The following is a 57,671-nucleotide window of genomic DNA, read 5'->3' as shown; positions in this document are numbered from 1 at the left end:
GGTAATATTATTGAATAACCCTTCAAATAATGGCTTACCACCAAAAGACAGAGAAATATCCCGCAAAGAAATAAGAGGGGGTTGTGCCATAAAGTTATCCCCTATACGGGGTAATAAGGGTATCTGACTTTTCTTGAATCTTAGACGTGCTTAAAAACATAAATGCACATATAATTCCACTGGCAAGCATCATAAGGGTACAAGGGACAAGAGTCCCATTACTTAAAAAACTAACCGCAAAAGCACAGAGTGCAGAAATGCCCATTTCAAGAGAATTTAATAAAGCCGAGGCCCCACCTCGCTGAGATGGGATGACAGCAACAGCTTTTGTAACTGCATTCGCAAATACCGGGGCCAATCCTACAGCATAAATTGAAAAAGGAATATAGAGGGCAATTAAAGAGGATGGGTAACAAATCGTTGCCGTAAGAGTTAGACCGGCTCCTAAAATCATCAACCACAATCCCCAAGCAAGCATGCGCTCGATGCCATAAAAAATAACACAACGCCGGTTGAGAAATGTCCCTAAAATATAAGCCCCCGGACCAATAGCCGAGTAATATCCATAATCCACACTCTTGATCTCCAATTCATTAATCAGATAAAAAGGCGCTTCCACAATCCATGCCCATAAGCCGCCGTAGGTAATAGCTGAAATCAATGCAAAAGTAACAATCTCTTTACGCTTAAGAAGTTGGCCGTAAGTTTCAAAAAGAACCCACCCGGAAAATCGAGCTTTTTGAGAAGCTCTATGCTCAGGGTTTAAACTTTCTCTGAGGCAAACAATAATGGCAATCCAAATGGTGGTTGCAACGACGGCAATGATGAAGAAACAACTTTTCCATCCCCAAACATCAGCAATTTTCCCGCCGAAAATAGGAGCAACCATCGGAGATAAAGTAATAACCATACCCATGGTTGATAAAATACGAGAAAAGTTTTTCTCATCGTAAATATCTTTGAGAATGGCAGTTGAAACAACCATCGTCATTCCAGCCCCAATTCCTTGAGCAAAACGCGCTACAATTAAACTTGTCATTGTCGGCGCAAACCAACAACTAATACTGCCCACTGCAAATATACTCATGCTTGCCAAAATAACAGGGCGTCGACCAATGCTGTCTGACAAGGGACCAGCAATCAATCCCAACAAAGCAAAACCCAATAAATAGCCACTTAACGTATTTTGGACTGCCGCATCGGGAACCTTAAAAAATTTCCCCATTTCCGGTAAACTGGGAAGATATAAATCTGTAGACATCTCAAAAGCCAATACAGCAAACATGAGCAATACCGGCGTTAACCGATGCAAAGAGAGATTATTCATTTTCGTATTCATAAATTAACCATATCATGTTTTGTATCAAGGGATTCGACTTGCCTTTAAAACTTAAGAGATTCTAGATCAAAAAGCTAGAAAGATGTTGTTACGATTCATTTTCCTCATCAACTTCTTCGTTATCCAGAATTTCTTCTGTTGGAATTCTATAATCTTCGTTGAACCACCGAAGAAGGTCTGTATTCTTACAGGATTTTGAGCAAAAGGGATCAAAAGATGAGTTACTGGGGTTTTTACAAAGAGGACAGGACATAAAAAATAACTCCATTTCGGCCTTTATCCTACGCCTTTAAGATCTCAAATTTCAAGAGCAATCGGATCTTGTCACCTCACCACAAATCACGATACCGTTAAGGAAAGTCATTTATATAAAGAGTAGAATTTATGACAACAAACGGACACGATTCTTTAAACGTACGAAAAACCCTCACAGTTTCAGGAAAATCCTATGACTATTATAGTTTACCTGCTGCTCAAGATGCGGGATTAAACGGTTTACAAAATCTTCCCTTTTCAATGAAAATTTTGATTGAAAATTTATTGCGCCATGAGGATGGAAAGCGTGTGAAAGTAGAAGATATTCATGCAGCTGTCCAAAGTATTAATAATGGGCATAATTCTACGGAAATTGCTTTTATTCCGGCGCGTGTTCTCATGCAAGATTTTACAGGTGTTCCTGCTATCGTTGATTTAGCGGCCATGCGTGATGCTATGACCGCCTTAAAAGGGGATCCAACATTAATAAATCCTCTTATCCCTGTTGATTTGATTATTGATCATTCCGTTATGGCAGATTCTTCTGGATCTGCTGATTCATTTTCGAAAAATGTAACCCTTGAGTATCAAAGAAATCATGAGCGTTATGCCTTTTTACGCTGGGGACAAGAAGCCTTTAAGAATTTTCGTGTTGTACCACCGGGAACGGGAATTTGTCATCAGGTTAATTTAGAATATCTCGCGCAAGTTGTTTGGGTATCACCAGATTCTTCCGGCCGAGAGGTTGCTTATCCGGACACACTTGTGGGGACAGATAGTCACACAACTATGATCAATAGTCTTGCCGTTCTGGGCTGGGGTGTCGGTGGAATTGAAGCTGAAGCTGCCATGTTGGGCCAAGCCGTTTCGATGCTCATCCCCAAAGTGGTTGGGTTTAAATTAATGGGCAGGTTACCTGAGGGAACCACTGCTACGGACCTCGTTCTTACCGTAACAAACATTTTACGTACCAAAGGTGTCGTGGGCAAATTTGTTGAGTTTTATGGGGAAGGGTTGGATGCTCTTAGTCTCGCCGATCGCGCAACTGTAGCCAATATGGCGCCTGAATATGGTGCCACTTGTGGTTTTTTCCCCTTCGATCAAAAAACCATTGATTACTTGGAATTCACGGGTCGCGATCCCCATCGTATTGCTCTTGTTAAAGCTTATGCGAAAGCCCAAGGTCTTTGGCGTGATGACAAAACTCCTGACCCCCAATTTTCTGAATCTCTTCTTTTAGACCTAAACACGGTTTGCCCCACTATAGCTGGACCAAAGCGCCCCCAAGATAAGGTCCTGTTATCCGAAGCAAAATCCACATGTATGAGCTCTTTAAAAGAAGAACATAAAAATAGTGATGAATCTTTCCCCATTTCTGGTCAGGACTATTCTTTAAATCATGGTGACATCGTTATTGCAGCCATTACCAGTTGTACCAATACATCCAACCCCTTTGTAATGATTGGTGCGGGATTGCTAGCTCGAAAAGCGAGATCTAAAGGATTAAAACCCAAACCCTGGGTCAAAACATCTTTGGCTCCTGGATCTCAAGTTGTTTCAGATTACTTAGAAAATGCAAGGCTCACTGAAGATTTTGATGCCTTAGGTTTTAATTTGGTTGGGTATGGATGTACAACCTGTATTGGAAATTCTGGCCCTTTACATCCCGAAATTGCTAGGGTCATCGAAACTCATGACTTAACCGTCTGTTCTATTCTTTCAGGAAATCGAAATTTCGAAGGACGGATCAATTCTCATGTTAAAGCAAATTATTTAGCCTCACCCCCCTTGGTTGTTGCTTATGCGTTAGCCGGATCCCTGTTAACAGATTTAACGACAGAACCTTTAGGAATAGGGTCTGAAGGTAAACCTGTTTATTTAAAAGATATTTGGCCAACAGAAGCAGAAATCCAAGAAATCATTCAACACTCTTTAACTCCAGAGATGTTCAGAAAACGCTATGCTAATGTATTTAAAGGCGATGCTGCCTGGCAAAAAATTCAAGGAAAAGCCAGCTTAACTTATGATTGGCAAGAAAAAAGCACTTATGTTAAAAATCCACCCTATTTTGAAGATGTTGGGTCCCAAATGACCAAGCCTGCTAATGTAAAGGGTGCTCGTATTTTAGCTGTTTTAGGTGACAGCATTACCACGGATCACATTTCTCCAGCCGGTAATATAAAAACAGATGGTCCCGCTGGACATTACCTTCATCAGTTTGGCGTAACTGTAAATGACTTTAATAGTTATGGTGCTCGCCGCGGAAATCACGAAGTCATGATGCGGGGAACATTTGCCAATATTCGTTTATTAAACGAAATGCTTCCCGGCACAACGGGGGGAATTACAAAATATTTTTCAACAGAAAAGGGAATTGAGCCAGAAATTCTCCCCATTTATAGTGCAGCTATGAAATATCAAAAGGATGGCACGCCTTTGGTTGTGATTGCTGGAAAAGAATATGGTTCTGGTTCGTCCCGCGACTGGGCAGCTAAGGGCCCATTATTGCTCGGCGTTAAAGCTGTTATTGCAGAAAGTTTCGAACGTATCCATCGTTCCAATTTAGTAGGAATGGGTGTCCTCCCCTTAACCTTTCTGAATGGCGAAAGCCGAAAGTCGCTTGCTCTTACGGGTGAAGAAATCATCGACATTACAGATATAAGTACAGACATAAAACCTGGAATGACCGTGACTTGTACCATTACACGACCGTCCGGACAATCTTCAACCCATACTTTGCTATGTCGTATTGACACACAAGATGAGGTAAACTATTTCCAAAATGGTGGTATTTTACCGTTTGTTTTGAGGAGTCTGACGAAAGTAGTTTAGTAATAAATATCCTGTAGAACATATCTATTTTACTCTATAGCTTGAGGCACTTTAACTTATTTGGAGCCTCGAAATTTATGAAAAAATTATTGTTACTTCCTTTTATAGCTTTATTATCTGCATGTTCTTGTCTCGACGTTGTGGAAACAAAATAAATCGGAGATGAGAGTATGTCTTGTCAAGCTCTTGGTGCAGAGATTAAAGAAATGGAAAAGGCACGTAAAGATTTGTCAGCTGAAAAAGATGTTACGGGTACAAACGTTGCTGCTGCTGTTTTCTTCTGGCCCGCACTGATAGAGACTCATAGCAATGTAAATTACGCAGTGCGTGCTCTTGATCATCGTAAAAGTCATTTGGTAGATATCTACCACAGAAAAAACTGCCAAATAACAATTAACTGATATCTAAATTAGTTCTTATATTTAAAAAGGTTCTTTTTCATGGTCTCTTCTCCCAGAGACCATGAAAGCTATTATATTTTTATATGTAATTCTCACGCCAAGCTTGATACATTAGCACTGGCCACAAGGAATAGTGCCAATTCCGATTTCCAGATAAATGCTCTTCCCAACGTTGACGAATGGGTTCAGGATTTAAACCTGAGTCTTTGAGTGAAGATTCACAAAGAAGCGCCTCCGCCCATGGCCGTAAAGCCTCTCTCAACCATTGATCAATAGGGATCCCAAAACCCATTTTAGGACGTTCCGTTAGCCATTCTGGAACATATTTTTTCAAGACTTGCCGTAAAATCCATTTTCCTTCAGGGTGTTTAAATTTAAGTTCTTGAGGAATTCTCCAAGAAAATTCTACAACACGATGATCTAAAAGCGGAACACGACTTTCTAAACTTACCGCCATACTTGCATAATCAACTTTCGACAAAATATCGTCAGGTAAATAGGTAAGACTATCGATGTACTGCATTTCTTCAAAAAAACTTTTTAAGGAATATGTTTGATTTGTTAGCCAAGGAAGAGGCAGACCCTCTTGAGAATGGATATTTTTATCTATCAGCAGAGATTCAGGATCATCCCACAGACTCATAAGATTGAGATAGAAAGCCCTCCGGTCTGGACAAGAAAGAAGGCGCGCAAGTTTATGAGCCTTATCCCCCACAAGAGGTCTTTTTCCCGGGATTATATTTCCTAAAAAATTCCATGTATCAGGCGACAAACCCTGAATTCCCCCGGCTATCATTTTCCGTATATTAAAAGGAATTGGAGAAAGCCGATTCCAGAGACGATTTGTTTGAAAATACCTGCCATATCCTCCAAAGAATTCATCTCCCCCATCGCCAGATAAACAAACTTTTAAATGACGTTGGGCCAAACGGGAAACAAGATATGTGGGAATTTGCGAAGAATCAGCAAAAGGTTCATCACACCACTCCGGAATGGTGGGAATAATGTCTAAAGCTTCTGAAGATTTCAAATACAGTTCATGGTGCTGAGTTCCTAAATGGCGCGCTATAGCCGCCGCATGAGGTGCCTCGTTATAGCCGACTTCGTCAAATCCAATACTAAAGGTTTGAACCGGTTGAGGGTTTTGATATTGCATCAAGGCCACTACGGTTGAGCTGTCAATTCCTCCGGAAAGAAAAGCCCCAATCGGCACATCCGAAACCATACATCGCTTCACCGCATCTTTCAAAAGATGATCAAGCTCATCGATCCACTCTAAAGGAGTTCGGTTGTATTTTTGTTCTTTTGCCTGTTGAATGACCTCGCTCATATTCCAGTAAGATGTGACCGTTACCTTATTCTTTCCTTCAATGGTTACGATACACCCGGGAGATAATTTTTGAATGCCTTTGTATATTGATGAAGGACCAGGAATATAAGAAAATCTAAAATAATTAGCTAGGGTATCCCGATTAATTTCAGGGCGCCATAGGGGATGAGGAGAGAAACTCTTGATTTGTGACCCAAAGAATAATGTCTCTTGATTGAATCCCCAGTATAAGGGTTTAACTCCCAAACGATCCCGAATTAAGTGTAGTTTATGATATTTTGCATCCCATATAGCAAAGGCGAACATCCCTATTAATTGCTGCGTAGCTTTTTCAATTCCGTAAGCTTCACAAGCTGCTAAAATAACTTCTGTATCTGAAGTTCCTCGAAAAAAATATCCTTTTGCTAAAAGATTTTCTCGCAAATCAGATGCATTATAAACTTCACCATTATATGTTATGATAAAGCGCCCCGAAGCTGAAATCATCGGTTGATGTCCGGCTTCAGATAAATCAACTATTGAAAGCCGACGGTGTCCGAGGGCAAGCTGTGCATTTTTATCAATCCACACGCCTTGAGAGTCAGGACCCCGACTTATTAACTGATTTGCCATTTCTAGAACGATGCGATCCAGAGAAAAATCCGATAGATGATCTGAAAAAGACCAAAATCCCGTTATACCACACATAGAATTTCCTTAATTAATGCAAGCTCTTATAAAATGAAACATACCTTTTCCGCATCGCCGAAAGGCTATAAAAATTCAAAATCTGCTCCCGACTCTCTTGCCCTATTGCCTTTCTTTCTTGGGGAGATAATGTCAGCAATCTCTCCAAGGCAAGAATAAGTTTATTAACATTTCGAGGCGGAATAATTTGTGCCGGGGCATTCACCAGCATCGCTGTATCTCCCACATTTGTTGCGATGACGGGAACTTCACACGCCATACCTTCACCAACAACGTTCGGGAACCCTTCACCAAAAGCGGAAGATAATACCAAAATATCCAAGGAATTTAAGAATTCTGGCACATTTTTCCATATTCCTAATCTTAACAATCGGGGAGGAAGAACAGGCCAAGTTGCCGTTTTTGTTCCTTTACCAGCCAAAATACAGTAAAGATTTTCATGTTTTTGAGAAAGTATTTTCATAGCCTTCAAAAAAGTAGAGTGATCTTTCATTGGATCAACACGACTAAGCATACCAATCACAAGGGCGTTTTCAGGAATGTTAAGAGATTGACGAAATTTTTGACTGCCAGATCGATTGGGATAATAAATATCTGTATCAATACCATTGGGAATATGAGCCCAACGTCTTGGACGATATCCCATAATTTTATGGAATTTCTTTCCTGCTTGAGAATTTGTTACAATAGCATCTGGATACCGAGAAAGAAATTTCAATATCATTACAATAAGTCCTGTTTGCTTTGAATATTGAGATAGGTCCATATTTGAGCAGCGAATATTCCAAATAATTCGAGGAACTCTCGCAAGCCTACCAATTAAAAGACCTAAAAAATCTGCATGATAAAGCCAAGTTTGTAATACATCTGGTTTTTCCCGACGCAAAATCCTATAAAGCTGCCAAAAACCGGTTATCGATTTATGGAGATTCAAACAATAAAGATAGACGCCCGGCTGACCAACAATTTGTTTCCCAATAATTCCTTCATCTTTTAAAGAAATAACAACGTGCTCTAAAGAAGATTTTTCAGGATCAGTCACCAGGGCTTTTAATTGCTGCTCTGCGCCCCCCAAACCTAATCCTGTAATCAAATGAGCAATTTTCATGAGGATACCGTCGCATCTGTTAAAGTTTTTAGAGTTTGATCTACCATTTGCGACACACTAAATTTTTCAAGGATACGATTGCGAATTTCATCTTTTGAGGGAAGTTGTTTCATTTGAAATTTTATCGCTTCAATAAGTGCCTGCGGATTTTGGGGGGGAATGATCACTCCTTGATCACCAACAATAAAAGCCGCATCCCCAACATCTGTAGCAACAGTTGGAATTCCACAAGCCATAGCTTCACCTAGACTGTTTGAAAATCCTTCTCCAAAAGCCGAACATAACACCATAATATCTAGGGCATTAAGTAATCCACAAACATCTTTCCAGATGCCTAATCTCAGAAATTGGGGAGAGACAGAAGACCAAAGTGCTGTATCTGTCCCCGCACCTGCAGCTATAAAATAGAGATTTTTATATTCAGAACATAAAGCTCTGAAAGCCATCACATATGTCTCATAATCTTTCATGGGATCAACACGCGCCAGCATGCCAACCACCATAGCATCTTCGGGTATGCCTAATTGATAACGGATGGCTTTTCTTGAATTCAAATCAACTTTAAATGTTTCTGTATCAATCCCATTGGGTATGACAACTGCATGATTTAAAAAATAGCCTAAGGATTCATGATAATTTCTGCTAAACCATGAATTAAAAATGATGGTCTGCACATAACGCGAAAGCTTTCGTTCAAACCAGGCTGAAAGGCCCGCAAGCCAATCATAGCTACTAAATTTCATATTTGAAGCCCGAATTCCCCAAACGACGGGTTTAGAAACAAAAACTCTCCCCAATATTGCGACAATATTTGACGTGGTCAGAAAACTATAAACAACATCAGGATTTACAACTCGAATCGCCTTCAAGTAGCGACTAAACCATCCCAAAAGATCCCATCGACCTTTTTTATGAAGGGAATAAATTGAAACACCGGATTGCAGCAGGCCTTCTTCCAGAGCGCCTCCAGAATAAAACACACAAATAGTAACCTTATAGCCTTTTTTATGAAGCGCTTTAGCCAAAACACTGACTTGCCGTTCAGCACCTCCAACGTTTAAAGAACGGGTTAGAATAAATATCGATGACAGGTTTGTTTGTTGTTTTTTCACCATAACGCCTCAGATATTTTTCAACTTTTCCAAAAATGTTCAGCACTTTCTTACACGATTACAAGAGGTTTTGCGACAGAATTCGATTTTGCTAAATACTTTGTCAACTGTACATTATCCCCCCATCCAACTTATACTACCTTTTTTGCACAAAGACTGCTATATTCCCGTGGCAAGAGCTTTTTTCTTGAAAATATTCGCCGATGTTCAGAAAAATATCAGACATAAAAATGCCTGATAAAAGAGTTGTATTTATCCACAAGCTCACCCATATATAGATTAAGAATACTTATATACTTTAAATTTAGGACTTTTATTCAAATGACTCAAATTCGCAATATTGCCATTATCGCTCACGTTGACCATGGGAAAACAACACTTGTGGATACCATGCTGAAGCAAAGTGGTACATTTCGAACCAATCAAAATGTGGCTGAGCGTGCCATGGATTCCAACGACTTAGAACGCGAGCGTGGTATAACGATTTTAGCAAAATGTACCTCATTATTTTGGCAAGATGTTCGCATTAACATTGTTGATACGCCGGGCCACGCGGACTTTGGTGGTGAAGTTGAGCGCATTTTGTCAATGGTAGATGGCGTGGTTGTCCTAGTGGATGCCGCTGAGGGCCCTATGCCTCAAACAAAATTTGTATTAAGTAAAGCCCTAAAACTTGGATTACGTCCTATTGTGGTGATCAATAAGATTGATCGTCAAGACGCGCGTCCTGAAGAAGTACTAGAAGAAATTTTTGACCTTTTTATGGCTTTGGATGCCAATGATGACCAATTGGATTTCCCGATAGCCTATGCTTCCGGTCGTGGTGGATGGGCTGTTCGAGATTTGACTCAAGATCGTGTTGATATTGCCCCTCTATTTGATCTCATCATTAGCCATGTACACGCTCCCAAAACGATAGAAGATGCTCCTTTTTCTATGTTGATTACTACTCGGGAATATGATTCCTACTTAGGTCGTGTTCTCACGGGGCGTATTCATTCAGGAACAGCGAAAATTAATATGCCTGTCCGCGTTCTCAATCGAGAAGGACAAATCGTAGAAACAGGACGTATCAATAAATTACTTGCCTTTAGGGGACTTGAACGTATTTCCATTGAGCAAGCAGAAGCTGGAGATATTATTGCCTTAGCGGGACTAGAAAAAGCAACGGTTGCAGAAACTATTGCGGCCCCAGAAGTTACGGAAGCTTTGCCCGGCCAACCAATTGATCCCCCGACCTTAGCTATGACATTTTCTATAAATGACTCTCCTCTTGCTGGAAGAGAAGGAAGCAAACTTACCTCCCGTATGTTAAGGGATCGGTTAACAAAAGAAGCAGAAGGAAACGTGGCTATTCGTGTCACGGAAACTGCAGATAAAGATGCTTTTGAAGTCGCAGGTCGTGGTGAATTACAGCTTGGTGTTATTATCGAGACTATGCGTCGCGAAGGTTTCGAACTTTCCATTAGTCGTCCTCGCGTTCTCTACCAAACTGACGACGCTGGAAATCGTCTAGAACCCATCGAAGAAATTCAAATTGATGTGGATGATGAGTTTGTTGGCACCGTTGTAGAGAGTATGAATTCCCGCAAATCCGAAATGCAAGATATGCGTCCTTCTGGTGGTGGCAAAACACGCATTATTTTCTTTACGCCCTCTCGAGGATTAATAGGATATCACGGACAATTCCTGACTGAAACGCGGGGAACTGGCATTATGAGCCGAGTTTTTCATGAATACGGACCCTTTCGAGGTTCAATTGAAGGTCGCCGAAATGGGGTACTTATCTGTAATGGAAGTGGAGAAACAACCGCCTATTCATTAAATACTTTGGAAGATCGAGGTATCTTATTTCTGGATCCCGGCACGCAAGTTTATCAGGGAATGATCATTGGTGAAAATAGCCGTGAGAATGACCTGGAGGTGAATCCCCTGAAAGGCAAACAACTTACCAACGTTCGAGCATCCGGAAAAGATGAGGCTATTCGTTTAACGCCTCCAAAAATTATGACTTTAGAACAAGCGATTGCCTATATTCAAGACGATGAGCGCGTGGAAGTTACACCCAAAAGCATACGCTTGCGCAAAGCTGTCTTGGATCCTAACGATCGAAAAAGATCAGAACGCGCTGCTAAAGGTTAAATTTTAAAGGAATGGGCCATGATCGTTTTGGGCATCGAAACCAGTTGTGATGAAACAGCTGCGGCTGTTGTTCGAGATGATCGAACCATTCTTTCTAATTCGCTAATATCTCAAATCTCAGGCCACCAACCTTATGGGGGGGTAGTTCCTGAAAACGCTGCCCGCGCTCATTTGGACCATCTCCATCCCCTCATTGAAAAAGCACTGAAAGATGCCGATGTTACCTTAGATAACCTCGATGGTATTGCCGTAACTGCGGGGCCCGGATTAATCGGGGGCGTCCTTGTCGGTGTTATGACAGCCAAAGCCATCGCAGCCGCAAAAAACCTTCCTTTTATCGCTGTCAACCATTTAGAAGGCCACGCATTAACGGGGCGACTCACCCATGATTTACCCTTTCCCTTTTTACTTCTTCTAATCTCGGGAGGGCATTGTCAATTTCTAGAAGTCACCGGCGTTGGGCAGTATCGATTATTAGGCTCAACAATTGACGATGCCGTTGGGGAGGCCTTTGATAAAGTCGCTCGTATTTTTGGATTAGACTATCCAGGAGGTCCTGCTGTAGAAAAGTTAGCCCAAAAGGGGAATGGCAAACGATTTTCCTTACCGCGCCCCCTAAAGGGTCGTGAGGGTTGCGACTTTTCCTTTTCTGGTCTTAAAACTGCCGTACGAATGATTGCTGAGAAACACACACCCTTATCCCCCCAAGATAAAGCCGATTTAGCCGCCAGTTTCCAAGAAGCTATCGCTGATTGTTTAGAAGAACGCGCCTTAAACGCTTTTAAAATGCTTCAAGCTCCTTGTAAACATTTTGTTGTTGCTGGGGGTGTCGCGGCTAATGCAGCCTTACGTTTAAGACTGTCTACCTTAAGTACAGCACATGGGTTCAGCTTTGTTGCACCCCCCTTAGAATTATGTACAGATAACGCGGCCATGATTGCCTGGGTTGGGATTGAAAAACTTCGATTGGGTCAACAAGACTCATTAAATTTTATCCCCGTTCCCCGCTGGCCTTTATGTGCTTCTAAAAATAGTTAATGACTCAGCCTACTCCCTTTTTTATCCTCATATTCTTTACCACTCCCCTTCCCTTAAGACTTGTAAGAAAGCAGGGCATCATAAAATCCATTATTCAATAAATAGAGGTAGCACAGGACGCTATTAAAGCTGGCACAAAGTGTCTGAAAATAGTATAAGTTCTTCATGAAGAAAATCTACATTATTGGCGCGGGATCTTGGGGAACAGCCCTTGCATTAACCGCCTTACGCGCTGACAAACAGAATGTTACGCTCATAACGCGTCAAGCAAAAGAAGCTTCTATTCTCTCAAAAACCCGTATAAACCAAACTTACCTGCCAAATATTCCTCTTCCCTCAGCTCTTACAGTTACCCATGACCTTGAAACTCTTCGGGACGCAGATATTGTTCTTCAAGTCACACCTGCCCAAACAATCCGGGAGATCTGCCTTGATGTTCAAAAACATCTTCCCCCGACCGCACCGTGGGTAATTTGTTCCAAGGGAATATTGCTGGGGGGGGATAAGGATGAACCACAGTTATTATCTAAAGTCAGCCAAGACTTGCTTCCCAATCCCATAGCTGTTCTCTCAGGACCATCTTTTGCAGATGAGGTCGGCCTTAATCTTCCCACAGCCGTTACTGTGGCTTGCGAAAACGAGAAAATCGCCAAATTGATAGCCGGAGCATTCCGTCATCCTCATTTTCGGTGTTATATAAGCGATGATCCCATCGGTGTTCAAGTGGCCGGAGCCGTTAAAAATATTTTAGCGATCGCTTGTGGAATCGTCCGTGGAAAAGGATTTGGAAATAATGCAGCCGCAGCTCTCATTACACGAGGCCTTGCGGAAATGCGCCGGCTTGGACTTGCTCTTGGGGGAAAGAGTGATACATTTTTAGGACTATCCGCCGTGGGAGACGTAACATTGACGTGTTCAAGCGAACAATCTCGCAATATGCGTCTAGGATTAGCCCTTGGGCAAAAGGGGGCAAATGTGGAAAAAATTTTGAAAGAGTGCTCCTTTATTGCTGAAGGCGTACCCACCACGGCTGCAGTTTATAAATTATCCCGCGCTTTATCCATACCTATGCCCTTATGCCAAGCTCTATACAATCTCCTTTATGATCATATTCCTCTTGATAAAGTGGTAGATCATATTCTTTCTCACCAATCGGAATTGGAGTTCTAATGCAGTATTGGTTGATCAAAACAGAACCCTCTACCTGGTCTTGGAATGATCAAGTAACAAAAAAAACGACCTTGTGGGATGGTGTGCGAAATTATCAAGCATCCAACAATCTAAAGGCCATGAAAATGGGTGATCACTGTTTTTTTTATCATTCGGTGAGTGATCGTCAAATTGTAGGTATAGTTGAAGTCATCCGAACATATCATCCAGATCCTTCCGACGAAACCGGGCGATTTGGAATGGTTGAAGTTAAAGCCGTCAGGGCTTTAAAAAATCCAGTAAGTCTAGATGTCATTAAGAATGAGCCCCGGTTGGCTCACCTATCTCTTGTTCGCCAATCTCGCTTGTCAGTCATGCCCATTGATAAGCCAGCTTGGACACTTATCCTACAAATGGGGGATACGGTATGAAACCCGTCATCCTCTCTTTAGTCACTCAACGGTTTCTGAATTTCATTATCTTCTTATTCATACCTCTATCCATTTTAGCGCCCCACAGTATTGTTTGGGAAATCGTTATCGCAGGCCTGATTGGCCTCTATTATAATTATAAGCAGCGGCTATATGTATTACCTCGCTACTTGGTAATGGTTCTTTTCGCGATTCCTGTTTGGGGACTTGTAACATCCCTATGGTCCATAAATCCCACAGCTTCTTTTCTGGCGAGTTTAAAAATTCTCTCCCTAGTCACCTTTGGCCTCGCGTGGTGTCGACTTTCATTGAGCTTATCTGAGGAATCTCAAAAGAGCCTCATTAAAGCCTTTTTAGGGGGACTATTTTTTGGTCTTTTGTTGTTAAGTGCGGAAATAATATTAGGTAATCCTTGGCGAATATTTTGGGGCAAAACCCCCTCCAAAGCCTTTGCGCAAGGATCTCTAATGATCTCTTTAGCTGCTTGGCCTGCACTGTATTGGATGTGGGAAAGACCGTACTCGAAGCCCGTACGATTTGGTTTAATTCTCAGTTTATTCTTTTTGCTATTTTGGAGTTTGTTTCAAATTGATTGTGATACCTCTTTTGTGGGATTATTTTTGGGAATTTGCACTTTTTGTTGCACCTTCTTTTTCCCTCGGATTACTTCACTGGGAATGCGCTTGGGCGTTCCTCTCTTTATAATTTTTTTTCCTATTATCAGTCTAAATGTTTTCAAGCAAGAAAATATCCCCACCATTAATACTTACACCCGTTCTTCGAGTTATATTGATCGCATTTATATTTGGAATGAAGTCGCTACAAGTATTTTAGAACATCCTTGGAAAGGCATCGGCATGGATGGCACGCCGCACCACGAAAAGAGTCATATGATACGAGAATGGACATTCATTGATCAGCGCGGTGTTACTCAGAAAAAGCAATCACCCCGTTTTGCGCTTCATCCTCATAATGCTATCCTCCAACTTTGGCTAGAACTTGGGTTTTTAGGTGTGATATTAGCAATACTTCTGACACACTTCACTCTCAATCAAATTTATCGAACCAACCTGGTAGTCACGGAAAAAGCCATTTGTGCCGGATTGTTTACAGGAGTTTTTACAATCGTTTGGGTAAACTTAGGGTTTTGGCAAAGTTGGTGGATTTCAGGCCTATGGATTATTATAGGTTTAACAACAACCCTATTTAAAAGAAAAAGGGAGGCCTATGAGAGAGTTTTTACATAAACTATTATTACAACGTCAGAAATTGATCCCCAGCAATTTCAAAACTGAGTGGGTAATTTTTATTTCAGATCTTTTGGTTGCTCTTTTGAGCCTCTACGTCACCTTACGTATATTACTTGGCAAAGATATACAGACTTTACAAATGTCTTTTATTTTAAAGCATTGTCTGGTGTTTGCCCTTATCAGTTTTTCATTATTTTCCTGGCTTCGCAGCAAACAAGGTACCTATCGTTATATTTCCCTAGAAAAAATTCCTGGGATTTTGGGATGTGCGGTTTTAGCCAATTTACTGTATCACCCTCTCATGCTGCTTATGGGCAAATTACCTCCCCTAACCCCCATTTTAAATACTTTTTTGTTTATGACAGGCCTTCTGGTACCTCGACTGTTAGCTCCGTTTTGGAAGCAAGAAGTCATAAAAACAGCGACCGTAGAACTTGCCCCAAAAATTCCTGTTATTGTGATTGGTTATAACGAACAGATCGGCGCATATTTAAGAAAAAATGAGACACTTCAAGGCAACAGAGCTGAATTTCCCTATAATCTGGAAGGTATTCTTCTCAATCATCCTTTAGGAAGTGATGATCTGCCTCCTCCCTTTCCTGTTTTGGGAATGATTAGTGACTTTGTCTCTATCGTTCAAAAACTTTCTACGGAAGGTCGCGAACCCAAACGTCTATTGATTTCTCAAGATGCATTAAATTATATGCCCTTGCGTCAAATTCTCTTAAAGTTTCAAGGACGAGGAATTCTAAGTTTACGCTTTGAAGTTTCCCCAGCTACCCATGAAGTCACTTTACGCCCACTCCATATTGAAGATCTAATTGGAAAAGCCGCTCTGGGTAATTTTCAAACGTCTTCAATTGGATCTGACTGGCAACAAGTTCAGGCATTAATCGACTCAGCACGTATTTTGATCACAGGCATACATGATCCTGTTATCAATCAACTGGCCCATCACATTGTGGGATTTTATCCAAAACACTTAGTCATGGTCGACCCATCCGAACAGGCTCTTGCGGGTCTAAAAATAAAATTTAATCAGTTGTATCCGGATGTTGTTTGTGAATACGTCTTAGCCTCTATTACAGATCGTGCGACTCTAGAAAGACTTGTTAAAACACATAATCCCCAAATCATTATTCATGGAGATCGTGTCACAGATCCCGACCTTGTCACGAATAATCTCCTAATGACCGTTCAAAAAAATATTTTAAGCCCCCTTCACTTTGCTCAAGATGTCCTAAAAACGGAAGCCTGTCTCTTTGTCATGGTAAATGCCAATGCGCCTTCTCGTTTAACCCGACTCATTACCACCCTCATATCTCAACAGCTTCAAGCCCTTGATAAAACTTCCACAAAGAAAAATCCAACACGGTTTTTAGTGATTAATAGTTGTGAGATATGGAACAATCTAGATTCAAAGACAGCTTTTTGGACAGAGCAATTAAACCAAGGTCTTAAAATAACTCTCCCCTCACCAGATGCATTTTCCTATCTTCTGTCTGCTGACGAAGCCGCAAAAACCATTTTACAAGGAATTGTCAAAGCCCTGATTAACGAAAAAACAAAAGGACAAGTTCTTAATCTTACGGGTGGTGAACCAACCCGATTCCTAGAACTGATTCGGTCTCTTTCTCTTCTCAGTGGGCTAATACCTGAAATCGATGCCAAAATTAGTTTTTCTGGGGAAACAATTTCTGTAAATTCCTTTGAAGGGACGGACCTTCTTCAGCCTATTTTACCGGGCATGACTATGGGCCTAACCAATCCTCCCATTAGTTCTGAAGATGATTACCTTTTAACGAAGCTCACTGATTTGTTAGAAAAAGGCCAAACGGCAAAAATTGTTTCTTTGTTAGAAAAAGTCATTATTGATCAAAAGAATGCTGATGCGGCTCACTTTTTTCAACTAGCAGGATAAATAAATGTGTGGAATTGCTGGTTTTATTACGCCGGGTTTAACGAACGCTATGACGCTTATGCGCCATGTATCCGATATGACTACTGCTATTGTTTATCGAGGTCCTGATGATGAAGGAACATGGGTCGATGGCCCTGCTGGGTTAGCCTTAGGTCACCGCCGTCTTGCAATCCAAGACCTATCCCCCGCCGGGCATCAACCTATGATTTCTCACTGTGAAAGATGGGTCATGGTTTATAATGGAGAAACCTATAGTAATGCAGAACTCCGCCCTCTCTTAGAGGCACGGGGTGTTGTTTTTCGAGGACATTCAGATACAGAAGTGATGTTAGAAGCTATTGCGGCATGGGGTATTGAAGAAGCCGTAAAGAAATTTATTGGTATGTTTGCTTTTGCTTTATGGGATAGAAAAGAATTAAATTTATATTTGGTACGGGATCGTTTAGGAATTAAACCTCTTTATTGGGGAAAATCGGGAACAACATTCTTATTTGGTTCTGAACTCAAAGCTTTACAAGCCTATCCTGACTTTCATCCTAAATTGAATTATCAAGCTCTTGCCGCTTACCTTAAGCATGCGTATGTTCCCTCCCCATTATCCATATATGAAGGAGTACACAAACTACCTCCAGGAACAATTTTATGCCGCACGCCGGATGGCCTCGTGACACAAAAACCATTTTGGACTTTAGAAGAAGTTATCACAAAAGGTATTTCATCCCTGAAGGCCACACCGGATCATTCGCCAGAATCAGCTTTAAATGAGCTTGAGTTACTCTTGAATGATGCCGTCACTCGCCGTATGATTTCTGATGTTCCCTTAGGAACTTTTCTATCCGGCGGTATCGATTCTTCGCTTGTGACCGCAATTGCTCAAAAAAATAGTTCTCGCCCGATTCAAACATTTACCATTGGTTTTGATGAGAAGGATTACAATGAAGCCCCTTATGCGAGAGCCGTAGCCGAACATTTAGGCACAGATCATACAGCCTTACTCGTGACCCCCCGTCGAATCCTTGATGTCATCCCAAGATTGCCTCACTTATATGATGAGCCCTTTGCCGATTCGTCTCAAATACCAACATTTCTTGTTTCTCAACTGGCTCGTCAATCTGTCACAGTTGCCCTATCAGGTGATGGAGGAGATGAGATCTTTGGGGGTTACACGCGATATATGTGGGGCAATACTTTGCAAAAAATATCATCCCGGGTACCCTTTTGTGGAGATCTTGCAAACCTATTAGCGATGATTCCACCCTCGAGTTGGGATCTCTTAAGTTATCTTATTCCTGCATCAAAGAGGCCTCCAAAACTGGGGCACAAAATCCATAAATTGGCACGATCTTTAAAAGCCAAATCTCCGGAAGCCTTATATGATTCTTTGATTAGTTATTGGCCAGAACCCTCTCTGGCCATTCCGCACAACTATGCACCAAATATCACGCGCTTTTCCCCTCAGCTTTCTGAATTTGTCTCCCAAATGCAGGCACTGGACACCATTACCTATCTGCCAGATGATATTTTAACTAAGGTGGATCGGGCAAGTATGGCCGTTAGTTTAGAGGCGCGAGTTCCTTTGTTAGATCACCGAGTCGTCGAATGGGCCTGGGCCCAACCACAGTCCTTCAAGATTAAAGGTAAATCCGGAAAATGGCCTTTGCGCCAACTTCTTTATAAGCATGTTCCTCAAGAGTTGATTGATCGCCCCAAAGCTGGTTTTGCCTTACCTATTGATGTTTGGTTGCGCGGTTCTCTGCGAGATTGGGCCGAAGATCTTCTCTCCCCATCGACCTTAAAAGAAACATTTGATCCGTTGCCAATTCGTCAACTTTGGAAAAATCATCTTGCCGGATATAAAGATCACAAAGAACCTTTGTGGACCATTCTCATGTTTGAGGCATGGCGTCGTGAAAATGTGAATCAACTTCATGAACCCATCCTGAAGCCAGAAAAAGCCAATGGATATTCTTGAAATTTCTTAAATTATTCCCAAGGCCCGAAAGCTAATAACAACCCTTTTGATATCATTGATTTTAAAGCTAAAGATTTTACCAGAAGCAGGGCTAAAAGGTGAAATTCGACATTTAAAATTTTGATATTTTTCGAGTGATAAGACTATTGAGCCAATAGTCTTACATCACAATAGTGAATAAAACCGTTATGTAGAATTAGCAATAATTCTCTTATAGTTAAAAATCAATGTTTTATGTTATAATTATTTAGTGTTCATTCGATTTCTAATAGAGGATATCTTATGGAATTTAATCCTAAATTTATATCCAACATCCAGGACATTTACGGCGAGGACGGCGATGCTTGGCTAAAGAATTTACCTCATTACATCAAACAATTATCTTCACTTTGGGATTTTCACCTCATAAGTCCCATGGAAAATTTGTCCTATAATTTTGTCGGAACAGTGAGGATGAATGCAACCTCTCAAACCGCCATTCTCAAGATGGCTCCAAAAGGCGGAAGCCTTATTCCAGAAATGCGATGGCTCAACTGCCTCAAGAAGGGAATACCCGAGCTTTATAAATTTGATGAAGATCTTAATGCCTTTTTAAGAGAAAATCTTGAGCCAGGATACTCTTTAAAAACCCTTGTCAAAGCAGGAGATGATGATGGGGCCACAAAGATCATTTGTGAAACCATTCGCAATATTCAGTCACAACCTTGTGCGAAAGATACATTCCGGCATCTTTCAAAATTACCTATCGTTCTTTCCACATTGGACGGAAAATTTGATCCAAAGCTTTTGTCAAAAGCCAAAGAGCTATTTTCAGATCTTTGTGCAGACCGCTCTCATGATGTTCTTCTTCATGGAGATTTGCATCATGATAATATTTTAAGCTGCCGAGGAGGCTGGAAAACAATTGATCCGCATGGATATATTGGCGATCCTGCCGCAGAAGTAGGCGCCATGATTCGTAACGCCTTCGATTGCTTTCCAAGTAATCACTCCGTTTCAAAGATTGTGAGTAGACGGTTAAGCATATTGGCCGATGAACTTCCCTTTGATCCTCAAAAAATAAAGGCATGGGCTTTTTGCATCACAGTTCTTTCAGGTGCTTGGAGTGCAGAAGACCATGGTGACGTACCCGATATTACCCTTCAAGTGGCGAAAGCAATCAATCAAGCGACGATATAATTTATAAGAGATATTAAACTAAAAACTGTTCACCCAAAATTCTTTCATCTAAATTATGGTCGGGGTCAAACAGAAGACGATATTGGGTTTTAGAATCTTGACAAACTTCAACTTTTTGAACATCCCGGACTTCAAGATCATCCGCTGAAGCACTAACAGGTCGTTTATTGGTTTCTAATATTTCTAAAGTTACCTTAGCTATATCTGGGAGAAGAGCTCCTCGCCATCGTCGAGGACGGAAAGCACTAATGGGTGTCATAGCCAAAAGATTTGCATTCATGGGGATAATAGGCCCATGGGCCGATAAATTATAGGCTGTACTCCCTGCAGGCGTTGCAATTAAAATTCCATCACAAACGAGGGCATCCAAACGCACAATCTGATCTACAGAAATACGAATCTTAGCTGCTTGCGCGCTTTGACGAAGTAATGAAACCTCATTGATTGCGTGGGCAGTAATTTCTCCCCCTCGACTATCCGTAGCTATCATTTTTAATGGATGCAAGATGGTTTCATTGGCTTTAGCTAATCGTTTAAGTAAGTTTGATTGTTGAAAGGTATTCATCAAAAATCCCACGCTGCCACAATTCATCCCATAAACAGGTTTGTCTAAAGACTGATAAAGGTGAAGTGTCTTGAGCATAAATCCATCACCACCTAAAACAATTATGACATCTGCCTTTTCTGGTTCGGTAGAAGCATAAAATTTTTTGAGTGTTTCTTTAGCTTTTTGCGCCTCTGGTGTGGTTGCAGCGATAAAGGCAAGTTCCATGGTTATTCCTAAATAAAAGGTCTAATTTTCCGCAGGATCTGGTTTCTCGGGTAAAAATCCACCCACTTGTGTATCCCATAGGGTTTTATAATGCCCTTTTTGAGCCAATAAGTCCTTGTGGGTCCCATCTTCTATAATCTTACCACGATCAAAGACCAAAATACGATCCATATGGAGAAGAGTCGAAAGTCGATGAGCAATGACAATAGACGTTTTGCCTTTCATTAATTTCCACAGAACATCTTGTATAAAGCTCTCTGTAACTGAATCTAGTTGTGACGTGGCTTCATCCATTAACAAAATAGGAGCGTTTTTCAAAATAACTCTCGCAATGGCAATGCGTTGGCGTTGACCCCCTGAAAGTTTCACGCCTCGTTCTCCAACAATAGAATTATACCCTCGGGGAAGCTCTTCTATAAATTGATGAGCATAAGCTTTTTTAGCTGCTTTAAAAACTTCTGTATCCGTAGCATCTGGAAGCCCATACCGAATGTTTTCCATTAGACTTCGATGAAATAGAGAAAGATCTTGAGGAATCATTCCAATGTTGGCTCGTAAAGAATCTTGCGTAACCTCTTGTATATCTTGTCCATCAATTAAAATATGACCACTGGTTACATCAAACAAGCGCAAAATGAGGTTAACAAAGGTTGTCTTGCCACCCCCGGAATAGCCCACCAATCCAATCTTCTGCCCCGGTTGAATTGTCACTGTCTTATTTTCGAATAAAGCATCTGAGTCTCTATAACAAAAATGGACTTGTGAAAAGATAATCTCCCCCTTACGAACCACAAGGTCTTTGGCTCCCGTTTTATCTTGAATTGATAAAGGAGCAAGCGCAATATTTAGCCCTTGTGTTATATTCCCAATTATTTCTGCCGCAACACCTAAATCTTTAGAAAAATTCCATAAATTCATAACGAGTGCCGTATTAACCATTAAAATGAGTACAAAATCTCCCGATGAAATAATGCCTTGATTAAATCCTTCAATTAACCACAAAAGACTTATGCTTTGGTAAATAAAGAAGGAACCTCCTTGTAAGGCATAAATTTTTAAGAAAAACCAATCTCGAGCTTGATCAGCCTTTACATACTCATCCAAAATAGAACCCAGCTTGGTTCTTTCACCCTTTTGGTTTGTAAAGAGTCGAACGTTAATCATATTACTTAGAATATCTATTATATTGCCAACAGCTTTGGAACGAGCTTCAGCTGCAGAATCACTTAAGTGAGTGGCCTTTTTTGAAAGAATTAATGCGGCTCCTAAAAAGATGAAAGCCCAAAAACATAATATAATTGCAAACTTGACATTCACGGTCCCAATCACGCAAATTGCAATTAAAATAGCAAGAATATGTGCAAATAATCGGTCTACAAATATATTTATTAAATCTGGAATTCCACTCATTACATCTTTTATTTTATTCCCCAAATTTCCTGAAAAATTATCCTGAAAGATATGATGAGCATGTTGCATCATCCGATCCATAAGAATATGGCCGATATGGCGTTTGAGAGGCGGATTAATTTTGAGCCACGCGTAATCGTACACGCGATTGGAAACAGAATTGATGAATCCCACTGTTATATAAAGTAAAGCAGGAATTAACAGAACTGGATAGGCCTCAGATACCGAGAGACCGGGTAGACGATCAATGATAATTTTTAGCAAATAGGGTGATAAAGATAACTCAAATGCCCAAATGATAACCATTCCCGTGAGAAGTGCAATCCACCAACGAAACGGTCTCAGGGAAGTTAAGATAAATTTAGTCACTGAAGGTGATGTCACATTAATCTCCATAATATATTTCATTAAATCAATAATAAAACACAAAACTTTAATTTACCATAAACGTGACTTTTCGGAAAATTTCATCAGATTATGTATTATCAAATTATTGACAAATGAGGATTTTGTCATAAAAATCATTTCTTTCTTGACGAAAAGTCCTAAAGTACGCTAACAAGATTAAGTCCTTGTCTTATGAGCAAGGGGGTGTAGCTCAGTTGGTTAGAGCGTCGGCCTGTCACGCCGAAGGCCGCGGGTTCGAGTCCCGTCACTCCCGCCATTATAGCCCTTGCCCTTCAAACCAATTTTTTAACGAGCCTAGAGCCGGATTCTGCAAACACCTTTGTAACAACTTCTTAACTCTTGGGATGTGCTTTAAGTACTGGGATTTACCATCCCGAACAGAGAGTCGGGTAAAAATGCCTAAGATTTTTGTATGACGGCCTGCACTTAAGATACAGCCCGCGTTTCTTAAAACTTCACCATCTTCATTTGGAAATGCGCTTAAATATCTTTGCCAACAGCACTCTATAAGAGCAGGATCTAGGTCTAAGCGAGCATCTTCAGTCAAAGATACTAAGTCATAAACAACAGGACCCCAAAGAGCATCTTGAAAATCCAGAAGACCACAAGCCGCAGCACGAGGGCGGTCATTTAATCGCATTAAATTATCCACGTGATAGTCACGTAAAACCAGGGAATGGGGCACCTTTAAAGCCTTTATAAACACCTCTTCCCAAAGAAGAAAATAATCTTTTTTTTCATTTTCAGTCAAAGATTTCTCTAAAAAATTAGGTAAATACCAATCTACATAAAGAGCAACTTCGCTGAGTAAAGACTCTAGATTATATGGACCAACAAAAGGGGGGCAAGTCTCTGCTCGTTGGTGCAAGGCAATGAGTGTATCCACCGCCAACTCGTACAATGAATAGGGATCCTCACCTGCTTGTAAAAGCTTTGTGTAAGTGGCTTCCCCAAAATCTTCTAAAGCCAAAAACCCTTGGATAAGATCATAATTTAAAATTTCAGGCGCTGAAAGACCCAGACTTCTCAAATAGTCTGCTATGCGCATAAATTGTGATACATCCTCAGGTGGGGGAGCATCCATGAGAAGTCCTTGCTCATACCGAAAATATTGTCGTTTGGATGCATCACTGGGCAAAGCTACTAGTTTTTGCGTCGAGATCTTTAAAAAGGCTTGACGTTGAGTGTGTCGCTCGGGAGTTTCAAGTTGAGGTGTTAAGCAGGGTACGGAGTGCGTCATGGGATCCTATTAAATTAAGAGTTATTTCTCTTGTGGATTCGTCGATAATCTTAAAGCCTATATCAATGCGATGGCGAGGCAATAAATCCCCTAAACGTTCGGGCCATTCTATCAAGCATATAGCTTGGTGAAAAGCATCTTCAAGACCAATTTCAAAAATCTCCTCGGCATGTTTTAGTCGGTACAAGTCACAATGCCAAACTTCTCCTTGGATACAATCATAAGTTTGGACAAGGGTGAAGGTTGGACTGGGAACATCGATAGATTTTCCAACAATAGCTTGAAGTAATACCCGTGCAAAAGTTGTCTTCCCGGCACCCAAGTCTCCCCATAACGCCACCACGGTTCCCGGTCGCAATACTTGAGATAAGGGGCGCGCAAGAAGAATTAAATCTTTTAGGGCTAAAGTATATGTAAAGGAACCAGGTGAGGCGCTTACCACAAACCCAACACTTTCCACCAAAGACCACCTATACCCAACCATATGAACAAGTTCACAATACTAACCAACAACCCTAATGACCACCAAGTTCCCATAGGCACATAGCCTGAACCATAAAGAACAACGTTAGAAGTTGAACCGTAGTGCGTCATTGAGGAGAAGAGGTTCGAGCAAAACCCAAGAACAAGTGCAGCCAACAAAGGTGGTGTTCCTGCTGAAAGGGCAACGGCTAAAAAGGCTGCATACATTGCCCCTACATGGGCGGTATTACTGGCAAACAAATAATGGCTATAAAAATAAATAAGGACAACGCCCAGAAAGACAATTTCCCAATTATATCCTTTAATCATACCGCCAACACTTAACGAAAACCAGTCTACAAAGCCAAGAACTTGCAAAAATTTGGCCATGGTCACCAAAATGCCGAACCAAACAAAAATATGCCAAGCTTCTTTTTCATTTAATACGTCTTCCCAAGTTAGTACATTTGATAAAAGTAACATACAAACACCAACAAGAGCCGTAGTTGTGGGTTCAATATTCCAACGAGACCCAACAATCCAAAAGAAAAGCATAAAAATGAAAACACCAACCATAATCCATTCTTTTCCTGTCATAGGTCCCATTTCTTTTAACTTTTCATGAGCCAATTTTGTTGCATTGGGGTGATGTTTCACTTCTGGGGGATAGACGAAATATAAAAGGAGAGGAATCAAGATAATGCTTAAAATGCCTGGAACAATTGCAGCCGTAAACCAATTAGCCCAAGTAATTTCAATGCCCGCAGCTTTGGCCATAGACTGGGCCATAGGATTGGCTGCCATCGCTGTTAAAAACATTGCGCTTGTGATTAAATTTCCCTGAAAACAAACTTGAGTTAGATAGGCCCCTACGCGCCGTTCTGTCCCATCGCCAACCCGACTATCTAAGGATTCAGCAATTGATTTGAGAATGGGAAACATAATGCCACCGGCCCGTGCCCCGTTGCTGGGGATTACTGGGGCAATTAACAGCTCTGTTGCCACAATGCCATACCCCAAACCTAATGTATGTCTACCCATCAACCTCACAAAAAAGTAGGCAATGCGCATTCCCAAATGCGTTTTAACAAATGCACGAGCAATAAAAAATACTAAAAGAATAAGCCAAATTACAGGATTACCAAAGCCACTTAAGCCTTGAGTTAGACTTATATCCTGAGCTATGACCGCCGTAACCATGCTAATTAAACAAACGGCCCCTAAAGGAAGCGGGCGACAAATCAGAGCTAAAATAGTGGATGTAAAGATGGCAAATAAGGACCAAGCCCTGGGATGCATTCCTGCCGGAACAGGAATCATCCAAATACAAACTCCCATAAGAATGGGTACAAAAAAACGCCATAACTTCGTCATGGTTATTTCCTTAAAATTAGATATTGAAAACAGGAATTCTCTTGTGGAATATCCTTGTTAGCATCACTTATGACTCGTCATTGGGTTGTGGTAACATCCCTAGTCATAGCAAATAATGCGCTGTCATATAACAAAAAAATACAAAGGGAGGGGATTTTCAAGACTCACTCTTATTTGTTGAAAAAGAAGAATCTCTTTTCAAGCACTTGTCTCGTGTTGTAATACTTGACTTAATTTACCAACTCTCACCCGCATCCAAGGGGTTATTATGAAGACCAAATCTGATTTTGTTCTCCCTTTTCAACTTGAGAAGATTTCTGTTCGAGGCCGTTTGGTTCGCTTGAAAGGCAATTTGCAAGAAATCATTGACCGTCATAAATATCCTCCTCTTGTAAATCGCTTATTAGAAGAGCTCATTGCCCTCGCCTCTACTCTTGCCTATCTTTTTAAATTTGAAGGCGTCTTTACATTACAAATTACAGGCAATGGGCCCCTTCGGCTTATGGTCGTTGACATTACGCATGAAGGGGGCATACGCGCTTGCGCTCGATTTGATGAAGAAGCGATATTGAAATTACCCCTTTCTACAACAGCAATTCATTCGATTTTTGGTGCCGGGTATTTAGCCTTTACAATTGATCAAAATGAGTCTGATGAGCGCTATCAAGGTATTGTCGAGCTTGAAGGGGCTACACTTTCAGAATGTCTTCATCATTTCTTTCGTCAATCGGATCAATTAGAAACGGGGGTTGTTGTCGTTTCAAAAAGTGAGAACGCTCCTACCCCAGATCATTTAGCAGCCGCTCTCATCATTCAACGCTTACCCGCACGTACCGGATTATCTTTTGAAGAAATAGAAAGGGAAAACGATGGCTGGCTGCGATCTTTATCAATCTTAGGAACAGCTACAGCCCCAGAATTACTCTCTGGTGATTTAACAGAGCAAGATCTTTTGTTTCGATTATTTTGGGAAGATGGAATTCGTATCTTTGAAAATCGTCATCTTATAGCGAAATGTCGCTGCTCTCGGGATAGAGTTGAAGCCATGCTTAAAACTTTTTCTTTCGAAGATATCCAAGAGATGATTGAGGATGAGGCGATCCATGTAACATGTGAATTCTGTAATCAGGAGTATGAGTTTGATCCAGAAAACCTTTTGGCGCAACATTCTGAGCGTAAGATAAATCTCGATCCAGCAAAATGACAGATATGATGGACAACAAAGAAGCCCCAATAATATAAATAGCCGGAGCCATTATCGTTCCGGTTTGCTCGATCATAAGACCACAAATCAGGGGAGCGGTCCCGCCAAAAATGGCATTTCCAATATTATAAGACAAACCCACAGCGGAATACCGAATCGACGTTGGAAAGAGTTGGGTTGCAAAACTGCAGCGAGGACCAAAACAAAAGCCCAAACTCGTAGCAAATAACCCCTGACATATTAAATGTTCGAAAAAGGTTCCATACTTGGCAGAATACAGTAGAGGATAGGCAAAAATTAAACACCCAAGATATCCCATAATTAAACATCGAACTTGCCCTATCTTGTCTGACACTAAGGCCCCCCAAACCATGGCTGGCATCATGATTATAAGACTAAACAAGGTGGTCGCGGATCCATAAATTTTAGAGTAGTTGTTAAGATTATGATTAGGAATAAAAACGATCAGTAAATAGTATCCTGCGCTATTGACCATCAGGAAGCAGATAGCAAGAGTTAATCTCCACTTATATTTTTGAAAAATGATGCTCAAAGGCCATGAGGATGGACGTTTTTTATCTTGAGCTAGAAATTCAGGCGTCTCAGTTAAATGTCGACGTAAAAAATATCCCCCGATAGCAAAGCAAAAACTCGTTAAAAAGGGAAGTCTCCACCCCCATGATAAGAGCTCATCTAAAGTGAGGAAGGAGTTAAGCAAAAGGATGGCCAAGGACGCAGCAATCATCCCGATAGAACTTCCCATATCCGCCCATATGCTATAAAAACCCTTACGTTGAGGCGGTGCGTGCTCTGTTAATAATAAAACAGATCCGCTAAATTCACCGCCTAAAGACAACCCTTGGATGAGTCGACAAATAATCAAGCTGAAGGGAGCGAAAATACCAATATCATTGTATACAGGCAATACCCCCATGATCACTGTAGGAACTGCCATTCCGGCCAAGGACCAAAGTAAGGCCTTTTTTCGCCCCCACTTATCCCCAAAATGGCCAAATAAAATAGCACCGATAGGCCGCATGAGAAAAGCCGCAGCAAAAACACCATAACTCGACAATAACGCAGTATAAGTATCAAAATTGGGGAAAAAGAGTTGTGCCAGAATACCTGCTAAATAACCATAAATAGCAAAGTCAAACCATTCCAGAGCGTTCCCAACAAAACACCCAAGCATTAAATTTTTGGAAGCCTTTGAACTTAACCGTGGAAAAGAAAATACCAGGCTCATTTTTATCTATCTTTTTATTTCCGGGGATTTCTATAAAACCCTATCTCTTTTTACCTAGTCTGTCATCCTCATTTTCCAGCGAAAATAGAAGGAGATATCATGTTTTTTTGGATCATTTATCATCAAGAGCCAATTTAGGAAGTCCCTTTCCTCATCGTCCGTTGAAAAAGTCAAAAGGTCGCAACAGCATCGTGAGGGGATTCAAAAATAAAAACGATAATGTCCGGGGACGAAGATGAATTTAATTTCAAGAAATTACCTGAATTCACTTTTCTGTTTAAACGATTCATTAATTTTTTTGCCGCATACTTGAAGAGTAATCTGTCAAATAAATTAGGAAATGGTTTACTTTATGAATGACTCAATGAACCCGGATTTTTTTTCAAAACTTTGGAAATGCCCCATCCGTCGTTGCTGGCGGTATGGCCGTAAGTTTCTTTTTGTTGTAACTTCTGGCATTTTCATGTGGCTAAGCTTAGATTTCTTTGCAATTGTTATAATGAATCCAGAGAACTACCCACCTTTTGAATCTTTGGTCTTGCATGCTTTCTTAACAACAATATTAAGTCTAATTTTAACATTAACAACCTATCAATTTTATTTACGTTTAATCAGTCGATTCCGTCTGATTCGTGCCTTCTTACCCTCTCGGAGAACTCCTCATGACAGATGACTTCTTTCAACAACAAACCCATGAATCCTCACCTCCCAATTCCAAAACTTGGTGGAATTTCATTACTCGCACTTTATTTTATACAAGTTTAGTGGGGTTCATTCTAGGAGCTGCTTTTGGCTATTTACATATTAAAGGCTGGCTTAAAAATGCTGAGGAGGGCCTGGTTTTATATGCAATTACGTTCGGCGGTGGTGCTTTTGTTTCTGCTTCTTTTGTGCTTTATCAAGCGCGCCAGGGTCAGCTAAAAATGCAAAAAATTAAAATTAGACAAAAATAATTGCCGGAGAATTGTTTATTATTTTTTAATTAACACCACACGTAACACCCACACTTATGAGAATAGGGTGCTAAAAACCCTAATTCCCCCTCCAAGCTATTGATCCCAGGAAGAGAATTAAGCAACTAACCACAATGGTTGCTCCAGAGGGTGTATTGAAGGAAATTGCGGCTAAAAGACCTATTGATATGCCGAGAAAAGCACTTCCCATAGCAATCAAGGCCATTTTTTCGGGACTGCGCGCAAAACGCCCCGCGGTAGCTGCCGGCATAATGAGAAGAGCTGGCATTAAAAGGGCACCCACAGCTTTAAGGGCTATTGCAACCGTGAATGCCAAAATAATCATAAATGTTGCCCTCACAAAGCCAACGGAAACACCAGCGGTTTGAGCCAATTCTTCATCTAAAGTTAAAAGAAGAAGCTCACGCCATTTCCAAATAAAAAACAGGCCAACCAAAACCGCACATCCATAAATCCAATAGATATCTCTTAATCTCAAAGTCAAAATATCACCAAATAAATAACTTTCTAAATCGGCATTTGACCCACTTTTTGATAAAGCTAAAAAGCCTAAAGCCAAAGCACTGTAAGAGATAATTCCAAGCCAAGCATCAGCTGTTAAATGTTGACGGCTATGGGTTTTTGCAAGGATGGTGGCACAAAGCAAACAAACGGCAACAATGCCAATATTCATATCAATATGCAATAGAATCCCCAACGCAATGCCGAGCAAAGAAGAATGCGCTAAAGCATCACCAAAAAAAGCCATGCGACGCCAAACCAAAAAGCATCCTAACGGTCCTGTGGTGAGTGCTAGGCCAAAACCAGCCAGAAGGGCTTTGCTAACTAAGGTGTTGAAAAACAAATCAATCATGGACACAACCTCCCGCGTGAAGATGATCATGATCATGTTTGTAGGGAGCCACGAATAATTTTTGATAACTTGGGTCCACAGAAACTTTACTTGGATGACCAGAACAGCAAACATGAGTATTTAGACAAACAACTTCATCGCTTGCTGCCATAACCAAATGAAGATCATGGGAAACAAGCAAAACAGAACATCCCCGATTATCTCTTATTTTGGCTATGAGTTGATAAAGTTCTTCTTGTCCCAATACATCCACTCCTTGCATAGGCTCATCTAAAACCAACAAGTCTGGAGAAATCAATAATGCCCTAGCCAACATAACCCGCTGCATTTCTCCGCCCGACAAGACTGTTAAGCGACTATGTTTTAAAGCAAATGCGCCCACTTCCTTCAAACAATTATCAATTTGAGACTGAATTTTGGAGGTTCTCTCAGGCGTTCCTAAGCTTAAGAGGCGCTCTACGGTCATCGGCAAAGTGGGATTAATATCCAATTTTTGAGGCATATAACCAATCTTAAGACCTGATTTACGTGTTAATTTCCCTCTTGATACGGGAATAAGATTTAACATAACTTTCAATAATGTTGTCTTGCCGGCCCCATTCGGGCCTATCAATGTCATAATTTTGCCCGGCATTAAAGAGAGAGATACATCCTCTAGGATTACTTTTACTCCACCAGGGGTTGGAACTTGAACCCATATATGGTCAGCAATAATAAGAGGTGTGTTCATTATAGAATACTTTCAAGAATTATCTATTGAGTTTTAGATCACGACTTTGCAATGAGAGCAAGCAGAATCTTCAAAGCTTGAGAGAAAATTTAAGAATTTGAAATTGCCTATTTAAATTTATCTTCATGAGGATAAACCCCCCAAATACATCGACGTTTTATCCAACCCCGATGGCCTTGAACATCAAGACGACACCAGTCATTACGGCATTCTAATACCTCTCCCAATACTCCAGGCTCAAGATAGCCAACCACACGGGAGTTTTCATCTGTATCTTTATATAATTTGCGTTGTTTTTGTTGAATAACAGCTGTTCTTTTCCCACAAAGTAAACTTTTGTGAACCCATCCTTGGGTACCTTGCCAATCGCGAATCTGGCGCCAAGTATCGAATTCCGCAATAATTTCCACTGGCAGCCCGGGACGTACAAAAATCCATTCTATATGGTAGCTTTTACCAGGACCCACGTGCAGATTGACCGTTTTTGCGCGAAGTGACGCAAATCGTGGCAGAGCTAGGGGAGGCGCAGGAGCTGCAAGAATATTGCTCATTGTCATGATTATTATAAAGTATACAAAACCAATCTTCATTTTTAATTTAACCCTGTGGAACCGAATCGGCCTTCTCCTCGATGAGTTTCATCAAAAGTCTTTTGCTCATCCCATGTAATGGAGGAGACGGGAGCAATGACCATTTGCGCAAAACGCATCCCTCGAGTAATCGTAAAAGGCTCTAAGCCATGATTTATAATAATACCAATTATTTCTCCGCGATAGTCTGCGTCAATTGTTCCTGGAGAATTTAAAACCGCCACTCCGTTTTTGAAAGCAAGGCCTGAGCGAGATCGAATTTGAGCTTCATACCCGGGCGGCAGAGCAATAGAAATACCAGACGGTATCCCTTGCCATTCGCCCGGGTTCAAAACAACATTTTCCTCTACAGCCGCATATAAATCTAACCCAGCACTTAACGGTGTCCCATAGGCAGGCAAGGGTAAATCTGCACCGTGAGGTAAACGACTCAACCCAACTTTTACTCTCTCATCTAATTCAGGTTTAGATACACTAGATGCTGACATTTTATTGCCTCCCCCTTATTCTTTTATTGCTGTATGTATGCACGATATCCCACCGCACAAATTCTGCCAATTCAGTTTTGTGAATCCTGCCGATTTCATCATTTCTCCCAACGTTTCTTGTTCGGGAAATTGGCGAATACTCTCGACTAAATACTCGTAAGCCTTGCGGTCATTAGAAACCCATTCTCCCAAAACTGGCAGAAGATGAAATGAGTAAAAATCATACGCCTTCTCCAAGGCAAAACCCTTAACTCGACTGAATTCTAAGCACACAAATTTTCCACCCGGCTTCAAAACACGAAAAGCATCTTTTAAAGCCTCATCGATGCGCGTCACATTTCGTAAACCATAAGCAATTGTATACAAATCCACGGAGCTATCGGGCAAGGGTAGATTTTCCGCGTTGCCACAAATCCACTCAATCTCTTTTACAATTCCTTGATTAATCGCCCGATCTCGGCCAATTTCTATCATCTCTGGGGTGAGATCACATACCATGATGGTTGGATTTCGGTGGGGATAGGCTTTTGCCATCCGAAAGGCAATATCCCCTGTTCCTCCGGCTACATCCAGTATAAAAGGATTTTGGGGTAAATTAAGCCCCATAACGAGATGATCCTTCCATAATCTATGAATACCCAAACTCATTAAATCATTCATGAGATCGTACTTTTGAGCTACCCGGCGAAAAACATCTTTTACAAGTCCCGTTTTCTGATTTTCAGAAACTTTTTTAAACCCAAAATGTGTTTCATCATTCATAAAAATTTGAAACTTTTTTCAAAGCCCCCCCATACTCAATAAAATATGTTTCTATTCGACACCAAAGTTTCTTATACGTCTCTTCTGATTTTGGATAAACAGTGCCTTTATAAATAACAGCAAACATGTATTTCTCCCTTTCTCATCAGAGGCATTGAACTTATTCTGGCTTGAGGTTACATCTTAATATTAAACAGATACAATAGGAGAGCCAATCCATGCGAGCAGAAATTGAATCCATCGTTAAACAAATTGACCAAAGTCTTTCATTGTTGCGGAGGCATCTTTGACTGGGACAAAGCCTTAAGCCAACTCGAATCCTTAAATACCCAAGCTGAAGATCCAGATTTATGGAACAATCAAGCTTTGGCGCAAAAGATCCTTAAAGAGCGCGACGCCCTACAAACGTCCATAAATCGTATCCAGGACCTCCAAACCCAATTAACAGATAATGTGGAGCTCATTGCCTTAGGAGAATCCGAAGAGGACACAGCCATTATCGTCGAAGCTGAAACCCAACTGGAAAAACTTGAGAAAATATCAACGCGCCTCCAGTTAGAAACATTGTTATCGGGAGAGGCGGATAAGAATGACTGCTTCTTAGAAATTAATGCTGGTGCGGGAGGGACAGAAGCCCAAGATTGGGCCTCCATGCTCTCTCGCCTTTATAGTCGTTGGGCAGAATCAAAAGGCTATAAGCTAGAAATTTTAGAAGAAAGTCCTGGAGAAGAAGCCGGGATAAAGTCCATTACATTAAAAATCATGGGACATCAGGCCTATGGGTGGCTAAAAACAGAAAGTGGTGTTCATCGATTGGTTCGTATTTCTCCTTTTGACTCTAACGCCAGGCGTCATACAAGTTTTGCTTCTGTTTGGGTTTACCCTGTCATTGATGATTCCATAGATATTGCCATCGAAGATAAGGATTTGCGAATTGATACCTATCGGGCTTCCGGTGCGGGGGGGCAACACGTCAATAAAACAGAAAGCGCCATTCGCATTACTCACATTCCGACTAACATTGTTGTCCAATGTCAAAATGATCGCTCCCAACACCGGAATAGAGCTCAAGCCTATTCGATGTTAAAAGCCCGATTATACGAACTAGAATTGCGAAAGAAAGAAGAAAAACTAACCGCTCAAAGTGCTGGAAAGACTGATATCGGTTGGGGGCATCAAATTCGTTCTTATGTTTTACAGCCCTATCAAATGGTAAAAGATACTCGTACAGGCGTTGAACGAGGTAATGCTTCGGGTGTGCTGGATGGAGATATTGATTGTTTTATAGAGGCAGCTCTTGCTATGCGCATTGGGGGGATGGATCAAGAAAAGTAAAATCTTTAGAATTTTTCTGGCATCAAAGCTTGTTTTTGGAAGTGTTTATCCTATTTTCTTAAGTATAAGGAGATTTTGCCATGAGTGCGTGCGCCTATCTTTTATCCTATACCCACCAGATTTCATCTGAAACCGGGGGTGTTTTTCATTCTTTAGGTCGTAAAGTAAGAAGCCGATTTACGCGAAGTTTGAAGCCTACTGATCATTTGGGGGGGTTAAACCCAGATGAACTTCTGTTAGTAAGAGTTGATTATGTGAAATTTAATTCCCCCCAGTTTGATGAAGATCGAGATACAAATATTTGGCCCCAATCAGGATCAACTCACGAAGATATGGAAATTTCCATCGGTTAATCTCAAGAATCTGAAAGCCCTTTTAAAAAAGCACTCGCCAGGTTTTGCATCATCACAAAATAAGCATCTCTATCTGCTTCTAAACCAACGCCCAAATAGTCCAAAGTTTCTATTCGTGTACCCGTCTTTTCCATAAGGGAGCTAATAATATCTGTCGGAAATTGCGGTTCTGTAAAAACACAACTCACTTTTTGCACTCGGATATACTCGGAAACTTGCAGGAAGTGTTGAGCATTAAGTCCATAATGACTATCTCCAATAAGCACACCTATTGCTCTTGTTTTGTAATGGCGATCGAAATATTGTGTCCCATCATGATAAACCACATAGGGTTTGTTTTTAACGGACATTAAGATTTCCTTCAGATTTTGATCTAAATCTTCTAACCGACTGATAACATTTTGTGCATTCGTGTGATAATCTTTCTGATGTTTTGGATCAAGCACACTTAGTTCTTGAGCAATGGCAATAACAATAGCTTTGGCATTATCAGGATCAAGCCAAAGATGTCCGTCTAAATCTTGGTCGTTATGTTGATGACCACAAGAATGATCTTCTTCAGACCCGTGAACGTGACTTCCCCACAGTCCTCCCTGTCGCATCGGATATAATTTCATTCCTGGCTTATCTTGAAGTGTGATGATACGTTGGCCAACTTTTGGTGTCTCTATCACACGCTGCAAGGCTGTCTCATAAGAAGGTCCTACCCAAACAACAACTTGAGCGGCATTAATTTGTCTTACCTCGGATGGTTTTAAATTTTGAGTATGGGGAGAGCTCTCCCCACTCATCAAAAGCGTCGGAGAATTCATCCCCTCCATAACGCCCGCAACCAAAGAATGGATAGGTTTAATTGTAACCAAAACCTGCGGTACACTTGCTTTGGTGGCAATAGACAATCCAATGAGGAAAGAAAAAAAGAAATAAATATAATTCAGCATGTATTTAAAAAGTAAGGGAAACCAGGATAAGTGTCAAGAAATTACAAAAACATCGTTTTAAAAACTTCTTCGTCTTCCTTAATCCATTACCCGAAGAGAGCTGTGGATAAACTTGTGAATGAAACGAAAAGAATTCTTGTACAAAATGAAGAACAGTTTATAGCCTAACCTAAATTTCGTTTTTCGGCTAATAAGTCGGGATAACTTTGACGGCTTTACAAAAGTTAACCACCTGTGGATTATCTTTCCACACCCCTCTTGTTGAAACTAAATCCAAAATTTATCCCCCAAATTATCCCCGGGTAGAGAAGTACTATTTTACAAATCTTCCAATAAGATAAAAGAATTATCCCCTCAATTAGGGAAGAACTGTTTATAATTAAAGAATCTGTGGACAATTTTCCTAAAGAATTGAATCCCCATAATTCACATATATCTACTACAACTACAACTACCTTTATAAATTAATACAATTGTGATTATGTAGTAACCATGAATCTGATTATAAATACCCTTCAGGGGAATGTGAACTTATATCCCCCCATATGGCTCATGCGTCAAGCAGGAAGATATTTACCTGAGTACAGAGCCATTCGCGAAACAGTTCCCAGCTTTATGGAATTATGTTTTCATGAAGAACTTGCCACAAAAATTACTCTTCAACCCATTGAAAGATTCAATTTTGATGCTGCAATTTTATTTAGTGACATCCTTGTAATTCCGCACGTATTGGGACAAAGGGTAAATATTGTTGAAAAGAAGGGACCCATTTTAGAACCCATTGACGCCTCAACATTTTTTGAAAATGCACAAGATGTTGATTTGCTCAAAGCGTTATCTACACCTCTTAACATTCTTCGTAATGTTCGCAAGTCCTTACCGTCAACTAAGGCCGTAATTGGCTTCTCAGGGAGTCCTTGGACTATTGCTACCTATATGCTTGAGGGAGGAAAATCAGCAACATTTGATCGAATAAAAAATCATCTCTATACCCAAAGTCCGCTGTTTATCCAAACCATGGCATTATTGGAAGAATCTATTGGAACTTTTCTCCTGGCTCAAATTGAAGCTGGTGCAGATGCTGTACAAATTTTTGATTCTTGGGCAAAGGCAGTCCCTCTTGAAAATCAAGATGAATGGATCGTTGATCCCATTCGTCGCATCATTTCTCGCATCCGGGGTCTTTACCCAAACCTACCCATTATCTATTATGGACGAGGTGTTTCCCCCATTTATTCAAAGATTGTTAAGGACTTTCCCTATTTGGCTTTAGGGGTTGATGAGGGGGTTCCTGTTTCGGTAATGAAAAATCAGATCCAAAAAATTGCTCCTGTTCAGGGAAACTTAAGTCCAGGAATTTTGGTCGAAGGAGGAAAGAAAGTGAGAGATAGTGTACGCGAGCTGCTGGATGCATTTCAGGGAACGTCTTTTGTTTTCAATCTTGGCCACGGAATTTTGCCCCAAACACCCGTGGATCACGTGAGGGAACTTGTCGAACTTGTTAGGGGAAGAGAGTTGTAAAGAATGACTATCCGCCAGAATCGTCTTGCTGTTGTTTTGATGAACTTAGGGGGCCCCGACACCCTTGAGGCTGTGCGCCCTTTTTTACGAAATTTATTTTCTGACCCCGCCATCATTTCCCTTCCTTGGCCGTTGCGGCCTCTTTTGGCGGAAATAATTTCTCGAACGCGCAGTAAAAAGGCTCGCAAAATCTATCAGCAAATGGGGGGGGCGTCTCCTCTTTTTCTAAATACAAAATCTCAAGCTCATCACCTTGCTCAGCTACTGAAAAAGAAAATTCCAGATCAAGAGGTGGAAGTTTTTGTGGCTATGAGGTATTGGCACCCCCGCGCTTCAGAAGTTATTGCTAAGGTTAAATCTTTTCAACCAACACAAGTCATTTTACTGCCCCTCTATCCTCAATTTTCCATCACAACAACCGGATCGAGTTTTCTGGAATGGGAAAAAGAATCAAAGCGGCAAGGGCTAAGCATCCCCACATGTCAAATTAACAGTTATCCTGATGAGGTCTCTTTTATCAAGGCCCACACAGATTTATTGCGGCCCTGGATCGAAAAAGCATCGGCCTATGGTCATCCTCGTATTTTGTTTTCTGCTCACGGGCTCCCTCAAAAAGTTATTGATGCCGGAGACCCTTACGAAGCTCAAATTCATCAAACAGTGAAGTCTATTTTAAAAAAATTACCTTCCTCTGTTGACGGAGTCATATGTTATCAAAGCAAAGTTGGGCCCTTAAAATGGTTAGAGCCCTCCACCGAACAGGAACTAAAGCGTGCTGGTGCGGAAAAAGTTCCCGTTATTGTTGTGCCCATAGCTTTTGTGTCTGAACATTCTGAAACCCTTGTAGAGTTAGATATAGATTATCGGTATCTCGCGGAGTCTGTTGGGGTACCCTTCTATGGAAGAGTTCCAACTTTGGGTATTCATTCTGATTATATCAAGTCGCTTGCGGGGTTAGTTGTATCAAATTTAAATAAAGGGTAAGCGCTATGTATGATTGGCTTCTCGGGTTTTATTTATGGATAAAAGTCGTTCATCTCATTGCCATAATTGCGTGGATGGCTGGCCTTTTTTATCTTCCTAGATTGTTTGTCTATCACGTTAATGTTGATTCAAAATCGGAAGCAGCACAATTGTTTCAGGTTATGGAATATCGCTTATATAGGATAATTATGGTTCCTTCTATGCTTTTATCCTTGGCATCAGGAATTTTTCTTGTTATAGTCCAAAATGTCTGGTCATTTGGGTGGTTTCATCTCAAGTTGACCTGCGTTATTGGCCTGGTTATTTTTCATCATTTGTTAAATTTCTGGCGAAAGCAACTAGCCACAGGGGTGTGCACACGCACCGATCCCTTTTTCCGTCTTATTAATGAGGTGCCTACACTTTTATTGATTGTTATTATCATAAGCGTTATTGTCAAACCGTTTTAGTTTTATCAAGGAAAATCATGCAATTACAGGAACTTAAGCGCAAACCGCCCGCAGAGCTATTGGCGCAAGCAGAAGAATTAGAAATTGAAAACGCCAGCGCCTTACGCAAACAGGATTTAATGTTTGCCATATTAAAGAAATTGGCAGAAAAAGATGTAGCCATATTTGGAGATGGTGTCGTTGAAATCCTCCAAGATGGTTTTGGATTTTTACGGTCACCTGAGTCTAACTATCTTCCAGGGCCCGATGATATTTATGTATCACCGAGCCAAGTTCGCAGATTTGGTTTGCGGACAGGGGATACCGTTGAGGGGCAAATTCGAGCCCCGAAAGATAGCGAACGTTATTTCGCTTTGTTAAAAGTTAATACCATCAATTTTGAACCCCCGGATAATATTAAATACCGAATTAATTTTGACAACCTTACACCTCTTTACCCCGAGAAGCGTTTGATTCTTGAAGTTGAAGGTGAGGGCAACGTCTCAAATGGTAAAGATTTTACTCAACGTGTTATTGATCTTGTTTCCCCTCTTGGAAAAGGTCAGCGCGCCTTGATCGTTGCGCCGCCTCGTACAGGAAAAACCGTCATGTTGCAAAACATTGCTCACTCCGTTGCCATTAATCATCCAGAAGTTTATCTTATTGTTCTATTGATTGATGAACGTCCAGAGGAAGTGACCGACATGGCTCGCTCTGTTAAGGGTGAAGTGGTTTCTTCAACCTTTGATGAACCGGCTTCACGACATGTGCAGGTTGCCGAGATGGTCATTGAAAAAGCAAAACGTTTAGTTGAACAAAAGCGTGATGTCGTCATTTTGCTAGATTCCATTACACGACTTGCGCGGGCTTATAACACGGTAGTTCCCTCTTCAGGTAAAGTTTTAACAGGTGGTGTGGATGCCAATGCCTTGCAACGTCCTAAAAGATTTTTTGGGGCTGCACGTAACATCGAAGAAGGCGGATCGTTGACTATTATTGCTACGGCATTGGTAGATACAGGATCTCGTATGGATGAAGTTATCTTTGAAGAATTTAAAGGCACTGGTAACGCGGAAATTATTTTGGATCGTAAGTTATCCGATAAGCGTACTTTCCCATCCATCGATATTACGAAGTCGGGGACACGTAAGGAAGAACTTCTTATTACTGACAAAGCATCCCTGTCAAAGATGTGGGTTTTGCGTCGTATTCTCAACCCAATGGGAACCGTCGAAGCCATGGAATTCTTGCATGATAAGCTGAAATACAGTAAGAGCAATTCAGACTTTTTTGAGTCTATGAATTCGTAAAGTCAATCCAAGACTTATGCTTTAACCGAGACGAGAAAAGACGTCTTCAAGAAGGTTTGTTAGGGAAAATCGTACCTTTTGAAAAAGGAGATCTCATGATCGTGCTGGGATTGACAGGATCGATGGCGATGGGGAAATCTACAGTTACTCGGGCTTTGCGTCTTATTTATAACGCTCCCGTATGGGATGCTGATCAGGCTGTTCGGGATTTGTTAGGGGAGGACTTGCAGCTTATTCAAGAAATTACTGATTTATATCCCGATGTCATAGTGGGGGGGACAGTTGATCGATCCCTTTTGCGCTCTAAGGCTTTTCAGGATGAAAAGTGCTTAACAAGTTTAGAACATCTCATTCATGAGCGGGCTTTTTCCAAAATGATAGAATTTTTAGAAAAGATGCGTCGACTGGGTATTCATTGGTGTGTTGTGGATGTTCCTTTGTTATTTGAGGTGGGTTGGGACTCTTTATGTACATACACTGTTTTGATTTATTCTCCCTCATTTATACAGCAACAACGTCTTCAAAAGAGACCAGGCATAAATTTGGAAAACCTTAATCATGTTTTAAATCGACATTGGACTTTGCCTCAAAAGAAAGCTAAAGCGACTTTTGAAATTCAATCCGGTTTATCTAAAGGACATACTTTTCGTCAATTAAAAACCATCCTTGAAGCCTTATCCTTAAAACGGACCGACTATGCGTGAAATTGTTTTAGACACTGAGACTACCGGATTAGATCCTGCGGAAGGCCATCGAATTATCGAAATTGGTTGTGTGGAATTGATTAATTATCTCCCAACGGGCCGTGTGTACCATAGCTATATAAATCCGGAACGGGATGTCCCCGCCGAAGCGTCTGCAATTAGTGGCATCAAAACAGAATTCCTTAAACCTTTTCCCGTTTTTTCTAAAATTGTAGATGAGTTTTTATCTTTTGTTGGCGATGATCAATTGATTATTCATAATGCTGCTTTTGATTTAAAATTCTTAAATGCTGAATTTGGGCGGTTAAATCATCCTCATTTCCCCCCCCAACGGGCTACCGATACTTTAAAAATTGCTCGCGCAAAATTTCCAGGATCGCCTGCGAGTTTAGATGCATTGTGTCGTCGGTTCCAAATTGACCTTTCAGGTCGAACAAAGCATGGTGCTTTAATTGACTGTGAATTATTAGCTAAAGTCTATTTAGAACTTCTGGGAGGACGTCAGACAGCGTTTACATTTGCGGGAGCTCCCCTTCAAACCAAAGTTGTGACACGGGATGATTTAAAGAACATTCTTCGTACTCACAAAGAAGCTCGTCCTCATGAGCCCACATCTGAGGAGTTAGAATCACATAATGAACTCATTCACTCTATAAAAAATAGTTTGTGGAAAAAGTAAGAGAAGCTGTGAACAATATAAAATAGCAATTCTTTAGACAATCCCTTCCCTTACATTAAGTTATGTGTTTCTCATGTAGCTTCTTTTATAAATTCTAAATTTATATGAAAATAAAGACTCTTCCTGTCTTGCTCTATGTCTGTCTATAATTTAATTAAAATACTTTACTTTAGGGACGTTACAGTGATTCGAGGGAGTCAGGATCCATTTCTAAACTATTACCATCGGGAATTGACCTACTTGCGTCAAGCGGGGGGATTGTTTGCAAATAAGCACCCAAAGATTGCGCATCGCCTGGGGTTGAATTGGGAGGAATCTCCGGATCCTCACATGGAAAGACTTCTTGAATCTTTTGCGTTTCTAACGGCTCGGTTGAGTCAAGAAATCGATGATCGATTGCCTCAAATTTCATCAGCTCTGTTAGGCGTTCTTTATCCTCAATTGATCAATCCAATTCCCGCCATGGCAATAGCTCATTTTCAAGCAGATGCCACAAAAGGGACACTGACTACTGGATTCCCTATTCCCAAGGAAACTTTATTATTTACTTACGCTGAGGAAGGTGTTGCCTGTCGATTTCGGACGGCCTACGACATTACCTTGTGGCCTATTACTGTCACTCATGTCGATTTTGTTTCGCGGGATGTCTATGACATTAAAGGATATGGTCCCAAGGTCCCTTGGTATTTACGTTTACGTCTTCAAACCGAAGAAGGGCTTCTTTTTTCTGACCTCGATCTAAAACGACTAACCTTCCATTTGAACGGGGATCGCCTATTAACATTTGAAATGTATAGTGCTTTGTTTGCGCAAACGAATCCACATGTCTTAGTATCCACTGATCAAAAAACAGCGTCTTATTTACCGATGCCTTCCTTACAATCTGTAGGATTTGATGAAGATCACTTGATCTTACCTCATCCTGGTCATGCCCAGCCAGCTTATCAATTAATTCAAGAATATTTTCATTTTCCTGAAAAATACTTGTTTTTTTCAGTTGAAAATATATCGACGCAAGGGGCGAGCAATGAGATGGATTTACTTATTGCTATTGAAGATGCTGAAGTGATTGGAAAGTTAAAGTTACATCCTCGAAATTTCTTACTGGGATGTACGCCCATGGTCAACTTATTTCGACGAACAACGGATCCAATCCGTCTGGATCACCGACAAACGGAGTATCGATTAACACCTGACGCGCGTCGGGAGAGAACGACGGAAATTTATTCCATTAATCGAGTGATGGCAACTTTAGAAGACCAACCAGATCCCGTTGAGTTTCAACCTTACTTTTCCTTTAATCATAAAACGGAAAAACTGACTTCAGAGACACAGCACAACTCATTTTGGATTGGCAGAAGAAGCGCATCTTTGCAAAAAGATATACCGGGAACGGAAATGTTTTTAACTTTTGTTGATTTGGATTTCAACCCCACTCTCCCTTCAGTGCAGACTATTTATGGTGAAACATTGTGTACAAATAGATATTTGGCGGAACAAATGACCGCCGGGACTTTAATGGAAATAGAGGATAGGGCTCCCATAGCTAAAATTGTTTGTTTGGGTAAACCCGTTTCTCAAGTCCATGCTCCAAGAGATGGCGAAACTTTATGGCGCCTAATTTCTCATTTGTCCGTTAACCACCTTTCTTTAACGCAAGGGGATGCTTCTTTGAACGTCTTAAAAGAAATGCTACGTCTTTATGCGGGGCCAGAATCTATCTATCGTCACGGTGAAATAGATGCTTTACAAAAACTATCTTGTAAATCGACCGTTCGTCGAATTGGTGAGGAAGCGTGGCGAGGATTTATTCCCGGTTTAGAGGTTTCCTTAACAATGAATGAGCATGAACTTGCAGGCAGTAGTGTCTTTTTAATGAGCTCTGTTTTGCGACATTTCTTTGCTTTACAAGTGTCTATAAATTCGTTTGTTGAAGTTGTTTTACACAGCACGCGACGTCAAGGTGAGTGGATGAGATGGCACCCGTTACCCGGAGAACAAATACTCCTTTAGAAGAGCAAGTTCTAAAAACGCCTTACGAATTTGATTTTCATCAAGCAATTCGTTTGTTGGAGAAAATGCGTCCTGAAGCCATTCCCTTGGGAGAGGGTTCTGATCCTTTAAAAGAAGCGGTTTCAATTCAATCGCGCGTGACATTATCTCCATCGGGTGCGGACATACAAAGCCTGTCGCCTTCAGACACAAGCAGACCTCCTGTATTATCCGTAAATTTCATTGGATTGGGTGGAATTCAAGGTCCCCTTCCGACGCCCTACACGGAATTATTGATTGAACGATTGCGTCATAAGGATACCAGCTTAAAAGATTTCCTCGATATTTTTAATCATCGCTTGGCGAGTTTTTGGCATCGTATGCGCAAAAAAATAGTTTTGGGTATTGCTCAAGTCCGACCAGACGAAACTCCCGTCGGCAAAGCATTCTTGGACTTAGTGGGTATTGAATCTGACTCAATTCGCAATCATTTAGCTGTTTCAGATCAATCCCTTTTGTCCTTTGCGCCGGCATTTTGGAAACGTCCCCGATCCTTGATCGGATTACAGCGCTTACTTCGGTCATATTTTGATATGCCCATTCGGGTGTCTCAATATCAAGGAGCCTGGCAAGTTGCTCCAGAAAAAGATTGGACAAGAATTGGTGTTCGAGAAACGGCTCAACATCACATATTAGGAAAGTCGACAGTTCTGGGAAGGCGCTCATGGCATCAGACTGCGGGAATTACTGTTCATATTCCTCCTCTAACCTATAATCAATTCATTCGTTTTCAACAGGAAACTGCTCAGGAGTATATGGCTTTACGAGATTTAACCTATTTCTATATAGGTGAAGGATCGGAGGTCCATTTGACTTTTTCGCTACGTCGTGAAGAAATTGAGCCAACACGTTTGAATCATACATTTGTTCTTGGGCGTACCACATGGATAACGCGGGGTAACGGAAAGGGTATCTCCCATGATCCCGAAGTGCGACTTCTAATGAAGAATAGTTCTTCTTCATTTTGTTAACTTCTATATTTAAAAATTTCAAACTTCACATCAGTTAAAATGATAGATATTAATTATTATTAATATAAAAAGTAAAAAATTAAAAATATAAATTAAAGTATATTTTTATTTTTTAAATTTACTTAATAAAATTTTTTTGGTTGAAAAAATGATCGTTTTGTAATAACTATTAAGAAATATTAATAAATGGTTAACAAGGGGGACTCGTGTTTATTCAGACAGAAGAAACACCCAATCCGGAAACATTAAAGTTTCTACCTGGGTGTATAGTTATGCCTGAAGGAACAGCGTCCTATATTCAGGGGCAGCATTGTGACAATTCACCGCTCGCTCGACGTCTTCTAGAAACTGAAGGTCTTAAAGGGGTTTTTTTTGGGTCTGACTTTGTGACGATTACAAAGGAAACAGGTCAAGATTGGAATCTACTAAAGCCGTCAATTTTGGGCATTTTGATGGATCACTTTGTTGCTAATTTGCCTGTTGTAACAGATATATCAATTGAGTCGACTCCTTATGAGGCAAGTAATGATCCCCTCGTGATTCAGATACGAGAGTTGTTAGATACGCGCATCCGCCCCGCCGTTGCCCAAGATGGGGGGGACATTGTATTTCACTCATTTGAAGATGGAATCGTATATTTAAAAATGCAAGGAGCCTGTTCAGGGTGCCCCAGTTCAACAGCAACTTTAAAATCAGGCATTGAAAATATGTTGCGACATTATGTGCCAGAAGTCCAAGAAGTTCGGGCCATTTGATGGAGATTTACAGACCCATGAAGTTAAAATCACTTTTATCTATTATCCTGATTGCTGGAGTTGCGTTTAGCCAATTTCCAATTCAGGCTGGTCAAAATGCAACATCATGTAAGGATGTTATTTCTCAGCAAGAAGCGGCTAAAGGTATTCCTCAAGATTTATTGAAGGCCATTGCAAAAGTTGAATCCGGTATTTCACCGTGGGCCATTAACGCTCATGGACGCGCCCATATCTTCACATCCAAAGTTGCCGCCACGAAATATGTTAAGCAATTAGTTGAAGAGGGATTCTCTGATTTTTCTGTTGGGTGCATGCAGCTACATTATGCATCACACCGCCGTAACTTTAAATCCATTGAAGCCATGTTAGAGCCTGAGAATAATATTGCCCATGCTGCGAAATTGATTAAGAACTTAGAACGTCGTTATGGTTCCTTTGAGAGAGCCGTTAAACTCTATCATTCGCCGTCGCCAGTCCACCATAATCGCTATAAAAATCGTGTGTATGGTATGTGGAGTAAAATTCGAGGTCCTTCATCGAAGGGCAAAATGTTAAAGACAGTGGCTTTAAAAAAAGAAATCTTTCAAACGCCAATTCCAAAAAAGAGCAAGAGATCAACAAAGATTAAATTTGGTCTTAGCAGCGGACCTACAAAACAAAGTTTACGTTCAAAAATCTAATTCTATTATTCTGCTGCAATTTCTTGCCTAAAGACCCTAAAATTCAGTAAGGTAAACTGACATATACCTCATTTATAAGTATGGTTAATTCATTATGGCTATTTGTGTTCGTTTCGCCCCTAGTCCTACAGGATGGCTACATATTGGGAATGCTCGCGCTGCTCTAATTAATTGGCTATTTGCGCGGCATCATAAGCTCAATGGAGAAGAAGCAACCTTTCTTTTACGTCTGGATGATACGGATTTAGAAAGATCAGATGCAAAATATGCAAAAGCTATTGAGGAAGATTTAGCTTGGTTGGGACTAACCTATGATCGATTTGTGAAGCAGTCTGATCGATTTTCTCATTATGATCAAGCGATGGAACATCTCAAGTCTGTGGGGAGAGTCTATCCCTGCTATGAAACACCTGAAGAATTGGACTTTAATCGCAAACGCCAATTAGCGCGTCACGAGCCCCCTATATATGATCGAGCAAGTTTAAAATTGACCGCCGATCAACGTGCAGCATTTGAAGCTGAGGGCCGTAAGCCTCACTGGCGATTTCAACTGCTTCCCGAGGCGATCCATTGGGACGACCTCATCCGAGGGTCAAATGATTTTCACGGCAGTCATTTAACGGACCCCGTTCTGGTACGAGAGGATGGGACGTATACATATACCCTTCCCTCAGTTGTGGATGATATCGATTTGGGAATTTCGCATATTATTCGTGGGGAAGATCATGTCACAAACACTGCGGTGCAAATTCAATTATTTTCAGCACTGGGTGCAGATATTTCTCGTCTCCATTTTGGACATTTTACGCTATTACTAGATGATAAGGGGGCGTCTCTTTCCAAGCGGCTAGGAAGCTTGGGGTTGGGTACCTTGCGCGAAAATGGTCTTGAGTCAATGGCCATTAATAGTCTTATTGCGCGTTTGGGGACGTCTTTACCGGTTGAGCCTCACTTGACACTTGATGAATTGGCACAAAGTTTTACGCTGTCTATTTTTAGTCGGACAGCTCCCCGATTTGATCCGGCAGATTTGAATACGCTCAACCATAAACTTTTACAGATGACTCCCTATGAAAATGTGGCAGAACGTCTGAAGGACATAGCGCCTTCTGTTCATGAGACCTTATGGAATGTGATTCGGGGAAATTTGCATACTCTGTCAGAGGCTGCGCAATGGGAGCCGATTTGCTGGGGGAATATTACACCCATTGTTGAGGATCGTAGTTATTTACTGCAGGCCTTAAATTGTTTGCCTAAAGAACCTTGGGATGTAACGACATGGGCTTCCTGGACCGGCCAATTGAAGGAACTAACGGGCCGTAAAGGTAAAGAATTATTTATGCCACTACGTCAAGCCATTACGGGGATGGATCATGGGCCTGAAATGAAGGACCTATTACCTCTCATTGGGTATTCAAAAGTTATTGAACGCCTGAAGTAACGGATTCAATAGTAAAACTACCTTAGAATTATTTGTTATCCTCTCTTCTTTCTTCCCGAGGAATTTGAAAAATTGGGTCTTTAGATTGGGGAAGAGCGTCATTAAGGGGGGGGCAAGGTGACCGCGCATAAATGGCCATCAAGTTTTTTGCCGTAACCCACGCAACTTTATGAGAAAAAGGGTTTGTCGGATCTTGTCGTAAAGGTTGATCAATAATTTCTTGGTCTGAAGTGCTATTTTGTCGTTCGTCTATACCTTGCGGTAGAAGAGAAGAATGATGAGGGTAAGATCCCCTTCCCTCAGGTCCATGACTTATGAGGGCTACAGCAATTTTTTCTGGCACATTTCTAATTTTTAGAGGGGTTTGCCCTGCTGAAAAATGACGATTTTTACACAGTCGATTTTTCAAGGGTTCAAAAATAGACTGAGCCGTGGCTCGCTCAGGCTGTACCCCATAAAAATCATCAATAACGTAAGTAAACCAGTGGTGATAACCATCTTTAGCGATTGATTCTGGTAGGCCCAAATTCTTGAAAGGGACAATGCCGCGGCGCAAGCGACTTGATGCGTCTTGTTCGCCTGTTTGGAGCGTAGGGTTTGCCGCATAAGGCAAAAAATTATTTTTATTCGCATAACTGGCTAAAGCATATAGGATTTGCTCTTGATGAAGAGCAGTTGTTCGGGCCTTCTGCCCGTCCATCATGATTTTTATTATAGGAAAGGTAAAACCACTCACTAAGCCCATAATAATAAGGACTATGGCCATTTCAATCAAAGAAAATCCAGGTACTTTATAGTGAATTTCTACGTCTCCTTTTAGTCAGGATGTATCATATATTTGCAACCATAGGAAGTATATTCTTTACGTTTTAAATTCTTTTTTAGTTACTAAATTTTACGAAAAGTAACATTTAGTAAAGTGAATTCAAAACGTGAATTGGAGACAAAAAGTTAAACGATATAAGCAGTCACGATTTCCAAATAGCCGAACCGATGCGTACGCAAGTTGCGCCATGGGCGATTGCAAGAGAGTAATCGCCACTCATGCCCATACTTAACTCTGGCAAGTTATATGTCTTTGCTAAATTTGCGAGTATTTGAAAATGAAGCGTGGGATCTTCAAGAAGCGGGGGAATACACATCAAACCAGTTACGGGTAGGTTGTGGAGGTGACATAGGTGAATTAAGTCAGGTAAATCATCAATCAAAACGCCACTTTTTTGGGGCTCTTGACCGGTATTAACTTGAATGAGCAGCTTATGAGTTTTGCGATGAGGATTTGACCATTCCTTCGCAAGTTCCAGTATCAGACGCGGGCGATCAACAGATTCTATAGCGTCAAAAAGTTCAAGAGCTTGGCGAACTTTATTGGTCTGTAGAGGGCCGATGAGATGCACATGACAGTCTAGATATAATTTTCGTAAAATCGACCATTTTGATGCCGTTTCTTGAACGCGCGCTTCGCCAAAAAAACGCTGTCCCGCTTCAAGAAGGGGGTAAATAGCCTCCGGGAGCTGGTTTTTGCTGACTACCATAAGAGATACAGCATCAGCTGACCGCCCTGTACGGAGAGTGGCTTGATATATTGAATTACGAATTTCGTTCAGGTTCAATTATTTTTTTCGAAACGCGTCTAACGCGACAACATTAGACCCATCTTGAACACTTTCCGTCATCGGCTGCTGGGAGTTTGCTTTCTTAGATTTCCCATGAGTTTTTGCACGAACGGGTAGTTTTTCTGGGATGACTTTTTCGTGAATGGTTGGGGAAAATTGTAACCCAAATTTCACGGATGGATCCACAAAACTCACAATTGAAGGAAGAGGTATGGTCAATCGTTCATGAATATCATTGAAACATAATGTCACATAGAAGCAATCATCTTCGACTTCTAAGTCCCAGAATTCGTACTGAAGAACAATCGTAATCTCTTCGGGATATTGTTCAAGCAAATAATCCGGCAAGTCTACACCGGGATAATCCGTCCGAAAGGAGATGTAAAAATGATGATTGCCTGGTAGGCCGTTTTTGGCTACTTGCAAAAGGGCGGATCGAACGACAGAGCGTAAACTCTCCTGAACGAGATGTTCATAGTCAAATTTGGTTATTTTACTCACAGTATTTGATTCCTTAATTTGAACGTAGAATGACATGGGTCAAACTTTTCATAAATTTAGTGGGGGGCTTCTGTTGCCCAGTGCCCCCCGGACTGCTAGTCTTTTACCACTTTATATTAGCTTTCGCTAACATTAAGCAGCAGCAGCTGTAACCGCAACCGTTGAACGGTTTAGGTTAACTGCGACACGAGATGCAGAATTATTGTTTGCACCTATTAAATCAGCCCGATAACGGTGGTACAATGCCGGGCAAAAGACATATCTTTACTACGCACGTCGATCCTATTTCACCCCCATAATACGTGGTGGAGGCGCCGGGTACCGCCCCCGGGTCCGAAACGCTTATTCCATAAATCGTTTATCGCCATAGTGAGTTACCTCACAATATATAAAATAGGGTGTTTTCACTGGAAAAAAAAGGGTTTTAACGTTAATCTGGTCCTACTTTTAAAAAAAACTGATAAGAGGGGCAAATGTCTACGGTGCTAAAAGCAGATAAAATAAAAGAAATTCAACAACTTAAAGAAGAACAATTTGTCACACGTCGGGCTACAGTTTTTTCTTTAGAAGACATTCTTTTTGAGCCTCTCCCCGTTCTCGATCACGGATTCGTCCGTGTTATTGACTATATGGGAGATGATTCGGCTATTGTTCAAGCTGCTCGTGTCTCTTATGGAAAAGGCACCAAAATGGTGAATGAAGACAAAGGGCTGGTCAATTATTTGATGCGTCATCGGCATTCTACGCCTTTTGAGATGTGTGAGATAAAATTTCATATTAAATTACCAATTTTTGTGGCTCGTCAATGGATTCGCCACCGTACGGCCAATGTAAATGAATACTCAGCGCGTTATTCTATCATGGATAAAGAATTTTATATGCCAAATCCCGAGCATTTGGCAGCTCAGTCAACAATCAATCGTCAAGGCCGAGATGAAATTTTGCAAGGGGAACAAGCTACGCGCGTCCTCGATTTATTACGTGAAGATGCCTTGCGAGCATACCAGCACTACGAGACAATGTTGAATGAAGATAGCGCGGGTAATGTGTTGGACCCTACTCTTCCGGGTCTTGCAAGAGAATTAGCCCGCATGAATCTGCCTGTGAATTTTTATACTCAGTGGTATTGGAAAATTGATTTACACAACCTTATGCATTTTTTAAGCCTTCGGGCTGATCCGCATGCTCAATATGAAATTCGGGCCTATGCGGATGTGATGTTAGAGGTATTGAAGAAATGGGTTCCGATTACGTATGAAGCCTTCATGAATCACCGTATGGGAGCTGCGTCGCTCTCTGCAAAAGGATTAGCCGTAGTCAAAGCCTTACTAAAGGGGCAGCATTTGGACCAAGTTTCGAGCGGTATGAGTCCGCGAGAATGGCGAGAACTTCATGAAATGCTTGAGTTAAGTCTTCCGCAGGTCAACAAGGTATAAAAATGAAGGTGCCTTTTCCCCTTGTCCTCTATCAGCGCCTGACGCCCTTTCTCGAAAAAGGAGCCTTATTATATTTGCGGTACCGACTGAAGAAAGGGAAGGAAGACCCTAAACGGTTGGCAGAGCGATTTGGAAAGGCATCTCAGCCCCGTCCTAAAGGCGTTGTGGCGTGGTTTCATGGGGCAAGTGTCGGCGAGGCCGTTTCCTTATTACCCATTCTGCGGCGGATTCGAATAGAATTCCCCCACATCACTCCGCTTGTGACTACGGGAACAGTTACAGCATCAACAGTGATTGCAAAGTCCCTACCGAACGGCTGTATTCATCAATATAGCCCTTTGGATTTGCCCTCGTGGATTCAATCATTTTTGGATCATTGGCAACCTGATATTGCTGTATTTGTGGAATCTGAATTTTGGCCAAATCTCATTTTAAATTGCAAGAATCGACAAATTCCTCTTTATCTAATTAATGCAGCCTTGTCAGAAAAAAGCTATCAATCTTGGCGGCGTGTTCCCGCTACTATTGATTATCTTCTGTCCTGTTTTGAACTTCTTCTTGCTCAATCCAAAGCGGTTGCTAAACGGCTGAGAGATCTGGGAGCCACTCCCTCAAAAGTTCGTGTTTGCGGTAATTTGAAGTTTGCTGCAACTCCTTTGACATGTGATCTCGGTGAATTGAAACAATTGCAGACTATTTTGAAAGATCGGTCGGTTTGGGTGGCAGCAAGTACCCATTCCGGTGAGGAGATTCTTGCTGCAAATGTGCACAATATGGTCAAAAACACTTTGCCCAAACTCCTTACGGTTATCATTCCACGCCATCCCCGTAGAGGCCAAGAAATTGCTCAAGAATTGAGGGCTAAAGGATTGCAAGTTGCAAGACGATCCGGTCAAGAAAGGATTAAGCCTTCAACTGATATTTATTTAGTTGATACGGTAGGAGAGCTCGGCCTTTTTTATAGATTAAGTCATGTCGCATTTTTAGGGGGAACTTTTGTGCCTATTGGAGGACATAACCCCATTGAGGCCGTATTACTAGACTGTGCATTAATTTGGGGTCCCTATACCCATAAACAAACGGAAATTTGTAGCGTTTTGAGTCAAGTTGCTTGTTCAATTACAACGAAAGAAGAGTTAGCAATAAACCTAGAGCGCCTTTTTTTGGAGGGAAATCTTCGTGCTGAGAAAATTGCTCGGGCTCATCAACTTTTACAAATACAAGCCCATATCCTTGATCACGTGATGAATGCTTTAAAGGATTCTTTGCCCAAAGTCGCCTGACTCAAGGGGTAAAATCTTAGGTAGTTTGAGTCATATTGGGAAGAGAGCGTCGTTGTTTTGGTAATCGAGCTTCTAGCCACCCCAACTTTGACCACCCAAAAATATCTAATGACAAATCGTAAAGGGCCGCTTGGTGTAATAGTTGTTTCTCCAGCATTTTACAATTTTGAGAGTTTGATTCTAGCCCCATAAAATCAATGATAATATTGCCGCCCAAATGACGCCACTTTAAGTGTTGGATGATTATGGGAATGGCCGCGAGGTTTGTTTCCTGTTGGGTATAGGTTGATCTTCCTCCCCTATTGACATCAATAGCAATACAAGCTGTTGTCATTTCAATAACAATGTTGCCCCCTGTTGGCAAATCAACACGTTCGTGAAAGAGGGAATCCCATATGTCTTCTAACTCAAAGTCTTTGAGGAGAGAACCTTTGTGTTTTTTCGTAAGGGTGAGCAAATCAGGACGGTAATTTTTTAAGAAATGGCGAATATCTACTAGAGTTTGATCATGATCTACAAGAATCAAGTTCCCTTCTGAAGGTTCCATATCTCGCATCCATCGTTGGTAAGGTGATAGAGTATTATAAAGCAAAGATGGCACTTTTGCAGGGAGGGTTTCCGTGTCTTGAAATTTCTTCCTTAAAGTACAAATTTCTTCACGAATTTGTTCTGGTGTAGCGCTTCCAGCCGCCTCGCGAAGTGTTATGGGTTCATTTGCTGAGATAAGTTTTTGAAGGCGATTTCGTATCTCAATATCCTTTAGTTTTGACGAAAGAACCCGCTTTTTTTGGAAGGGATGGAATAAACAGTAACGACCTGCCAAAATGATTCTTTGGGTAAGCAGGGGTCCTTTATGATAAGTTCCTTTATCGGGAATAGCCTCTCGTCGGACTTGCACAAGAACCGCTTGCCCCTCATTTGGTTTAGGAAAAGGATGTTCTAAGGGCAGAAGGCCCACTTCATTTTCAGCTATTTTTACAAAGGCATGAGTTGGGGTTGTATCAAGGATGCGACCCCAGAAAATCTGATCCAGCTGAGCAAATATAGGCGCATTTGAGGAAAGGTCCTCAAAGTCGACGTCGATGACGTGACCATCCTTTAAGGAGATAATACGTCGTTGATTCTTGTCATGGCTAATTAATAGTTGTATGGGCATTTTTGATCATCATCCCTAAAGATGATCTTATTTCTGTCGGAAGGTGATGCGGCCTTTGGTGAGATCATAAGGGGTCATTTCGACCGTAACTTTATCGCCAACGAGGACACGAATACGATTCTTTCGCATCTTTCCAGAGGTATGAGCTAAAATAATATGGTCATTTTCCAAGCGAACACGAAACATAGCATTTGGCAGGAGTTCTACAACGACTCCATTGAACTCAATTAAATCTTCTTTTGCCATTCGGTTTTGACTCGCTTCTAAATAATAATTTTATTGTAATCGTAATTTCATTAATTGTTTAACACATAACCGTATATGTTACATTCATTATTTTATCTTCCCCCCGCTTGCATGTGCTCAATATGTTGATAAATGTGTTGCGGTTTTTTTCGGGTTGGCCAGGGATGGTGAATATCACCTAAATGACAATGAAGTTTTTTCGTAACTATCCGAATTTCATGACCGCCCGCACAAATCATACGAATAGCATTGCCTTTTTCCGCTTGTAGAGTGAGGAGATTTAATATCTCTGGCCCCTTTTTGCGGTGAAATCCTCGATAATGGACGTTTTCCACATTTAAGAAAGATAAACCCGAATGAACCCGATGGTACATAGGCTCACCTTCATGTTCGATGGAGGGATGTTCCCAGCAAAATCGATTGGCAAGCATGGTGAATAGTGATTCTTTTGGCTCATACACCATGGACAAAAGGGGCAGAAAAGAATCTTGTAGGTGTGTTGCTAGTATCGTAAGATCTTCTTCATCTTTCGCTAACAGTCGCAGCGGTACAAAATCTTTAGACATTAAAGGATCTCCCTATTCAGCAATTCGTTCGATTATCGCTCCACATCTTCCTAGTTTATCTTCCACCCGTTCGTATCCACGATCAAGATGATAAACGCGACTAATTAAAGTTTCTCCTTCTGCAGCTAACCCCGCCAATACCAAACACACGGATGCTCGTAAATCAGTTGCCATAACAGGGGCGCCTCTTAAGGAGGGAACTCCTCTTACAAGTGCAGAAGATCCGTGAACGGTAATGTTCGCACCCATACGACATAGTTCGGGGACATGCATAAAACGATTTTCCCAAATAGTCTCCGTAACCAGAGATGCGCCCTGACAAGTCGTCATCAAAGCCATCATTTGGGCTTGTAAGTCTGTTGCGAATCCTGGATAGGGCTCAGTCATGACGTCAACACCCTGAATAGCACCTGTTGGCGTTTCGACGGTAAAACCTTGTTCTGTTGGATTCAAAGTAATCCCTGATTTTTGTAGAAGGGCAGAAGCGGAGGGAATTAAGTCAAGAGAGGTATTCGTTAAATGAAGGGAACCTTTTGTGATAGCGGCCGCCATGGCATAGGTGCCAGTTTCAATTCGATCAGGAATAACGCGATGAGTTGCACCATGAAGACGTGCAGTTCCTTGAATTGTTATGGTATCTGTGCCCGCACCGGAAACATCAGCCCCCATAGCAATTAAGCAGTGAGCTAGGTCTATAATTTCTGGTTCTCTTGCAGCGTTAATGAGTCGGGTTTCTCCTTTAGCCAGGCAGGCTGCCATCATAAGATTTTCTGTAGCCGTAACAGATATAATGGGCATTGTAATGGTTGTTCCCAAAAGACCCTTGGGAGCTTTTGCATGAATGTAACCATCAAGCAGATCAATTTCTGCCCCTAAATCCCGTAACCCATTTAAATGAATGTCGATAGGACGCACGCCAATAGCACACCCGCCAGGTAGAGAAACCTCTGCTTGTCCGCAGCGTGCCAAAAGAGGTCCTAAAACCAAAATAGAGGCTCGCATTTTTCGAACAATGTCATAAGGGGCTGTGGTGTTATGAATTTTTTGAGCCGTGAGTGTTAATGTCTTACTGGGGAGATCGCTGGTCAAATAAACCCCGTGTTGATCCAAAAGGGCTAGCATGGACGTAATATCTGCAAGATCGGGCATGTTTGTTAAGATGAGAGGCTCATCCGTTAACAAAGCAGCTGTCATCAAAGGCAAAGCAGCATTTTTAGCGCCACTGATTGAGATTTCTCCTTTTAAGGGAATTCCCCCTTTAATTTTAATTTGCTGCATTTGCGAATAATATCCCTTTCTAATCTTGTATTAACATATAAAAATTGGTTTTAAAGTCGGGGTAATGTTACGCCCGTTTGCCCCATGTACTTACCCAAGCGATCACGATAAGAGACATCGCAAACCTGGTCAGCCTTCAAAAATAAAAACTGACAGGCCCCTTCGTTTGCATAAATTTTTGCGGGCAGAGGCGTTGTATTTGAAAACTCTAGGGTCACGTGGCCTTCCCATTCAGGTTCCAATGGGGTTACGTTGACAATAATTCCACATCTGGCATAGGTAGATTTCCCCAAACAGATAACCAAAACATCTCGGGGAATGCGAAAATACTCAACTGTGCGGGCCAGGGCGAAACTATTGGGTGGGATGATGCAAACATCTGTCTTACGATCGACAAAACTATTGGCACAAAAATTTTTGGGGTCAACAATCGCACTATCAACATTTGTGAAAATCTTAAATTCATCGGCGACTCGAGCGTCATATCCGTAAGATGAGACACCATACGAGATAACACCGTCATCTTTGGGAACAAGGACGGGACCTCTTTTTGAGCCCAGGCTATTCACAATTGCTTGGTCTTCCTCTCCCGTATCCAGTGCACGGACTTGATTGTCGACAAAAGGTTCAATCATTTTGTGGGCGAGGGCTTGTTGGCGAATCCAATGATCTGGCAATATGGACATATGACGAGGACCTTCTTATCGTAGATTTCAAGTAAACTGTACTCATAAACCTACACGATTTAAGAAAATAATTGGAGGGTTTTTTCAAAAACAAAAGTAATTATTCAGAAATAATGATTGTATTCATGGAAAAATCTTCGAAGAGACGGGTCTAATAAATTTTGACTAAATTTTATTAGGTTTTCTCGGGTGTATAGAGGATCTCTTTTTCCAAAGTCTCTTTTGATTTTTCGCGTTCTACATTTTGCGATTTGCGCTTACGCAGATTCTCTCGCAAAGCTGAACTTAAACGTTGTTCGCGCTCTGTTTTGATTTTTTTGCCTTTGGGAGGGGAATTAGCGAGACTTCTGGTCATCTTTTTTTCCACGTGACATCAGTTGAGCTGGATTGTCAGAATAGACAGCATTGGCGCCGAGAGTTTCTGCTTTTTGATAATCCTCAATGGTATTAATTCCAAACATTACAATATTTGCTTGCGGTAGCTTTTGTCGGATACGTTCAATGCCAGGCTTAGTCCAAATCACTAAATTAACAGGATATTCCGCATCTCCTAAAGCTAGTTTTTCACTGACTTTCATTTGTCGAACAAGCTCAAAGCCCAACCAAATCGGTTGATTTGTTTTTGCAAGTTGTTTTGATCCTGTCACATTAAGCAATTCTTCGACCGTATTGCGTCGACTCTCAAAAGATTTCGCTTGAGGGTAATTGGCTTTTAAATAAATAAGATGACTATCATCTGTTGAGTAAAATATAAGTCTATCCCAAGCATTTTGTTTGTTGGCAACTTTGGCAACAGCTTCGATAAGGACAGGTGCAGGCAAAGATTTTAAGTCAATAATAATCTTTGTATCGGGAAATTTGATGAGGATCTCTTCGAGAAGGGGAATTTTATGTCCCTTGCCTCTTTCTGGAAAACTTCCATTTTTCTCAAAATTATAGGCAGCATCTAGCTTTTGAAGGTCTGCAAATGAAAATTCATTTACTTTCCCTTTGCCATTCGTGTTCGCGGAAAGATCTCCAGGATGGTATACAACCACAAGGCCATCTTTGGATACTTGTACATCCAATTCTAATGATTTTGCGCCCAACAGAATGCATGCTTGAAAGGATTGTAAAGTGTTTTCCGGCCGCTCGGCTTTTCCCCCGCGGTGGGGAATAATTTCGGGGGGTAGTCCCTGGGTGGTATATCCCTGAATCAAAAGGGTGGCTAGCATAAGAGAGAAAATTTGGATTCTAGAGAACTTCACGACACATTTCCTTCAGGTGGTAGGCAATTTTTCTAGGGTATACATATCACATACCCTATTTTTGCTCAATCCAATTCTCTTGTGGAGTATAAAGATTCCCTCCCCTATTAAATTCAGGAATAAATCCAGTATCGTTTTCATAAAATCATCTTGAATCCGATTTATACCTATGCCATGGTTTCTTCGGTAACTCAAGCCGCCGTGGCTCAGTGGTAGAGCACACCCTTGGTAAGGGTGGGGTCGAGAGTTCGATTCTCTCCGGCGGCACCAGCTTCAAGACCTTATTGGTTATGTTATGAATTCTCTTTCATGAAAAATTCAAATTATGGTATAAAAATTCAGAAGCGCGGAATATTTTAACCAGGGCTTCTGTATAACCCTCAAAAAAAGATTCTCATGGCGATACGTGCACGTTCATTTGGCAGACATGCTTTTTTACCTCCCGGAATGACGGCATTTTTGAAACGCCGTGCCGGTCAATTTATGGGTTTTTTTATGGTTTGTCTGGCAGTGATTTTGACGGCCATTTTGGTGACTTATCATCCGACAGATCCCTCCTGGAATTTAGCAAATGACGGGGTTGCCCAAAATGTTATGGCTTATCCAGGGGCTGTAGTGGCAGATATCTTTTTACAAACTTTTGGAATTGCCAGTGCATTCTGGGTCTTTGCTTTTTTGGGATGGGGTATTCGCTCAATGGCCGCTATTCCCCTATCGTTGGTTTGGGTGCGTGTTTTCGCTGTTGTAATTGCCACTCTTCTAGCGGCAAGTATCGCAGCACCCTGGGGGGCCCCAAAATCCTGGATTCTTCCTAATAGTTTGGGGGGGGCCCTTGGTGATATA

The 57,671-nt window shown here is 41.2% G+C and carries 57 protein-coding genes, 2 tRNA genes and 1 other RNA gene (2 of these 60 cut by a window edge); 31 read left to right on the top strand and 29 right to left on the bottom strand.

Going from position 1 to position 57,671, the window contains the following annotated elements; all coding sequences use genetic code 11:
- From FJX03_04620 to yacG, 3 genes are all read right to left on the bottom strand, one after another.
- Nucleotides 1-90 carry the 5' end (the start) of an ATP-binding cassette domain-containing protein gene (locus FJX03_04620; protein MBM3632974.1) on the bottom strand. The gene continues 1,686 nt to the left of window position 1, outside the view, so only the first 90 of its 1,776 coding nucleotides appear in the window; its start codon is at nt 88-90; the stop codon falls past the left edge of the window.
- 4 nt (nt 91-94) lie between these two features.
- The gene (locus FJX03_04615; protein ID MBM3632973.1) at nt 95-1,339 is read right to left on the bottom strand and encodes a multidrug effflux MFS transporter; all 1,245 of its coding nucleotides are present in this window, start codon (nt 1,337-1,339) and stop codon (nt 95-97) included.
- Between the two features lie 88 nt (nt 1,340-1,427).
- Complete coding sequence (gene yacG / locus FJX03_04610) at nt 1,428-1,592, bottom strand: DNA gyrase inhibitor YacG (GenBank protein ID MBM3632972.1); 165 nt, start codon at nt 1,590-1,592, stop codon at nt 1,428-1,430.
- 131 nt (nt 1,593-1,723) lie between these two features.
- Here yacG and acnA point away from each other — a divergent pair, with 131 nt between their 5' ends.
- The gene (gene acnA, locus FJX03_04605; protein ID MBM3632971.1) at nt 1,724-4,426 is read left to right on the top strand and encodes an aconitate hydratase AcnA; all 2,703 of its coding nucleotides are present in this window, start codon (nt 1,724-1,726) and stop codon (nt 4,424-4,426) included.
- A 170-nt stretch (nt 4,427-4,596) separates the two neighbouring features.
- Entirely contained in the window at nt 4,597-4,827 is a 231-nt protein-coding gene (locus tag FJX03_04600; GenBank protein MBM3632970.1) for a hypothetical protein, read from the top strand.
- 79 nt (nt 4,828-4,906) lie between these two features.
- Here FJX03_04600 and asnB (FJX03_04595) read toward each other — a convergent pair whose 3' ends face one another.
- Genes asnB (FJX03_04595) through FJX03_04585 form a run of 3 tightly spaced genes read right to left on the bottom strand, consistent with a single transcriptional unit; the run spans nt 4,907 to nt 9,067 of the window.
- Nucleotides 4,907-6,844, bottom strand: coding sequence for an asparagine synthase (glutamine-hydrolyzing) (asnB, locus tag FJX03_04595; GenBank protein MBM3632969.1), 1,938 nt, complete (start codon nt 6,842-6,844; stop codon nt 4,907-4,909).
- A 13-nt stretch (nt 6,845-6,857) separates the two neighbouring features.
- Nucleotides 6,858-7,952 carry a glycosyltransferase gene (locus tag FJX03_04590; protein MBM3632968.1) on the bottom strand — a complete coding sequence of 365 codons (1,095 nt, stop codon included), beginning with the start codon at nt 7,950-7,952 and terminating at the stop codon, nt 6,858-6,860.
- On the bottom strand, nt 7,949-9,067 hold the full coding sequence (locus FJX03_04585) for a glycosyltransferase (protein ID MBM3632967.1): 1,119 nt from the start codon (nt 9,065-9,067) through the stop codon (nt 7,949-7,951). Before FJX03_04585 ends, FJX03_04590 begins: the two co-directional genes overlap by 4 nt.
- A 318-nt stretch (nt 9,068-9,385) precedes the next feature.
- Here FJX03_04585 and typA point away from each other — a divergent pair, with 318 nt between their 5' ends.
- The 8 genes from typA (at nt 9,386) to FJX03_04545 (ending at nt 20,146) form a co-directional block, all read left to right on the top strand.
- On the top strand, nt 9,386-11,206 hold the full coding sequence (gene typA, locus FJX03_04580) for a translational GTPase TypA (GenBank protein MBM3632966.1): 1,821 nt from the start codon (nt 9,386-9,388) through the stop codon (nt 11,204-11,206).
- A gap of 18 nt (nt 11,207-11,224) precedes the next feature.
- A complete protein-coding gene (gene tsaD, locus FJX03_04575; protein MBM3632965.1) occupies nt 11,225-12,244 on the top strand; it encodes a tRNA (adenosine(37)-N6)-threonylcarbamoyltransferase complex transferase subunit TsaD in 1,020 nt (339 codons plus the stop codon).
- A 165-nt stretch (nt 12,245-12,409) separates the two neighbouring features.
- Complete coding sequence (locus FJX03_04570) at nt 12,410-13,414, top strand: NAD(P)-dependent glycerol-3-phosphate dehydrogenase (protein MBM3632964.1); 1,005 nt, start codon at nt 12,410-12,412, stop codon at nt 13,412-13,414.
- Nucleotides 13,414-13,824, top strand: a complete 411-nt coding sequence (locus FJX03_04565; protein ID MBM3632963.1) for an EVE domain-containing protein — start codon at nt 13,414-13,416, stop codon at nt 13,822-13,824. The genes FJX03_04570 and FJX03_04565 overlap by 1 nt, the downstream gene beginning before the upstream one ends.
- Nucleotides 13,821-15,071, top strand: a complete 1,251-nt coding sequence (locus FJX03_04560) for an O-antigen ligase family protein (GenBank protein ID MBM3632962.1) — start codon at nt 13,821-13,823, stop codon at nt 15,069-15,071. The genes FJX03_04565 and FJX03_04560 overlap by 4 nt, the downstream gene beginning before the upstream one ends.
- Nucleotides 15,052-16,995 carry a hypothetical protein gene (locus FJX03_04555; protein MBM3632961.1) on the top strand — a complete coding sequence of 648 codons (1,944 nt, stop codon included), beginning with the start codon at nt 15,052-15,054 and terminating at the stop codon, nt 16,993-16,995. Before FJX03_04560 ends, FJX03_04555 begins: the two co-directional genes overlap by 20 nt.
- 4 nt (nt 16,996-16,999) lie before the next feature.
- Complete coding sequence (gene asnB, locus FJX03_04550) at nt 17,000-18,967, top strand: asparagine synthase (glutamine-hydrolyzing) (protein ID MBM3632960.1); 1,968 nt, start codon at nt 17,000-17,002, stop codon at nt 18,965-18,967.
- Between the two features lie 282 nt (nt 18,968-19,249).
- On the top strand, nt 19,250-20,146 hold the full coding sequence (locus tag FJX03_04545; protein ID MBM3632959.1) for a streptomycin resistance protein: 897 nt from the start codon (nt 19,250-19,252) through the stop codon (nt 20,144-20,146).
- Between the two features lie 13 nt (nt 20,147-20,159).
- On the opposite strand, the gene FJX03_04540 is transcribed toward FJX03_04545, so the two are convergent.
- Complete coding sequence (locus FJX03_04540) at nt 20,160-20,918, bottom strand: NAD kinase (GenBank protein MBM3632958.1); 759 nt, start codon at nt 20,916-20,918, stop codon at nt 20,160-20,162.
- Between the two features lie 21 nt (nt 20,919-20,939).
- The gene (locus tag FJX03_04535; protein MBM3632957.1) at nt 20,940-22,724 is read right to left on the bottom strand and encodes an ABC transporter ATP-binding protein; all 1,785 of its coding nucleotides are present in this window, start codon (nt 22,722-22,724) and stop codon (nt 20,940-20,942) included.
- A 191-nt stretch (nt 22,725-22,915) separates the two neighbouring features.
- On the opposite strand from FJX03_04535, the gene FJX03_04530 reads away from it, so the two are divergent.
- Nucleotides 22,916-22,992 (top strand) — tRNA-Asp (locus FJX03_04530).
- On the opposite strand, the gene FJX03_04525 is transcribed toward FJX03_04530, so the two are convergent.
- Genes FJX03_04525 through FJX03_04515 form a run of 3 tightly spaced genes read right to left on the bottom strand, consistent with a single transcriptional unit; the run spans nt 22,993 to nt 25,812 of the window.
- Complete coding sequence (locus tag FJX03_04525) at nt 22,993-23,976, bottom strand: aminoglycoside phosphotransferase (GenBank protein MBM3632956.1); 984 nt, start codon at nt 23,974-23,976, stop codon at nt 22,993-22,995.
- A complete protein-coding gene (tsaE, locus tag FJX03_04520; GenBank protein MBM3632955.1) occupies nt 23,939-24,460 on the bottom strand; it encodes a tRNA (adenosine(37)-N6)-threonylcarbamoyltransferase complex ATPase subunit type 1 TsaE in 522 nt (173 codons plus the stop codon). The genes FJX03_04525 and tsaE overlap by 38 nt, the downstream gene beginning before the upstream one ends.
- On the bottom strand, nt 24,412-25,812 hold the full coding sequence (locus tag FJX03_04515; GenBank protein ID MBM3632954.1) for an anion permease: 1,401 nt from the start codon (nt 25,810-25,812) through the stop codon (nt 24,412-24,414). Before FJX03_04515 ends, tsaE begins: the two co-directional genes overlap by 49 nt.
- Before the next feature lie 268 nt (nt 25,813-26,080).
- Here FJX03_04515 and FJX03_04510 point away from each other — a divergent pair, with 268 nt between their 5' ends.
- Entirely contained in the window at nt 26,081-27,016 is a 936-nt protein-coding gene (locus tag FJX03_04510; GenBank protein ID MBM3632953.1) for a molecular chaperone Hsp33, read from the top strand.
- On the opposite strand, the gene FJX03_04505 is transcribed toward FJX03_04510, so the two are convergent.
- Nucleotides 26,862-28,262: an MHS family MFS transporter gene (locus tag FJX03_04505; GenBank protein MBM3632952.1), complete on the bottom strand. Its 1,401-nt coding sequence runs from the start codon at nt 28,260-28,262 to the stop codon at nt 26,862-26,864. The two genes, FJX03_04510 and FJX03_04505, sit on opposite strands and share 155 nt — an antisense overlap.
- A gap of 352 nt (nt 28,263-28,614) precedes the next feature.
- On the opposite strand from FJX03_04505, the gene FJX03_04500 reads away from it, so the two are divergent.
- Nucleotides 28,615-28,935, top strand: coding sequence for a hypothetical protein (locus FJX03_04500; protein ID MBM3632951.1), 321 nt, complete (start codon nt 28,615-28,617; stop codon nt 28,933-28,935).
- Complete coding sequence (locus tag FJX03_04495) at nt 28,925-29,215, top strand: hypothetical protein (protein ID MBM3632950.1); 291 nt, start codon at nt 28,925-28,927, stop codon at nt 29,213-29,215. The genes FJX03_04500 and FJX03_04495 overlap by 11 nt, the downstream gene beginning before the upstream one ends.
- A gap of 79 nt (nt 29,216-29,294) precedes the next feature.
- On the opposite strand, the gene FJX03_04490 is transcribed toward FJX03_04495, so the two are convergent.
- The 5 genes from FJX03_04490 to ubiE form a co-directional block, all read right to left on the bottom strand.
- Nucleotides 29,295-30,203: a hypothetical protein gene (locus FJX03_04490; protein ID MBM3632949.1), complete on the bottom strand. Its 909-nt coding sequence runs from the start codon at nt 30,201-30,203 to the stop codon at nt 29,295-29,297.
- Nucleotides 30,082-30,819: a metal ABC transporter ATP-binding protein gene (locus tag FJX03_04485; protein ID MBM3632948.1), complete on the bottom strand. Its 738-nt coding sequence runs from the start codon at nt 30,817-30,819 to the stop codon at nt 30,082-30,084. Before FJX03_04485 ends, FJX03_04490 begins: the two co-directional genes overlap by 122 nt.
- A 107-nt stretch (nt 30,820-30,926) precedes the next feature.
- Nucleotides 30,927-31,376 (bottom strand): hypothetical protein, encoded by a 450-nt coding sequence (locus FJX03_04480; protein ID MBM3632947.1) that lies wholly within the window; start codon nt 31,374-31,376, stop codon nt 30,927-30,929.
- A gap of 35 nt (nt 31,377-31,411) precedes the next feature.
- Nucleotides 31,412-31,897, bottom strand: a complete 486-nt coding sequence (locus FJX03_04475; GenBank protein MBM3632946.1) for a dUTP diphosphatase — start codon at nt 31,895-31,897, stop codon at nt 31,412-31,414.
- Nucleotides 31,898-31,912: 15 nt separating this feature from the next.
- Nucleotides 31,913-32,659 (bottom strand): bifunctional demethylmenaquinone methyltransferase/2-methoxy-6-polyprenyl-1,4-benzoquinol methylase UbiE, encoded by a 747-nt coding sequence (gene ubiE, locus FJX03_04470; GenBank protein MBM3632945.1) that lies wholly within the window; start codon nt 32,657-32,659, stop codon nt 31,913-31,915.
- Between the two features lie 218 nt (nt 32,660-32,877).
- On the opposite strand from ubiE, the gene prfB reads away from it, so the two are divergent.
- Nucleotides 32,878-33,994 (top strand): peptide chain release factor 2 gene (prfB, locus tag FJX03_04465; protein ID MBM3632944.1). Its coding sequence is split into 2 segments (ribosomal slippage): nt 32,878-32,946 and nt 32,948-33,994, totalling 1,116 coding nucleotides; the frame shifts between segments, so codons are not numbered across the junction.
- An 80-nt stretch (nt 33,995-34,074) separates the two neighbouring features.
- A complete protein-coding gene (locus FJX03_04460; protein ID MBM3632943.1) occupies nt 34,075-34,347 on the top strand; it encodes a hypothetical protein in 273 nt (90 codons plus the stop codon).
- A 2-nt stretch (nt 34,348-34,349) separates the two neighbouring features.
- On the opposite strand, the gene FJX03_04455 is transcribed toward FJX03_04460, so the two are convergent.
- Entirely contained in the window at nt 34,350-35,288 is a 939-nt protein-coding gene (locus FJX03_04455; protein MBM3632942.1) for a zinc ABC transporter substrate-binding protein, read from the bottom strand.
- A gap of 492 nt (nt 35,289-35,780) precedes the next feature.
- On the opposite strand from FJX03_04455, the gene FJX03_04450 reads away from it, so the two are divergent.
- The 11 genes from FJX03_04450 (at nt 35,781) to FJX03_04400 (ending at nt 46,813) form a co-directional block, all read left to right on the top strand.
- Nucleotides 35,781-36,809: a uroporphyrinogen decarboxylase gene (locus FJX03_04450; protein ID MBM3632941.1), complete on the top strand. Its 1,029-nt coding sequence runs from the start codon at nt 35,781-35,783 to the stop codon at nt 36,807-36,809.
- A gap of 3 nt (nt 36,810-36,812) precedes the next feature.
- A complete protein-coding gene (gene hemH, locus FJX03_04445; protein ID MBM3632940.1) occupies nt 36,813-37,793 on the top strand; it encodes a ferrochelatase in 981 nt (326 codons plus the stop codon).
- Nucleotides 37,794-37,798: 5 nt separating this feature from the next.
- Nucleotides 37,799-38,242, top strand: a complete 444-nt coding sequence (gene hemJ / locus FJX03_04440; protein ID MBM3632939.1) for a protoporphyrinogen oxidase HemJ — start codon at nt 37,799-37,801, stop codon at nt 38,240-38,242.
- Nucleotides 38,243-38,259: 17 nt separating this feature from the next.
- Nucleotides 38,260-39,531: a transcription termination factor Rho gene (rho, locus tag FJX03_04435; protein MBM3632938.1), complete on the top strand. Its 1,272-nt coding sequence runs from the start codon at nt 38,260-38,262 to the stop codon at nt 39,529-39,531.
- Nucleotides 39,532-39,626: 95 nt separating this feature from the next.
- The gene (coaE, locus tag FJX03_04430) at nt 39,627-40,235 is read left to right on the top strand and encodes a dephospho-CoA kinase (protein ID MBM3632937.1); all 609 of its coding nucleotides are present in this window, start codon (nt 39,627-39,629) and stop codon (nt 40,233-40,235) included.
- Complete coding sequence (gene dnaQ, locus FJX03_04425; GenBank protein ID MBM3632936.1) at nt 40,228-40,914, top strand: DNA polymerase III subunit epsilon; 687 nt, start codon at nt 40,228-40,230, stop codon at nt 40,912-40,914. The genes coaE and dnaQ overlap by 8 nt, the downstream gene beginning before the upstream one ends.
- Before the next feature lie 135 nt (nt 40,915-41,049).
- Nucleotides 41,050-42,927 carry a type VI secretion system baseplate subunit TssF gene (tssF, locus tag FJX03_04420; protein MBM3632935.1) on the top strand — a complete coding sequence of 626 codons (1,878 nt, stop codon included), beginning with the start codon at nt 41,050-41,052 and terminating at the stop codon, nt 42,925-42,927.
- A complete protein-coding gene (gene tssG, locus FJX03_04415; protein MBM3632934.1) occupies nt 42,891-43,937 on the top strand; it encodes a type VI secretion system baseplate subunit TssG in 1,047 nt (348 codons plus the stop codon). The genes tssF and tssG overlap by 37 nt, the downstream gene beginning before the upstream one ends.
- Nucleotides 43,938-44,143: 206 nt before the next feature.
- A complete protein-coding gene (locus FJX03_04410; GenBank protein MBM3632933.1) occupies nt 44,144-44,692 on the top strand; it encodes a NifU family protein in 549 nt (182 codons plus the stop codon).
- Nucleotides 44,692-45,372 carry a lytic transglycosylase domain-containing protein gene (locus FJX03_04405; GenBank protein ID MBM3632932.1) on the top strand — a complete coding sequence of 227 codons (681 nt, stop codon included), beginning with the start codon at nt 44,692-44,694 and terminating at the stop codon, nt 45,370-45,372. The genes FJX03_04410 and FJX03_04405 overlap by 1 nt, the downstream gene beginning before the upstream one ends.
- 94 nt (nt 45,373-45,466) lie before the next feature.
- The gene (locus tag FJX03_04400; protein ID MBM3632931.1) at nt 45,467-46,813 is read left to right on the top strand and encodes a glutamate--tRNA ligase; all 1,347 of its coding nucleotides are present in this window, start codon (nt 45,467-45,469) and stop codon (nt 46,811-46,813) included.
- Nucleotides 46,814-46,841: 28 nt separating this feature from the next.
- Here the strand turns inward: FJX03_04400 and FJX03_04395 are convergent, their stop codons facing one another.
- The 4 genes from FJX03_04395 to ssrA form a co-directional block, all read right to left on the bottom strand.
- Complete coding sequence (locus tag FJX03_04395; protein MBM3632930.1) at nt 46,842-47,579, bottom strand: hypothetical protein; 738 nt, start codon at nt 47,577-47,579, stop codon at nt 46,842-46,844.
- A gap of 202 nt (nt 47,580-47,781) precedes the next feature.
- Nucleotides 47,782-48,426 carry a YggS family pyridoxal phosphate-dependent enzyme gene (locus FJX03_04390; GenBank protein MBM3632929.1) on the bottom strand — a complete coding sequence of 215 codons (645 nt, stop codon included), beginning with the start codon at nt 48,424-48,426 and terminating at the stop codon, nt 47,782-47,784.
- A complete protein-coding gene (locus FJX03_04385) occupies nt 48,427-48,966 on the bottom strand; it encodes a hypothetical protein (protein ID MBM3632928.1) in 540 nt (179 codons plus the stop codon).
- A 22-nt stretch (nt 48,967-48,988) separates the two neighbouring features.
- Nucleotides 48,989-49,353, bottom strand: a transfer-messenger RNA (tmRNA) gene (gene ssrA, locus FJX03_04380).
- Between the two features lie 50 nt (nt 49,354-49,403).
- Here ssrA and FJX03_04375 point away from each other — a divergent pair.
- Nucleotides 49,404-50,366, top strand: a complete 963-nt coding sequence (locus FJX03_04375; GenBank protein MBM3632927.1) for an FAD-dependent thymidylate synthase — start codon at nt 49,404-49,406, stop codon at nt 50,364-50,366.
- Nucleotides 50,367-50,368: 2 nt separating this feature from the next.
- Nucleotides 50,369-51,649 (top strand): 3-deoxy-D-manno-octulosonic acid transferase, encoded by a 1,281-nt coding sequence (locus FJX03_04370; protein ID MBM3632926.1) that lies wholly within the window; start codon nt 50,369-50,371, stop codon nt 51,647-51,649.
- Nucleotides 51,650-51,665: 16 nt separating this feature from the next.
- Here FJX03_04370 and FJX03_04365 read toward each other — a convergent pair whose 3' ends face one another.
- The 7 genes from FJX03_04365 to FJX03_04335 form a co-directional block, all read right to left on the bottom strand.
- Nucleotides 51,666-52,805 carry a hypothetical protein gene (locus FJX03_04365; protein ID MBM3632925.1) on the bottom strand — a complete coding sequence of 380 codons (1,140 nt, stop codon included), beginning with the start codon at nt 52,803-52,805 and terminating at the stop codon, nt 51,666-51,668.
- Nucleotides 52,806-52,832: 27 nt separating this feature from the next.
- Complete coding sequence (infA, locus tag FJX03_04360; GenBank protein ID MBM3632924.1) at nt 52,833-53,051, bottom strand: translation initiation factor IF-1; 219 nt, start codon at nt 53,049-53,051, stop codon at nt 52,833-52,835.
- 92 nt (nt 53,052-53,143) lie between these two features.
- Nucleotides 53,144-53,617 carry a DUF2948 family protein gene (locus tag FJX03_04355; protein ID MBM3632923.1) on the bottom strand — a complete coding sequence of 158 codons (474 nt, stop codon included), beginning with the start codon at nt 53,615-53,617 and terminating at the stop codon, nt 53,144-53,146.
- A gap of 12 nt (nt 53,618-53,629) precedes the next feature.
- Complete coding sequence (gene murA, locus FJX03_04350; protein ID MBM3632922.1) at nt 53,630-54,895, bottom strand: UDP-N-acetylglucosamine 1-carboxyvinyltransferase; 1,266 nt, start codon at nt 54,893-54,895, stop codon at nt 53,630-53,632.
- Between the two features lie 50 nt (nt 54,896-54,945).
- Nucleotides 54,946-55,581, bottom strand: a complete 636-nt coding sequence (locus FJX03_04345) for a dCTP deaminase (protein ID MBM3632921.1) — start codon at nt 55,579-55,581, stop codon at nt 54,946-54,948.
- A 175-nt stretch (nt 55,582-55,756) separates the two neighbouring features.
- The gene (locus tag FJX03_04340) at nt 55,757-55,936 is read right to left on the bottom strand and encodes a hypothetical protein (protein ID MBM3632920.1); all 180 of its coding nucleotides are present in this window, start codon (nt 55,934-55,936) and stop codon (nt 55,757-55,759) included.
- Complete coding sequence (locus FJX03_04335) at nt 55,917-56,828, bottom strand: glycerophosphodiester phosphodiesterase (protein MBM3632919.1); 912 nt, start codon at nt 56,826-56,828, stop codon at nt 55,917-55,919. The genes FJX03_04340 and FJX03_04335 overlap by 20 nt, the downstream gene beginning before the upstream one ends.
- 195 nt (nt 56,829-57,023) lie before the next feature.
- Here FJX03_04335 and FJX03_04330 point away from each other — a divergent pair.
- Both FJX03_04330 and FJX03_04325 read left to right on the top strand, forming a co-directional pair.
- Nucleotides 57,024-57,098: transfer RNA gene (locus FJX03_04330), tRNA-Thr, on the top strand.
- A 177-nt stretch (nt 57,099-57,275) separates the two neighbouring features.
- A protein-coding gene (locus tag FJX03_04325) for a cell division protein FtsK (GenBank protein MBM3632918.1) crosses the window boundary here: on the top strand, nt 57,276-57,671 show its start. 2,076 nt of this gene lie beyond the right edge of the window; 396 of the gene's 2,472 nt are visible here — the first part of the coding sequence; the start codon lies at nt 57,276-57,278; its stop codon lies beyond the right edge, outside the window.

The organism is Alphaproteobacteria bacterium, assembly GCA_016870095.1.
In the GTDB taxonomy this organism is placed as follows: Bacteria; Pseudomonadota; Alphaproteobacteria; order Paracaedibacterales; family VGCI01; genus VGCI01.
The sequence above is the reverse complement of the archived record's forward strand: the minus strand, read 5'-3'. Positions and strand labels throughout refer to the sequence as shown.

Bases quoted from the DNA above. Each gene is read 5' to 3' on its own strand.
- FJX03_04615 (MBM3632973.1), bottom strand. From the start codon at position 1,339: ATGAATACGAAAATGAATAATCTCTCTTTGCATCGGTTAACGCCGGTA.
- yacG (MBM3632972.1), bottom strand. From the start codon at position 1,592: ATGTCCTGTCCTCTTTGTAAAAACCCCAGTAACTCATCTTTTGATCCC.
- acnA (MBM3632971.1), top strand. From the start codon at position 1,724: ATGACAACAAACGGACACGATTCTTTAAACGTACGAAAAACCCTCACA.
- FJX03_04600 (MBM3632970.1), top strand. From the start codon at position 4,597: ATGTCTTGTCAAGCTCTTGGTGCAGAGATTAAAGAAATGGAAAAGGCA.
- asnB (MBM3632969.1), bottom strand. From the start codon at position 6,844: ATGTGTGGTATAACGGGATTTTGGTCTTTTTCAGATCATCTATCGGAT.
- FJX03_04590 (MBM3632968.1), bottom strand. From the start codon at position 7,952: ATGAAAATTGCTCATTTGATTACAGGATTAGGTTTGGGGGGCGCAGAG.
- FJX03_04585 (MBM3632967.1), bottom strand. From the start codon at position 9,067: ATGGTGAAAAAACAACAAACAAACCTGTCATCGATATTTATTCTAACC.
- typA (MBM3632966.1), top strand. From the start codon at position 9,386: ATGACTCAAATTCGCAATATTGCCATTATCGCTCACGTTGACCATGGG.
- tsaD (MBM3632965.1), top strand. From the start codon at position 11,225: ATGATCGTTTTGGGCATCGAAACCAGTTGTGATGAAACAGCTGCGGCT.
- FJX03_04570 (MBM3632964.1), top strand. From the start codon at position 12,410: ATGAAGAAAATCTACATTATTGGCGCGGGATCTTGGGGAACAGCCCTT.
- FJX03_04565 (MBM3632963.1), top strand. From the start codon at position 13,414: ATGCAGTATTGGTTGATCAAAACAGAACCCTCTACCTGGTCTTGGAAT.
- FJX03_04560 (MBM3632962.1), top strand. From the start codon at position 13,821: ATGAAACCCGTCATCCTCTCTTTAGTCACTCAACGGTTTCTGAATTTC.
- FJX03_04555 (MBM3632961.1), top strand. From the start codon at position 15,052: ATGAGAGAGTTTTTACATAAACTATTATTACAACGTCAGAAATTGATC.
- asnB (MBM3632960.1), top strand. From the start codon at position 17,000: ATGTGTGGAATTGCTGGTTTTATTACGCCGGGTTTAACGAACGCTATG.
- FJX03_04545 (MBM3632959.1), top strand. From the start codon at position 19,250: ATGGAATTTAATCCTAAATTTATATCCAACATCCAGGACATTTACGGC.
- FJX03_04540 (MBM3632958.1), bottom strand. From the start codon at position 20,918: ATGGAACTTGCCTTTATCGCTGCAACCACACCAGAGGCGCAAAAAGCT.
- FJX03_04535 (MBM3632957.1), bottom strand. From the start codon at position 22,724: ATGGAGATTAATGTGACATCACCTTCAGTGACTAAATTTATCTTAACT.
- FJX03_04525 (MBM3632956.1), bottom strand. From the start codon at position 23,976: ATGACGCACTCCGTACCCTGCTTAACACCTCAACTTGAAACTCCCGAG.
- tsaE (MBM3632955.1), bottom strand. From the start codon at position 24,460: ATGGTTGGGTATAGGTGGTCTTTGGTGGAAAGTGTTGGGTTTGTGGTA.
- FJX03_04515 (MBM3632954.1), bottom strand. From the start codon at position 25,812: ATGACGAAGTTATGGCGTTTTTTTGTACCCATTCTTATGGGAGTTTGT.
- FJX03_04510 (MBM3632953.1), top strand. From the start codon at position 26,081: ATGAAGACCAAATCTGATTTTGTTCTCCCTTTTCAACTTGAGAAGATT.
- FJX03_04505 (MBM3632952.1), bottom strand. From the start codon at position 28,262: ATGAGCCTGGTATTTTCTTTTCCACGGTTAAGTTCAAAGGCTTCCAAA.
- FJX03_04500 (MBM3632951.1), top strand. From the start codon at position 28,615: ATGAATGACTCAATGAACCCGGATTTTTTTTCAAAACTTTGGAAATGC.
- FJX03_04495 (MBM3632950.1), top strand. From the start codon at position 28,925: ATGACAGATGACTTCTTTCAACAACAAACCCATGAATCCTCACCTCCC.
- FJX03_04490 (MBM3632949.1), bottom strand. From the start codon at position 30,203: ATGTTTGCTGTTCTGGTCATCCAAGTAAAGTTTCTGTGGACCCAAGTT.
- FJX03_04485 (MBM3632948.1), bottom strand. From the start codon at position 30,819: ATGAACACACCTCTTATTATTGCTGACCATATATGGGTTCAAGTTCCA.
- FJX03_04480 (MBM3632947.1), bottom strand. From the start codon at position 31,376: ATGACAATGAGCAATATTCTTGCAGCTCCTGCGCCTCCCCTAGCTCTG.
- FJX03_04475 (MBM3632946.1), bottom strand. From the start codon at position 31,897: ATGTCAGCATCTAGTGTATCTAAACCTGAATTAGATGAGAGAGTAAAA.
- ubiE (MBM3632945.1), bottom strand. From the start codon at position 32,659: ATGAATGATGAAACACATTTTGGGTTTAAAAAAGTTTCTGAAAATCAG.
- FJX03_04460 (MBM3632943.1), top strand. From the start codon at position 34,075: ATGAGTGCGTGCGCCTATCTTTTATCCTATACCCACCAGATTTCATCT.
- FJX03_04455 (MBM3632942.1), bottom strand. From the start codon at position 35,288: ATGCTGAATTATATTTATTTCTTTTTTTCTTTCCTCATTGGATTGTCT.
- FJX03_04450 (MBM3632941.1), top strand. From the start codon at position 35,781: ATGAATCTGATTATAAATACCCTTCAGGGGAATGTGAACTTATATCCC.
- hemH (MBM3632940.1), top strand. From the start codon at position 36,813: ATGACTATCCGCCAGAATCGTCTTGCTGTTGTTTTGATGAACTTAGGG.
- hemJ (MBM3632939.1), top strand. From the start codon at position 37,799: ATGTATGATTGGCTTCTCGGGTTTTATTTATGGATAAAAGTCGTTCAT.
- rho (MBM3632938.1), top strand. From the start codon at position 38,260: ATGCAATTACAGGAACTTAAGCGCAAACCGCCCGCAGAGCTATTGGCG.
- coaE (MBM3632937.1), top strand. From the start codon at position 39,627: ATGATCGTGCTGGGATTGACAGGATCGATGGCGATGGGGAAATCTACA.
- dnaQ (MBM3632936.1), top strand. From the start codon at position 40,228: ATGCGTGAAATTGTTTTAGACACTGAGACTACCGGATTAGATCCTGCG.
- tssF (MBM3632935.1), top strand. From the start codon at position 41,050: ATGTCTGTCTATAATTTAATTAAAATACTTTACTTTAGGGACGTTACA.
- tssG (MBM3632934.1), top strand. From the start codon at position 42,891: ATGGCACCCGTTACCCGGAGAACAAATACTCCTTTAGAAGAGCAAGTT.
- FJX03_04405 (MBM3632932.1), top strand. From the start codon at position 44,692: ATGGAGATTTACAGACCCATGAAGTTAAAATCACTTTTATCTATTATC.
- FJX03_04400 (MBM3632931.1), top strand. From the start codon at position 45,467: ATGGCTATTTGTGTTCGTTTCGCCCCTAGTCCTACAGGATGGCTACAT.
- FJX03_04395 (MBM3632930.1), bottom strand. From the start codon at position 47,579: ATGGCCATAGTCCTTATTATTATGGGCTTAGTGAGTGGTTTTACCTTT.
- FJX03_04385 (MBM3632928.1), bottom strand. From the start codon at position 48,966: ATGTCATTCTACGTTCAAATTAAGGAATCAAATACTGTGAGTAAAATA.
- FJX03_04375 (MBM3632927.1), top strand. From the start codon at position 49,404: ATGTCTACGGTGCTAAAAGCAGATAAAATAAAAGAAATTCAACAACTT.
- FJX03_04370 (MBM3632926.1), top strand. From the start codon at position 50,369: ATGAAGGTGCCTTTTCCCCTTGTCCTCTATCAGCGCCTGACGCCCTTT.
- FJX03_04365 (MBM3632925.1), bottom strand. From the start codon at position 52,805: ATGCCCATACAACTATTAATTAGCCATGACAAGAATCAACGACGTATT.
- infA (MBM3632924.1), bottom strand. From the start codon at position 53,051: ATGGCAAAAGAAGATTTAATTGAGTTCAATGGAGTCGTTGTAGAACTC.
- FJX03_04355 (MBM3632923.1), bottom strand. From the start codon at position 53,617: ATGTCTAAAGATTTTGTACCGCTGCGACTGTTAGCGAAAGATGAAGAA.
- murA (MBM3632922.1), bottom strand. From the start codon at position 54,895: ATGCAGCAAATTAAAATTAAAGGGGGAATTCCCTTAAAAGGAGAAATC.
- FJX03_04345 (MBM3632921.1), bottom strand. From the start codon at position 55,581: ATGTCCATATTGCCAGATCATTGGATTCGCCAACAAGCCCTCGCCCAC.
- FJX03_04340 (MBM3632920.1), bottom strand. From the start codon at position 55,936: ATGACCAGAAGTCTCGCTAATTCCCCTCCCAAAGGCAAAAAAATCAAA.